This is a genomic window from Halofilum ochraceum (assembly GCF_001614315.2).
In the GTDB taxonomy this organism is placed as follows: domain Bacteria; phylum Pseudomonadota; class Gammaproteobacteria; order XJ16; family Halofilaceae; genus Halofilum; species Halofilum ochraceum.
In genome coordinates this window covers 113,486-171,156 of record NZ_LVEG02000007.1, presented here as the reverse complement: position 1 = coordinate 171,156, position 57,671 = coordinate 113,486, and the positions used below count along the sequence as shown (strand labels likewise).

Annotated in this window: 45 protein-coding genes and 2 tRNA genes (1 of these 47 cut by a window edge); 20 read left to right on the top strand and 27 right to left on the bottom strand. The window is 66.3% G+C overall.

The annotated features are described in order from the left end of the window. Together gltB and aceA are read right to left on the bottom strand one after the other, a co-directional pair. A protein-coding gene (gene gltB, locus A0W70_RS09465; protein ID WP_070989116.1) for a glutamate synthase large subunit crosses the window boundary here: on the bottom strand, positions 1–3,982 show its 5' portion. It extends 473 nt beyond the left edge of the window; the window shows 3,982 of its 4,455 coding nt (coding positions 1–3,982); the start codon lies at positions 3,980–3,982; the stop codon falls past the left edge of the window. A gap of 26 nt (positions 3,983–4,008) precedes the next feature. Then, positions 4,009–5,334 carry an isocitrate lyase gene (gene aceA, locus A0W70_RS09460; RefSeq protein WP_070989080.1) on the bottom strand — a complete coding sequence of 442 codons (1,326 nt, stop codon included), beginning with the start codon at positions 5,332–5,334 and terminating at the stop codon, positions 4,009–4,011. Between the two features lie 561 nt (positions 5,335–5,895). Between aceA and A0W70_RS09455 the strand changes: the two genes are divergently transcribed. After that, positions 5,896–6,891, top strand: coding sequence for a LysR family transcriptional regulator (locus A0W70_RS09455; RefSeq protein ID WP_083330909.1), 996 nt, complete (start codon positions 5,896–5,898; stop codon positions 6,889–6,891). A gap of 87 nt (positions 6,892–6,978) precedes the next feature. Here the strand turns inward: A0W70_RS09455 and A0W70_RS09450 are convergent, their stop codons facing one another. Then, a complete protein-coding gene (locus tag A0W70_RS09450; RefSeq protein ID WP_217495423.1) occupies positions 6,979–7,203 on the bottom strand; it encodes a YgaP family membrane protein in 225 nt (74 codons plus the stop codon). Between the two features lie 146 nt (positions 7,204–7,349). Between A0W70_RS09450 and A0W70_RS09445 the strand changes: the two genes are divergently transcribed. Next, positions 7,350–7,425: transfer RNA gene (locus A0W70_RS09445), tRNA-Ala, on the top strand. Positions 7,426–7,560: 135 nt separating this feature from the next. Here the strand turns inward: A0W70_RS09445 and A0W70_RS09440 are convergent. Next, positions 7,561–8,649 (bottom strand): GGDEF domain-containing protein, encoded by a 1,089-nt coding sequence (locus tag A0W70_RS09440; RefSeq protein ID WP_070989079.1) that lies wholly within the window; start codon positions 8,647–8,649, stop codon positions 7,561–7,563. A 203-nt stretch (positions 8,650–8,852) separates the two neighbouring features. Next, entirely contained in the window at positions 8,853–9,485 is a 633-nt protein-coding gene (locus tag A0W70_RS09435) for a glutathione S-transferase family protein (protein ID WP_070989078.1), read from the bottom strand. 224 nt (positions 9,486–9,709) lie between these two features. Between A0W70_RS09435 and A0W70_RS09430 the strand changes: the two genes are divergently transcribed. Both A0W70_RS09430 and A0W70_RS09425 read left to right on the top strand, forming a co-directional pair. After that, the gene (locus A0W70_RS09430; protein WP_070989077.1) at positions 9,710–10,900 is read left to right on the top strand and encodes an acyl-CoA dehydrogenase; all 1,191 of its coding nucleotides are present in this window, start codon (positions 9,710–9,712) and stop codon (positions 10,898–10,900) included. A 7-nt stretch (positions 10,901–10,907) separates the two neighbouring features. Next, complete coding sequence (locus tag A0W70_RS09425) at positions 10,908–12,137, top strand: CaiB/BaiF CoA transferase family protein (protein ID WP_070989076.1); 1,230 nt, start codon at positions 10,908–10,910, stop codon at positions 12,135–12,137. Between the two features lie 75 nt (positions 12,138–12,212). Here the strand turns inward: A0W70_RS09425 and A0W70_RS09420 are convergent, their stop codons facing one another. The 8 genes from A0W70_RS09420 to A0W70_RS09385 form a co-directional block, all read right to left on the bottom strand. Beyond that, a complete protein-coding gene (locus A0W70_RS09420; RefSeq protein ID WP_245675851.1) occupies positions 12,213–13,955 on the bottom strand; it encodes an ABC transporter substrate-binding protein in 1,743 nt (580 codons plus the stop codon). A 130-nt stretch (positions 13,956–14,085) separates the two neighbouring features. After that, positions 14,086–14,361 (bottom strand): DUF2160 domain-containing protein, encoded by a 276-nt coding sequence (locus A0W70_RS09415; RefSeq protein ID WP_070989075.1) that lies wholly within the window; start codon positions 14,359–14,361, stop codon positions 14,086–14,088. A 2-nt stretch (positions 14,362–14,363) separates the two neighbouring features. Then, positions 14,364–15,227 (bottom strand): carbohydrate ABC transporter permease, encoded by an 864-nt coding sequence (locus tag A0W70_RS09410; RefSeq protein WP_083330908.1) that lies wholly within the window; start codon positions 15,225–15,227, stop codon positions 14,364–14,366. Positions 15,228–15,240: 13 nt separating this feature from the next. Then, positions 15,241–16,110, bottom strand: coding sequence for a carbohydrate ABC transporter permease (locus A0W70_RS09405; protein ID WP_070989074.1), 870 nt, complete (start codon positions 16,108–16,110; stop codon positions 15,241–15,243). A 33-nt stretch (positions 16,111–16,143) separates the two neighbouring features. Further along, a complete protein-coding gene (locus A0W70_RS09400) occupies positions 16,144–17,226 on the bottom strand; it encodes an ABC transporter ATP-binding protein (protein WP_070989073.1) in 1,083 nt (360 codons plus the stop codon). Positions 17,227–17,250: 24 nt separating this feature from the next. Continuing rightward, a complete protein-coding gene (locus A0W70_RS09395; RefSeq protein ID WP_070989072.1) occupies positions 17,251–18,345 on the bottom strand; it encodes an ABC transporter ATP-binding protein in 1,095 nt (364 codons plus the stop codon). Continuing rightward, positions 18,342–19,913 carry a glycerol-3-phosphate dehydrogenase gene (gene glpD / locus A0W70_RS09390; RefSeq protein ID WP_245675850.1) on the bottom strand — a complete coding sequence of 524 codons (1,572 nt, stop codon included), beginning with the start codon at positions 19,911–19,913 and terminating at the stop codon, positions 18,342–18,344. The genes A0W70_RS09395 and glpD overlap by 4 nt, the downstream gene beginning before the upstream one ends. A 171-nt stretch (positions 19,914–20,084) precedes the next feature. Then, positions 20,085–20,882, bottom strand: coding sequence for a DeoR family transcriptional regulator (locus tag A0W70_RS09385; protein ID WP_070989071.1), 798 nt, complete (start codon positions 20,880–20,882; stop codon positions 20,085–20,087). Between the two features lie 184 nt (positions 20,883–21,066). On the opposite strand from A0W70_RS09385, the gene glpK reads away from it, so the two are divergent. Beyond that, positions 21,067–22,554, top strand: a complete 1,488-nt coding sequence (gene glpK, locus A0W70_RS09380) for a glycerol kinase GlpK (RefSeq protein ID WP_070989070.1) — start codon at positions 21,067–21,069, stop codon at positions 22,552–22,554. A gap of 75 nt (positions 22,555–22,629) precedes the next feature. Beyond that, a tRNA-Arg gene (locus tag A0W70_RS09375) sits at positions 22,630–22,706 on the top strand. A 362-nt stretch (positions 22,707–23,068) separates the two neighbouring features. On the opposite strand, the gene A0W70_RS09370 is transcribed toward A0W70_RS09375, so the two are convergent. From A0W70_RS09370 to efp, 3 genes are all read right to left on the bottom strand, one after another. Then, entirely contained in the window at positions 23,069–23,581 is a 513-nt protein-coding gene (locus tag A0W70_RS09370) for a hypothetical protein (RefSeq protein WP_070989069.1), read from the bottom strand. Beyond that, positions 23,578–24,561, bottom strand: a complete 984-nt coding sequence (gene epmA / locus A0W70_RS09365) for an EF-P lysine aminoacylase EpmA (protein WP_070989068.1) — start codon at positions 24,559–24,561, stop codon at positions 23,578–23,580. Before epmA ends, A0W70_RS09370 begins: the two co-directional genes overlap by 4 nt. 109 nt (positions 24,562–24,670) lie before the next feature. Continuing rightward, positions 24,671–25,240 (bottom strand): elongation factor P, encoded by a 570-nt coding sequence (gene efp, locus A0W70_RS09360; RefSeq protein WP_070989067.1) that lies wholly within the window; start codon positions 25,238–25,240, stop codon positions 24,671–24,673. A gap of 38 nt (positions 25,241–25,278) precedes the next feature. On the opposite strand from efp, the gene epmB reads away from it, so the two are divergent. The 4 genes from epmB to A0W70_RS09340 all read left to right on the top strand — a co-directional run bounded on the left by epmB (position 25,279) and on the right by A0W70_RS09340 (position 31,510). Then, positions 25,279–26,361 carry an EF-P beta-lysylation protein EpmB gene (gene epmB / locus A0W70_RS09355; protein ID WP_070989066.1) on the top strand — a complete coding sequence of 361 codons (1,083 nt, stop codon included), beginning with the start codon at positions 25,279–25,281 and terminating at the stop codon, positions 26,359–26,361. Beyond that, the gene (locus tag A0W70_RS09350) at positions 26,358–28,439 is read left to right on the top strand and encodes an EAL domain-containing response regulator (protein WP_139150819.1); all 2,082 of its coding nucleotides are present in this window, start codon (positions 26,358–26,360) and stop codon (positions 28,437–28,439) included. The genes epmB and A0W70_RS09350 overlap by 4 nt, the downstream gene beginning before the upstream one ends. Before the next feature lie 142 nt (positions 28,440–28,581). Further along, a complete protein-coding gene (locus A0W70_RS09345) occupies positions 28,582–30,978 on the top strand; it encodes a putative bifunctional diguanylate cyclase/phosphodiesterase (RefSeq protein WP_175443096.1) in 2,397 nt (798 codons plus the stop codon). Positions 30,979–31,090: 112 nt separating this feature from the next. Next, the gene (locus A0W70_RS09340) at positions 31,091–31,510 is read left to right on the top strand and encodes a globin (RefSeq protein ID WP_070989063.1); all 420 of its coding nucleotides are present in this window, start codon (positions 31,091–31,093) and stop codon (positions 31,508–31,510) included. Positions 31,511–31,561: 51 nt separating this feature from the next. Here the strand turns inward: A0W70_RS09340 and A0W70_RS09335 are convergent, their stop codons facing one another. From A0W70_RS09335 to A0W70_RS09315, 5 genes are all read right to left on the bottom strand, one after another. After that, positions 31,562–32,008: a hypothetical protein gene (locus A0W70_RS09335; RefSeq protein ID WP_070989062.1), complete on the bottom strand. Its 447-nt coding sequence runs from the start codon at positions 32,006–32,008 to the stop codon at positions 31,562–31,564. A 96-nt stretch (positions 32,009–32,104) separates the two neighbouring features. After that, positions 32,105–32,725, bottom strand: coding sequence for a DNA-3-methyladenine glycosylase family protein (locus tag A0W70_RS09330; RefSeq protein WP_070989061.1), 621 nt, complete (start codon positions 32,723–32,725; stop codon positions 32,105–32,107). A gap of 3 nt (positions 32,726–32,728) precedes the next feature. After that, on the bottom strand, positions 32,729–33,433 hold the full coding sequence (locus A0W70_RS09325) for a gamma-glutamylcyclotransferase (protein ID WP_070989060.1): 705 nt from the start codon (positions 33,431–33,433) through the stop codon (positions 32,729–32,731). Continuing rightward, a complete protein-coding gene (locus tag A0W70_RS09320) occupies positions 33,430–33,906 on the bottom strand; it encodes a GIY-YIG nuclease family protein (RefSeq protein WP_083330907.1) in 477 nt (158 codons plus the stop codon). The genes A0W70_RS09325 and A0W70_RS09320 overlap by 4 nt, the downstream gene beginning before the upstream one ends. Positions 33,907–33,932: 26 nt before the next feature. Then, on the bottom strand, positions 33,933–35,324 hold the full coding sequence (locus A0W70_RS09315) for a dipeptidase (protein WP_070989059.1): 1,392 nt from the start codon (positions 35,322–35,324) through the stop codon (positions 33,933–33,935). 181 nt (positions 35,325–35,505) lie between these two features. On the opposite strand from A0W70_RS09315, the gene A0W70_RS09310 reads away from it, so the two are divergent. Then, entirely contained in the window at positions 35,506–36,546 is a 1,041-nt protein-coding gene (locus A0W70_RS09310; protein ID WP_070989058.1) for a D-alanine--D-alanine ligase family protein, read from the top strand. Between the two features lie 306 nt (positions 36,547–36,852). On the opposite strand, the gene A0W70_RS09305 is transcribed toward A0W70_RS09310, so the two are convergent. Then, the gene (locus A0W70_RS09305; RefSeq protein ID WP_070989057.1) at positions 36,853–38,904 is read right to left on the bottom strand and encodes a CocE/NonD family hydrolase; all 2,052 of its coding nucleotides are present in this window, start codon (positions 38,902–38,904) and stop codon (positions 36,853–36,855) included. Between the two features lie 114 nt (positions 38,905–39,018). On the opposite strand from A0W70_RS09305, the gene A0W70_RS09300 reads away from it, so the two are divergent. The 4 genes from A0W70_RS09300 (at position 39,019) to A0W70_RS09285 (ending at position 45,493) form a co-directional block, all read left to right on the top strand. Further along, complete coding sequence (locus A0W70_RS09300; RefSeq protein ID WP_070989056.1) at positions 39,019–41,028, top strand: CocE/NonD family hydrolase; 2,010 nt, start codon at positions 39,019–39,021, stop codon at positions 41,026–41,028. Between the two features lie 162 nt (positions 41,029–41,190). Further along, positions 41,191–41,931 carry an ABC transporter ATP-binding protein gene (locus A0W70_RS09295; protein ID WP_245675849.1) on the top strand — a complete coding sequence of 247 codons (741 nt, stop codon included), beginning with the start codon at positions 41,191–41,193 and terminating at the stop codon, positions 41,929–41,931. Beyond that, the gene (locus tag A0W70_RS09290) at positions 41,928–44,297 is read left to right on the top strand and encodes an ABC transporter permease (RefSeq protein WP_245675848.1); all 2,370 of its coding nucleotides are present in this window, start codon (positions 41,928–41,930) and stop codon (positions 44,295–44,297) included. The genes A0W70_RS09295 and A0W70_RS09290 overlap by 4 nt, the downstream gene beginning before the upstream one ends. 2 nt (positions 44,298–44,299) lie before the next feature. Beyond that, positions 44,300–45,493: an efflux RND transporter periplasmic adaptor subunit gene (locus A0W70_RS09285; protein ID WP_070989110.1), complete on the top strand. Its 1,194-nt coding sequence runs from the start codon at positions 44,300–44,302 to the stop codon at positions 45,491–45,493. An 11-nt stretch (positions 45,494–45,504) separates the two neighbouring features. Here the strand turns inward: A0W70_RS09285 and A0W70_RS09280 are convergent, their stop codons facing one another. Further along, on the bottom strand, positions 45,505–45,966 hold the full coding sequence (locus tag A0W70_RS09280) for a MarR family winged helix-turn-helix transcriptional regulator (RefSeq protein ID WP_070989055.1): 462 nt from the start codon (positions 45,964–45,966) through the stop codon (positions 45,505–45,507). 203 nt (positions 45,967–46,169) lie between these two features. Between A0W70_RS09280 and A0W70_RS09275 the strand changes: the two genes are divergently transcribed. Next, entirely contained in the window at positions 46,170–46,898 is a 729-nt protein-coding gene (locus A0W70_RS09275) for a hypothetical protein (RefSeq protein ID WP_083330906.1), read from the top strand. 15 nt (positions 46,899–46,913) lie between these two features. On the opposite strand, the gene A0W70_RS09270 is transcribed toward A0W70_RS09275, so the two are convergent. Both A0W70_RS09270 and A0W70_RS09265 read right to left on the bottom strand, forming a co-directional pair. Next, complete coding sequence (locus A0W70_RS09270) at positions 46,914–47,348, bottom strand: PH domain-containing protein (protein WP_139150817.1); 435 nt, start codon at positions 47,346–47,348, stop codon at positions 46,914–46,916. Positions 47,349–47,378: 30 nt separating this feature from the next. Then, on the bottom strand, positions 47,379–48,863 hold the full coding sequence (locus tag A0W70_RS09265) for a lytic transglycosylase (protein WP_245675847.1): 1,485 nt from the start codon (positions 48,861–48,863) through the stop codon (positions 47,379–47,381). 363 nt (positions 48,864–49,226) lie between these two features. Between A0W70_RS09265 and A0W70_RS09260 the strand changes: the two genes are divergently transcribed. The 3 genes from A0W70_RS09260 (at position 49,227) to A0W70_RS09250 (ending at position 53,686) form a co-directional block, all read left to right on the top strand. Next, entirely contained in the window at positions 49,227–51,464 is a 2,238-nt protein-coding gene (locus A0W70_RS09260) for a hybrid sensor histidine kinase/response regulator (RefSeq protein WP_070989052.1), read from the top strand. A gap of 178 nt (positions 51,465–51,642) precedes the next feature. Further along, a complete protein-coding gene (locus A0W70_RS09255; protein WP_070989051.1) occupies positions 51,643–52,557 on the top strand; it encodes a DUF4382 domain-containing protein in 915 nt (304 codons plus the stop codon). 133 nt (positions 52,558–52,690) lie between these two features. Continuing rightward, complete coding sequence (locus A0W70_RS09250; RefSeq protein ID WP_070989050.1) at positions 52,691–53,686, top strand: class I SAM-dependent methyltransferase; 996 nt, start codon at positions 52,691–52,693, stop codon at positions 53,684–53,686. 52 nt (positions 53,687–53,738) lie between these two features. On the opposite strand, the gene A0W70_RS09245 is transcribed toward A0W70_RS09250, so the two are convergent. Continuing rightward, positions 53,739–55,472 carry a TIGR03545 family protein gene (locus A0W70_RS09245; RefSeq protein WP_070989049.1) on the bottom strand — a complete coding sequence of 578 codons (1,734 nt, stop codon included), beginning with the start codon at positions 55,470–55,472 and terminating at the stop codon, positions 53,739–53,741. A 9-nt stretch (positions 55,473–55,481) separates the two neighbouring features. Continuing rightward, positions 55,482–55,988: a TIGR03546 family protein gene (locus tag A0W70_RS09240; RefSeq protein WP_083330905.1), complete on the bottom strand. Its 507-nt coding sequence runs from the start codon at positions 55,986–55,988 to the stop codon at positions 55,482–55,484. A gap of 334 nt (positions 55,989–56,322) precedes the next feature. Between A0W70_RS09240 and A0W70_RS09235 the strand changes: the two genes are divergently transcribed. Next, complete coding sequence (locus A0W70_RS09235) at positions 56,323–57,552, top strand: TraB/GumN family protein (RefSeq protein WP_083330916.1); 1,230 nt, start codon at positions 56,323–56,325, stop codon at positions 57,550–57,552. The last annotated feature ends 119 nt before the right edge of the window (positions 57,553–57,671 follow it).

Below are 57,671 nucleotides of genomic sequence, written 5' to 3'. Positions count from 1 at the left end.
CCGGCGTGTCCGGCGTCTCCAGACGGCTCGCGGCCGGCGGGCGGATGACGATGCGGCCACCGGTCATGCCCTTGCCGACATAGTCGTTGGCCTCGCCGACCAGTTCGATGTGCAGACCGCCGGTATTCCACGCGCCGAGGCTCTGTCCGGCGGCACCCGCCAGGCGTAACTGCAGCGGCGACTCCGTCATGCCCTGATCACCGTGGAGCTCGGCGATGCGGCCCGAAAGGCGGGCGCCGATCGAGCGGTCATGATTGCGGATCGCGTAGTCGAACGTCCCGCCAGACCGCGCCGCCACGGCGTCCGCGGTCTCTTCAGCGATGCGAGCGGCCAGTTCGCCCTTGTCATGCGGGCGGTTCCGGTCGACGCCGCAGACGTGCGGCACGGATGGGTCGACGCCGCCATCGGAGACGATCGGTGACAGATCGAGCGCGCGTTGTCGCGGTGTCTCGCCCGGCACCCGTTCCAGCAGGTCGTTGCGGCCAACGATCTCTTCGAGCGTTTCGAAGCCGAGCCGCGCCAGCCATTCGCGGACATCATCGGCCAGGCATTCGAAATAGAACCGGATCATATCCGGCTCCCCGCGGAAGAAGTGCTTGCGCAGCGTCACGTTCTGCGTGGCGACGCCCGTGGCGCAGTTGTTCAGGTGGCAGATCCGCAGGTACTTGCAGCCGAGTGCGACCAGTGGGCCGGTGCCGAAACCGAAGCTCTCGGCGCCGAGCAGCGCGGCCTTGATGACGTCGCGACCGGTCTTGAGGCCGCCATCGGTCTGCAGTCGGACGCGCTCGCGCAGGCCGTTGGCGCGCAGCGTCTGGTGCGCCTCGGCCAGGCCGAGCTCCCAGGGCGAGCCGGCGTACATCACCGAGGTGAGCGGGCTCGCGCCGGTGCCGCCGTCGTAACCGGAGATCGTGATCAGATCGGCGTAGGCCTTGGCCACGCCGGCGGCGATCGTGCCCACACCGGGTGCGGCGACCAGTTTCACCGAGACCAGCGCGCGCGGATTAACCTCCTTGAGATCGTAGATGAGCTGCGCGAGATCCTCGATGGAGTAGATGTCGTGATGCGGCGGCGGCGAGATCAGGCCGACGCCGGGCACGGCGAAGCGCAGCTTCGCGATCATACCGTCGACCTTGTGCCCGGGCAGCTGGCCGCCTTCGCCCGGCTTCGCGCCCTGTGCCATCTTGATCTGGATGACCTCGGCGGCGGCCAGATACTGCGCCGTCACCCCGAAGCGACCAGAGGCGATCTGGCGGATCTTCGAGGCCCGCTCGGTGCCGGTCCGATCGGGGTCTTCACCGCCCTCGCCCGAATTCGAACGCCCGCCGATACGGTTCATGGCGATCGCGATCGACTCGTGGGCCTCCGGCGACAGTGCGCCCAGCGACATCCCGGCAACCTCGAAACGCGGCGTGATCGCCTCGATGGCCTCCACCCGTTCCGGCGCCAGCGGCTCCGCCGCCTCGATCGGCTTGAGCAGATCGCGCAGCATCGCCACCGGCCGCCCATCGATCAGGTCGGCGAATTCGCGATAGGCGTCGCGGTCGCCGCGGACGGCATCCTGCAGTTTGTTGACCGCATCCGGGTTCCAGTCGTGGTATTCCGCGCCGTGAATCCAGCGCAGAACACCACCGGGCTCCAGCGGGCGGTCGAAGTCCGCGGCCGCCTGGGCAAGCGTGTCCTGATCGGCCTCCAGATCGCGGAAACCGGCACCGCCGATACGGCTGACCGCGCCCGGGAAACAGCGCGCCGAGACTTCGCTGTCGAGGCCGATGATCTCGAACAGGCTGGCCCCGCGATAGCTGCGGATGGTCGAGATCCCCATCTTCGACAGGATCTTGTAGAGGCCTTTGTTGATACCGAGGCGCCACTGCTTCATCAGCGTCGCGGGGTCGGCGTCGCCTTCGATCCGCCCGGTCGCGTGCAGGTCATGGATGAGGTCGAAGGCCATCCACGGATGCACCGCCGTCGCGCCGAAACCTATGAGGCAGGCCATCTGGTGGGAATCGAGCACGGTGCCGGTATCAACGACGAGGTTGGTGCGCACGCGCAGGCCCGCCTCGGCAAGGTGGTGATGGATCGCGCCCACGGCGAGCAGCGCATGCACGGGCGGGTGTTCCGCATCGGCGTGCCCGTCGGTCAGTACGAGGATGATCGTGCCGTCGCGCACCGCCTGCTCGCATTCCCCGCAGAGGCGATCGAGCGCCGCCGCCAGGCCCTCGTCGTGCTCGCGCTGCAGCAGGATCTCGCGGTGGGGCCACTCCTCGACCGAGAGGGTCTTGAGCTCCTCGAACCGGCGCGGCGACAGCACCGGTGAATCCAGCACGATACGACGGGCGTCATCGGGGCCGACATCGAACGGATTGGCCTCGGGCCCGAGACAGCTCTCGAGCGACATCATCACCCGCTCGCGGATGGGATCGATCGGCGGGTTGGTGACCTGGGCGAACTGCTGTCGGAAGGCGTCGAACAGGGGGCGTACCTGTCGGGACAGGACCCACATCGGGGTGTCATCGCCCATCGAGCCGATCGCCTCGGCGCCGTCCTCCGCGAGCGGTCGCACGATCTGTTCGCGCTGCTCCAGGGATACGCCGAACAGTTTCTGCCGGGTCGCAAGCCGCGCGGAATCGGGTGGTGCGGGCATATCGCGCCGGCGATAGCCGAGCCGCTGGACACCACTGCGCAGCCACTGCTTGTACGGCGCGCCGCGTTTGAGTCGCTCGCCGATGACATCCGGGGTCAGGATCTCGCCGGCCTCGGTATCCACCGCCAGCATGTCACCGGGACCCAGCCGGCCCCGGGCGACCGCCCGCTCCGGCTCAACGTCCACGACACCGGCCTCGGAGGCGAGCGTGATGACGCCGTCGTCGGTCTGGACCCAGCGCGCCGGGCGCAGGCCGTTGCGGTCGAGGCTGCAGGCCGCGTAACGGCCGTCCGTCAGCACGATGCCCGCCGGGCCGTCCCACGGGTCCATGTTCAGCGACCAGAACTCGTAGAACGCCCGCAGTTCCGGATCGACCGCATCGACGTTCTGCCACGCCGGCGGCATCAGCAGGCGCATCGAATGGAACAGGTCGAGGCCACCGGCCATCATGGCCTCGAGCATGCGATCGACACTCGCGGAATCCGACTCGTCAAAATCGACGATCGGCGCGAGCTGGTCGAAATCGAGGCCGTTCGGGGACTTCAGGCCCTTCAGCCGCGCCCGCGCCCAGCGCCGGTTGCCGGCGATGGTGTTGATCTCGCCGTTGTGGGCCAGATAGCGGAACGGCTGCGCCAGTTTCCACTGCGGCCACGTATTGGTGGAAAAGCGCTGGTGAAAGACGCAGATCGCGCTGGTGAAGCGCTCGTCGCGGAGATCGGTATAGAAAGCCGGCAGCGCCTCCGGCATCACCAGCCCTTTGTAGCCGAGCACGTCCGGCGACAGGCTGACGACATGGAATGCCGTATGCGCCGCAAGTTCCCGTTCGGCCTGCCGGCGGCCCACATAGAGCGTGCGCCGGAACGCGGCCGTGTCCATCTCGGCGGAGGCGTTGACGAAGATCTGCTCGATTCGCGGTCGCGTCCGATCCGCCTCCGTCCCGCAGACCGAGGCGTCGACCGGCACGACCCGCCAACCCGCGACCTCGAGGCCCGCATCCGTCAGCGCACGCCCGAGCGCCTCGCGCTCCGCCTCGGCCGCGGTGGCATCCGGGTCCAGGAAAACCATGCCGGCGGCGAACACCGCCGCGGTGTCGATATCGCACTCGGCCGCTACCGCCCGCAGGAACGACTCGGGCGCCGCGACCAGCAGGCCGCAGCCATCACCGGTCCGCCCGTCGGCGGCAATAGCACCGCGGTGGGTCATGCGTGCGAGCGCTACCAGCGCATCGGATACAAGCTCACGCCGCGGCTCACCATCGAGCCGCGCCATGAGCCCGAATCCACACGCGTCGCGCTCGAATCCGGGTTGCCAGAGCCCGCCCGCCGGCGGGCCCTGAACCATCTTATCGATCGTCATACGATCGGATGCTACACCGATGACGGTTCTTCGGTCGAAGCCGGCTTTTTCCCGTCTTCATCGTAGAACTGCGCCTCTTCGGTCGAGCCGGCCAGGGCGCCCACCGAACTCAGGCCACCGGTGACCACATTGCTGATCGTATCGAAGTACCCGGCCCCCACTTCGCGCTGATGGCGGGTCGCGGTGTAGCCCTCGGACTCGGCGGCGAACTCCTCCTGCTGGAGTTCCACATAGGCCTCCATCTGCCGATCCCGGTAGCCGCTGGCGAGCCGGAACATGCTGTAGTTGAGCGCATGGAAACCGGCCAGGGTGATGAACTGGAAGCTGAACCCCATCGCGCCGAGCTCATCCTGGAACTTGCGGATCGTGGCGGCATCCAGTTTCGCGGCCCAATTGAACGAGGGGGAACAGTTGTAGGCGAGCTTCTTGCCGGGGAACTGCGCGTGCACACCCTCGGCGAACTGGCGCGCGAATTCCAGATCGGGGGTCTTGGTCTCGCACCAGATCACGTCGCAGTACGGCGCGTACGCAAGGGCCCGGGTAATACAGGCATCGATCCCGCCCGTCACGCGGTAGTAGCCCTCGAACGTCCGCTCGCCGGTGATGAACGGCTGGTCGGCCGGGTCGATATCGGTCGTCAGCAGGTTCGCGTCCTCGGCGTCGGTGCGCGCCACCACGATCGTCGGCACGCCCATGACATCGGCCGCGAGCCGGGCCGAGGTCAGCTTCTGGATCTGCTCCTGGGTCGGCACGAGCACCTTGCCACCCATATGGCCGCACTTCTTGGCGGACGCCAGCTGGTCCTCGAAATGCACGCCGGCGGCGCCGGCCTTGATCATGCCCCGCATCAACTCGAACGCGTTGAGCGGGCCGCCGAAACCGGCCTCGGCATCGGCCACGATCGGGGCGTACCAGTCGATCGAATCATCGCCCTCGGCATGTCGCAGTTCATCCGCCCGGCGCAGCGTGTTGTTGATCCGCTCGACCACCGCCGGCACCGAGTTCGCCGGGTACAGCGACTGGTCGGGATACATCTCGCCCGCCAGGTTGGCATCGCCGGCCACCTGCCAGCCGGACAGATAGATCGCCTTGAGGCCCGCCTTCACCTGCTGCATCGCCTGGTTGCCGGTCAGTGCACCCAGCGCATTCACGTACGGCGTCTCTTCCATCAGGCGCCAGAGCTTCTCGGCCCCATCGCGCGCCAGCGTGTGCTCGATCCGCTTGGTGCCGCGCAGGCGCACGACATCGGCCGCGCTGTAGGGGCGCTGCACGCCAGCCCACCGCGGGTTCTCGTTCCACTCGCGTTCGAGCTGTCTGATCTCTTCCTGGGTATCCATCACAATATCCTGTTGGTCTGCGTTGTCGGGATGCGTACCAGCTCAATCCACCCGTACGCGTACGGGCGACCCGCGGCCGGGTACGTACGCGGTCCCTACCGGCTCCGCATGGAGTACATCCGGTACGGGGTCGACATGCACCGCATGCCCTTCGCAGGGCCTGCCGGTGACGGGGTGGATCCATTGCCAGAGCTGGGTGCACGCGGGGTCCGCATCCGCCATCCACTCATGGATGGTGCGGTGGTCGCGCGGTCCGGCCTCGATAGATTCGCCACCACGGCGTCGGCACGGCTTCGTGGCGGTCATATTCAGTGTAGCGGGAGATCGTCTGTTGGGCGCCTGCGCAGGGGTTCCATTGCCTGCACGGCGAATGGTCGGGACGGCAGCAATGCCCGTATGAGACGTTTGGATCGAGGATCGGGTGGCCGTCATTGCTGCCCCTGGATACGTCTTTTTAGAACCGGTTGTCCATAATGGTGCGACACGCGCAACGATTCGACTAGGTGATTTTTGCTATATTGAGTATTCGATTTTCCAATACTATCAGTCGGAACCCCCAGGATGGCAGCCACCCCGAATCGACTCCGGCAGTTGCGCGCATTCTGCCTCGCCGCACAGACCGGCAACATCTCACGCGCGGCGGAACGTCTGCATCTGAGTCAGCCGACGGTCTCGCAGCTCGTAAAATCGCTGGAGCGGGATCTGAATGTCGTCCTGTTTGAACGTCACGGACCGCGTATCGAACTGACGCCGGCCGGCGGCGCATTGCTCGACCGCGCCCTGCCGCTGGTGGAAGGCATCGATCAACTCCCCGACACCTTCCAGGCCCACCTCGGATCGGTCACCGGCGGTCGGTTGGACATCGCCGCCGGCGAGTCGACCATTCTCTACCTGCTGCCCGAGAGCGTGAAGCGCTTCAGCGATACCTATCCCCAGGTCAACCCGCACCTGCACAACGTGACCGGCCGCGATGGCATGGAACTGCTGCGCGCCGGCGAAGTCGATTTCGCGGTCGGCTCGATGATCGATGTGCCCGCGGACGTCACCTGGGTGCCGATGTTCAGCTTTGAACCCATGCTGATCACGGCGCGCGACCACCCATTGGCCAGCCGGGAGCATCTGTCGCTCGCGGACATCGCGGCACACGGTCTGATCCTGCCGCCGCGTCACCTCTCGACGTGGCATGTCGTCGACCTGGTTTTCCAGCAGAACCGGCTCGATTACCGGGTCGTGCTGGAGGCCGGGGGCTGGGAGGTGATCAAACGCTTCGTGGAGCTCGGGCTCGGCATTTCGATCGTCACCAGCATCTGCCTGCGTGGCGACGAGGATCTGGTCGCCATCCCGGTAGGCCAGTGGTTCCCGCAACGCACCTACGGCGCCGTCATCCGCAACGGCCGCGTGCTGTCGCCGCAGGCGAAGGCGTTCCTCGGCATACTCGATCCGGATTTCGAACGTCACGCGACCACCGCCCGCAGCGGCGAGTCCAGCATACCGCCGTGCCGCCCGAGGCATGGCGAGGACAGCGATTTCAGCGGATTCGACCAGTCACTGGCCTGATCGAGCGCCCCACATTCTCTCCCGGGCACCGCGGGACATCGCGGCCGATGTCCCGCAACCTGCCTTATACCGTCCAGCGAAGAGGTCTCAGTGGCTCGGCGCACCGGTACTCCCGGTTCCACCGGGGCGCTCGCGGGTATTCAGCCCGAGCAGGCGATAGAGCGGGCACCAGCTGAACGCGGCGGTCGCAAGCAGCACCAGCCCGAGCCAGGCCCACCCCGGGCCGCCGGCCAGCGCCCAGAGCACCAGCACAATGCCCACACCCGTGCGTATGGCGCGGTCAATCGTGCCCAGGTTCGATCTCAGGTTCATTTTCCGAACTCCAGACGGACCGCGGGATGCGGCCTCTGGACTGAATATAGCCCGTCGCCGCAAGGCCGCAACGGGCGTCGCTGCACAGCGGTGCGCTCGGGGTATGGGCAAGCGGCGGCGACGGCGTTACAATGCGCGCCTTCAACGGGGCCGTAGCTCAGCCGGGAGAGCGTCGCGTTCGCAACGCGAAGGTCAGGGGTTCGATCCCCCTCGGCTCCACCAGATCCCCCGGACCGGCTGACCGGCATGGAGTGCCGGTCAGCGGCGTCTTCCCCCGGCGGCACCGGCCGCCCGCATTTTCGCCACCGTCGATGCGATGACATACCGCTCGCGCGGGTACAGCGACTCGGGCGATCCTCAGGAGTCCGCGGGTTCGCGCGCGGCCCGTTCCTCGCGGGTGTCGTAGGCACGGACATGATCACGCCCTGCCCGTTTTCCGGCATACAGCGCTTCATCCGCGCGCGCCAGTAATCCATCCGGATCACTCGCCGTGTCCGGGTACACCGCGAATCCGATGCTGACCGTGACGCTCATGGACGTGCCGTCGATGTCCACGGCCGAGTTCGCCACGGACTGCCGCACGCGCTCGGCCACCATCGCCACGGTGTCATGATCCGCATCGGGGACGAGTACGACGAACTCGTCACCGCCATAGCGGGCTACCAGATCGGAGGCCCGCAGACCGCGATGAACCGCCGACACGATGTGGAGGATCATGCGGTTACCGGCATCGTGGCCATTATTATCGTTGATGGGTTTCAGGCCATCCGCGTCGATCATCATGACGCCAAAAGGGGTGCCCGTGACCTCCGCTTTGCGGATCTGGCGTTCGAGGGCCGCGGTGAAGGCCCGCATATTCGGCAGGCCGGTGAGATCGTCGGTCTCGGACAGCTTTCTCATCGAGGCACGCGCGATATTCATATCGGCGCCGAGCAGCGAGGTCAGATAGGCGACGAGCACGAACGGCGCGAAGTTGAGCATCACGCCGGTAAACGTCCGGTAAGCGAACACCTCGCCACCCAGTTGCGCATGGGCGGCGTGCAGGTACAGGGCCGCGATCAAGGCGACCTCGAGCAGCGTTACGACCTTCCCCAGCGTGAGCGCGCTGAAAATGATGGTGAGCAGGTAGAGATTGATCAGCGGACTGTCGATCAGGCCGGTATTCCAGACGACGACCGCGGTCACGCCGATCATCACCCAGGTCTCGAGGGTCAGCTTCCAGCGGGCCTCGAGGCGCAGGAGATTGGCGTAGCGGAAACCGAGGACGAACAGCGCGAATCCGGCGCATACGCCAATGACGAGCGGTGGATCGTCAACGCGGGCGCCTGGTACGACCAGGTAAGCCAATATCAGGATCAGCAGAAGCCATTCGATTTCCGCCAGGCTTCGATTGAATCCGCGGAGCTCGATTTCGTTCGGCATCGATCCGGTCTTTGCCGGCTGCATTATTGTTCTCGCCCTCCCCCTCGCTCGACGCGGATCGTTGGTCTACTTCCAGCGGATCACGCCGACATCCACGGCGCACATGTGCCGTGTTTTCCAAGACCGCCGGTCAGACCCCGGGAACGATAGCACGCACCCGATGGAGCCAAAAGGCGCTGTCTAGACTCGCCATCTCGCGCCCTGCCCTCCGTCTCCCTGATTCCCGTTCAAGGGGGATGCATCCGATGTCTCTCCATGACGCGCGCGTAAACCGTATCGACCTCGGTCGCACTCACCAGTTCCGCGAGCGCACTGTTGCGGGCGAGCATGCCGTCCTTTTCCGGATGCCAACCGGCGAGCATGGTCAGATAGACATCGAGCGCGCCATAACCGCTGGGCAGAAACCACGGTTTGCCCGCAATCGCGTCCCCGACCAGACCGAATTGCCGGTCCAGGCAGCGGATCGCTTCACTGCGATCGGGCTCCGACCAGCAGGACGGCGCGGCGAAACGCTCCGGATGATTCATCCGCGCCAGCATCGGGTAGACGGCGGCCGCCAGATACAGCAGCCAGCGCAGAAAACGCGGTCGCTCCGGATCGTCCGGCGGGGGAACCAGTCCCGTCCGTGGATACCTTTCGCCCAGCAACAGCACCATGGCGGCCGACTCGGTCATCATCGTGCCATCGGGTAACTGCAACGCAGGGACCTCACCCGTCGGGTTGATCGCCAGATAATCGGGCTCCCGGTGCTCGCCCGCCACCAGATCGATCACCACCCGCTCGAACGGTACGCCCGCCTGTTCGAGCATCACCTCGGGCGCGATCGCGCCGGTCCCGGCCGCCCAGTACAGCCGATACATGGTTGCCTCCCGTATGCCCGAATCACGACTGCAGCCAGCCTACGCGTCCGTTCCGTATCACACCACGGGCGCCGGGTGTCGGCCACCCGCCCGGTCTGTTTCGCACCCGCCGCGGCAGGCCGACTCGCCACGCACAACGGTCCGCATGGGGCACTGGTATCGGCGTGCCGCGAAAGGTACGCTCAATCCGTTTCCCAGACGCGCACTACCAGCGGAGCCCTGCAATGCCCGATCCGGCTTTCACCGATTTCCAGTGGGCGGACCCGTTTCTGCTGGAACAGCAACTCACCGCCGAAGAGCGGATGGTCCGGGACAGCGCCAGGGGCTACTGCGACGATCATCTGCTACCGCGCGTGACCGAGGCGCACCGGCACGAGGTCTTCGACCGCGCGATCATGACGGAGATGGGCGAGCTCGGGCTGTTCGGCAGCACCCTGCCGGAGGCGTACGGCTGCGCGGGACTCGGTTACGTGAGCTACGGACTGATCGCACGCGAGGTCGAGCGGGTCGACTCCGGTTATCGCTCGGCCATGAGCGTGCAGTCGAGTCTGGTCATGCACCCCGTGTATGCCTACGGGAACGAGGACCAGCGCCTGCGGTACCTGCCGAAACTGGCGAGCGGCGAATGGATCGGGTGCTTCGGCCTCACCGAGCCGGATGCCGGATCCGATCCGGGCGGAATGAAAACCCGGGCCCGCACGACGGAGGGCGGCTGGCTGCTCAGCGGGACCAAGACATGGATCACCAATGCCCCGGTCGCGGACGTGCTGATCATCTGGGCGAAGGACGATGAAGACGTCGTGCGCGGTTTCATCCTCGAACGCGGGATGGAGGGCCTCGAGACGCCGGCGATCGAAGGCAAGTTCTCGCTCCGCGCCTCGACGACCGGCCAGATCGCGATGAACGACGTCTTCGTGCCCGAGGCCAACCGGCTGCCGGAGGCAAAGGGCCTGCGCGCACCATTCGGGTGTCTGAGCCGCGCACGCTACGGGATCGCCTGGGGCACGATGGGCGCGGCGGAATTCTGCTGGCAGGCAGCGCGCCAGTACACGCTCGACCGCAAACAGTTCGGCCGGCCGCTGGCCGCGACCCAGCTCGTGCAGAAGAAACTGGCCGATATGCAGACGGAGATCGCCCTCGGGCTCCAGGGGGCGTTGCGCGCCGGTCGCCTGATGGACTCGGGCGACGCCGCGCCGGAGATCATCTCGATGATGAAGCGCAACAATTGTGGCAAGGCGCTGGATATCGCCCGCACCGCCCGCGATATGCACGGCGGCAACGGGATCGCCGACGAATACCACGTCATCCGTCATGTACTGAACCTGGAGGCGGTCAACACCTACGAAGGCACGCATGACGTCCACGCCCTGATCCTCGGCCGCGCCCAGACGGGGCTGCAGGCCTTCACGGGCTGACCGCACGATGACCGCCGGGGCCCTCTCGCACCTGCGGGTGCTCGACCTGTCGCGGGTGCTCGCCGGACCGACGGCGGGGCAGATACTGGCGGATCTCGGCGCGGAGGTCATCAAGATCGAACGCCCCGGCCGCGGTGATGATACGCGCCACTGGGGCCCGCCATGGTTCACCGGGAACGACGCGGACCAGCGCGGTGAATCGGCCTATTACCTGTCGGCCAACCGCGGCAAAAAGTCCGTGGCGGTGGACATCACCACCACCGAGGGGCAGGCGATCGTGCGCGACCTCGCCGCCCACTCCGACATCGTGCTCGAGAACTTCCGGGTCGGCGGACTGGCGCGCTACGGCCTCGATTACGCCTCGCTGTCGACCATCAACCCGGGCCTGATCTACTGCTCGATCACCGGCTTCGGCCAGACCGGCCCCGGCGCCAACCGGCCCGGCTACGACTTCCTGATTCAGGGCATGGGCGGGCTGATGAGCATCACCGGCGAACCCGACGGTGCCCCTGGCGGCGGTCCGCAGAAGGTCGGCGTCGCCCTGGCCGATGTAATGAGTGGCCTGTATGCCGCGATCGCGGTCCTTGCCGCACTGGCCTGGCGCGACCGCACGGGCGAGGGGCAGTACATCGATCTGGCCCTGCTCGATGTCCAGGTCGCTTCGCTGGCCAACCAGGCCACGAACTATCTGGTCTCCGGAGACCCGCCGGAGCGGCTCGGCAACGCGCACCCGAATATCGTGCCCTACCAGGTCTTCGCCGCCAGCGACGGCCATTTCATCGTCGCCGTCGGCAACGACGATCAGTTCCGGCGACTCTGCGCACTGATCGACAGGCCGGAGCTGGCGGACGACGGGCGCTTCGCCACGAATGGCGCGCGTGTCGAAAACCGGGGCGAGCTGATTCCGTTCCTGCAGTCCGTGTTCGCGCGTGCCGGCAGCGATGAGTGGCTGCAACGGCTGGAAGCGGCCGGCGTGCCGTGTGGCCCGATCAACCGGATCGACGAGGTATTCGCCGATCCCCAGGTCCAGGCCCGCGGGATGCAGACGCAGGCGCCGCACCCGCTGGGCGGTTCAGTGCCGCTGGTCGGGAGCCCACTGAAGATGTCGGCAACCCCCACTGCAGAGGCCTCGGCGCCCCCGACACTGGGAGAGCACACGGACGCGATCCTGCAGGATGTACTCGGACTCGATGAGGGGACGCGGGAGCGCCTGCGGCGGGACGGCATCATCGATTGAAAGTAGTGGCGGGAGGAACGCTTCGCGCTCCCCCCGCCAGCACTTCGAGTAATTACGCCAGGATGGCGCTTCGACTTACTGCCAGCTCTTGATCAGCTCGTCGTAGGCCACGGTCTGGCCCTGCGGCTTCTCGTTGTCGAGCTTCGGCTTGGGTGCACCGGGCTGATCGAACCAGTACTGCGCATCACGCAGTTCATTCAGCTTCGGTCCACAGGTCTCCTGGACCCCCGCCCGTTCGAGCCGCTCCATCACGCGGTCCTGCTCTTTGGCGAGGTTATCCATCGCGCCCTGCGGCGTTTCGTCACCGGTGACCGCGTCGGCCACGTTCTGCCACCACAGCTGTGCCAGCTTCGGATAGTCCGGCACGTTCGTGCCCGTATCGGTCCACTGCAGTCGGGCCGGACTGCGGTAGAACTCGACCAGGCCACCGAGTTCCGGCGCCCGTTCGGTGAACGACTCATGCTGGATATCCGATTCGCGGATCGGCGTCAGACCAACATGGGTCTTTTTCAGTGAGACCGTCTTCGACGTCGTGAACTGGGCGTACAGCCATGCCGCCTTGCGGCGTTTCGGATCGGCATGCTTGAACAGGGTCCAGGAACCGACATCCTGGTACCCGAGTTTCATGCCCTCTTCCCAATACGGACCGTGCGGCGACGGGGCCATACGCCATTTCGGTTCACCGTCCTCGTTGACGACCGGGAGGCCTTCCTCGGCCATACTCGAGGTGAACGCCGTGTACCAGAAGATCTGCTGGGCGACATTGCCCTGGGCAGGCACGGGACCGGCCTCGGAGAAGGTCATGCCGGCGGCCTCGGGCGGCGCATAAGCCTTCAGCCATTCGATGTACTTGCGCAGCGAATAGACCGCCGCGGGGCTGTTCACGGCACCGCCGCGGCGGACGTCCGAGCCGACCGGATGACAATCCTCGACCCGGATCCCCCATTCATCAACGGGTTTGCCGTTGGGAATGCCCTTGTCGCCGGCCCCGGCCATGGACAGCCACGCATCGGTGAAGCGCCAGCCGAGCGATGGATCCTTCTTGCCATAATCCATGTGCCCGTACACGCGCTCGCCATCGATCTCCTTCACGTGCTTGCTGAAGAACTCCGCGATGTCCTCGTAAGCGGACCAGTTGACCGGCACGCCCAGCTCGTAGCCATACCGCTCCTTGAAACGCTTGCGGAGATCCGGACGCTGGAACCAGTCGTAGCGGAACCAGTACAGGTTCGCAAACTGCTGGTCCGGAAGCTGATACAGCTTGCCGTCCGGCGCGGTGGCGAAGCTGGTCCCCATGAAGTCATCGAGATCCAGGGTCGGCAGCGTGACGTCGCTGCCCTCGCCTTTCATATAGTCCGACAGCGGAATCACATCACCGTAACGGAAGTGCGTACCGATCAGGTCAGCATCGTTGACGTAGGCATCGTAGATGGGCGTTTTCGTCTGCATCTCCGTCTGCAGTTTCTCGATCACGTCGCCTTCCTGGATCAGGTCGTGCGTCAGATTGATCCCGGTGATCTCGGAAAACGCCTTCGCCAGCGTGTTGGACTCGTACTCATGCGTGGCGATCGTTTCGGAGACAACCTGGATATCCATGCCCCGGAATTCCTCAGCCGCATCGATGAACCACTCCAGTTCCCTGAGCTGCTCTTCACGCGACAGCGTCGACGGCTGAAATTCGTCCAGCCACTTCTTCGCCTTCTCCATCTGGGCCTCGGTCGCGGCCTGACTCACACCGGGTCCCGCCGCGAGCGCGCCGATCATCGCGGCGCCCACTGCGGCCAACCCCGCTCCGTACTGTTTACTCAACCATTTCATGGTCAAACCCCTCCGCCCGGCTCGACCGGGCTCGTTGATGCCGGCGAAATCGCGACGCCGGCGTTATCGATCGTCGCCCCGGCCGAACCGCGGGCGACGAATTCCCTGATTGCATCCCGGCCCCGGCCGATCACCCCCAGCGCAGGAGCACGGCCAGCCAAAGCACGGAGATCGCGGAGGCCCACAGGAGCGAGAGCTCTTCGGTCCCCGCGAGCCAGAACAAATGGATGAACCCGCTGGTCAGCAGACCGATGAACAGGCGATCTCCCCGGGTCGTCTCGATGGGCAGAAAACCCTTGCGAAGCACCGTCGGATAGATCGTTTCCAGCACGGCCATCAGCGCCAGCATGACGAATACGGCGCTGCTGAAGATCGCCGTGGGGAGCGTCCAGGCCATCCAGCCCATGATTACACCCTCCCCAGGGCGAAGCCCTTCGCGATGTGGTTACGGACGAACCAGATCACCAGCGCCCCCGGTACCAATGTCAGTACGCCGGCGGCGGCGAGCAATCCCCAGTCCATTCCCGACGCGCTGACCGTTCGGGTCATGGTCGCGGCGATCGGTTTGGCCGCCGTCGAGGTGAGCGTGCGCGCCAGCAGCAGCTCGACCCAGCTGAACATGAAGCAGAAAAACGCGGTCACACCGACACCGGCCGAGATCAGCGGCAGGAAGATCTTCACGAAGAACCGCGGCCAACTGTAGCCGTCGAGGTAGGCCGTCTCATCCATCTCCTTCGGCACCCCGGACATGAAGCCCTCGAGGATCCAGACCGCCAGCGGCACGTTGAACAACGTGTGCGCCAGCGCCACGGCGAGGTGCGTGTCGAACAGGCCGACGCTCTGGTAGAGCTGGAAGAACGGCAGCAGGAACACCGCGGGCGGCGCCATGCGATTCGTGAGCAGCCAGAAGAACAGGTGCTTGTCACCCATGAACCGATAACGCGAGAACGCGTACGCCGCCGGCAGCGCGACCAGCAGCGAGATGATGGTGTTGAGGCCGACGTAGTAGATGGAGTTCAGGTAGCCGGTGTACCAGGACGCGTCGGTGAAGATCTTGATGTAGTTGTCGAAGGTGATCGTCGCGGGAAAGAGCGAGAAACCGGCGACGATCTCGCTGTTGGGCTGCAGCGACATCTTGAGCATCCAATACAGCGGCAGCAGCAGGAACAGGATGTAGAGCATCAGCACCGCATTCGGGACGCGCGCCCGGAGGGCCGTGCCCAGGGTGCTGTCCGGCGCCGCTGCATTCCGTGGGTCCTGATTGCCGATCATTTCGATTGCCCCCTCAGCCGACGCCCTTGCCGAGATTATTGATCACCTGGTAGAAGACATAGCTGACCAGCAGGATGACCAGGAAGTAGATGAGCGAGAACGCGGCCGCGGGCCCGAGGTCGAACTGACCCACTGCCATGGTCGTCAGATACTGGCTCAGGAATGTGGTCGAATTGCCCGGTCCACCGCCGGTCAGGACGAACGGCTCGGCGTAGATCTTGAAGCTGTCCATGAAGCGCAGGAGGATCGCGATCATGAGCACGCCGCGCATCTTCGGAAGTTCGATGTAGCGGAAGATGGCCCAGCGCGATGCGCCGTCGATCCGTGCCGCCTGATAATAGGCATCCGGAATCGCCTGCAGGCCGGCGTAGCACAGCAGAACGGCGAGCGATGTCCAGTGCCAGACGTCCATCGCGAGGACCGTGACCCACGCATCGATCGAATTGCCGGTGAAGTTGTAGTCGATGCCGAGCCCGTTGATCCCGATCCCCAGCAGACCGATATCCGGACGCGCGAACATCTGCCAGATGGTGCCGACCACGTTCCACGGAACCAGCAGCGGCAGCGCGAGCAGGATCAAAAGCACGGATACCCACGGGCCCTTGCGCGGCATGCACAGAGCGATCGCGATACCCAGCGGGATCTCGATCGCAAGCACGGCGAAGGAGAACAGGAACTGGCGCCGGAAGGCACCGAGAATCTCCGGGTCGCCGAGAATTTCCCGGAACCACTCCATGCCGACGAAGTACCGGCTCTGCGGGCCGAAGATATCCTGGACCGAGTAGTTGATGACGGTCATCAGGGGCACGATCGCGCTGAACGAAACGATCGCGACGACCGGCAATACCATCAGCCACGCTTTCGGATAGTAGGTTTTTTCCATAGCCCGACTCCGGCCCCTCGATCAGTACACGGATCAACGCACGAGGCGGCTGTCCGCGTAGAGCAGTGTCCATTCCGGCGGGAAACGCAGCCGTGCCCGATCCCCCGGCACCGGCTGATCGTCCCGCAGCTTGACGAACAGTTCGTTATTGGCCGCCCGGGTCTTCACCAGGCGATGGGTGCCCCGGTCCTCCACGAATTCGATCTCCACCGGCAGGCCGTCGCCCGATTCACCGGTCAACTCGAGGAACTCCGGACGAATACCGATCTCCAGACGCCCCGCGGCTCGTCCGCTGGCCGCGAGGACCTCCTCGGACAGCGGAATCCGGTGACCCTCGACGACCGCGGCATCGCCATCGAGGCCGCAGTCGAGGAAATTCATCCCCGGACTGCCGATGAAGTAGCCGACAAACGTATGGGCCGGGCGCTCAAAGAGTTCCTGGGGCGTGCCCAGTTGTACGACTTCACCCTCCGACATGACGACAATCCGGTCGGCGAAGGTCAGCGCCTCGGTCTGATCGTGGGTAACGTAGACGAGTGTCAGCTTCAGGCGCTCGTGGATTTCCTTGAGTTTGCGCCGCAGCCGCCATTTGAGGTGGGGGTCGATGACCGTCAGGGGTTCGTCGAAAAGTACCGCCGCGACATCGCTGCGGACGAGGCCGCGTCCAACCGAGATCTTCTGTTTCGCATCGGCACTGAGATTGACCGCCCTACGCTTGAGGACGTCTCCCAGGTCGAGCATCGTCGCGATCTCCTCGACGCGCTCGCGGACGCGGTCTTCCGGGATACGACGGTTGCGCAGCGGGAACGCCAGATTGTCGTAGACCGACATGGTGTCGTAGAGCACCGGGAACTGGAATACCTGGGCCACATTGCGGCGTTCGGTCGGCAGTGCGTTGACTTCCTGGCCATCGAAAACCACCTGTCCTTCCGATGGCTGGACCAGACCCGAAATAATGTTCAGAAGCGTCGTCTTGCCGCAGCCGGAGGGACCCAGCAGCGCGTAGGCGCCACCGTCTTCCCAGACGTGATCCATGCGACGCAGCGCGTAATCTTCCGGCCCGGAGGGATTACCGCCGTAGGAGTGCGCCAGGTTCCTGAGTTCAATCTTCGCCATGTGCTCTCCCGCGCATATCGGCGTTTACCCCGCATCCGGCCGGGCCGAGTCCGGGGCGGCGGCAAGCCGGCCCGCGCTGTCGAACGCGAACAGGCGCTCCGGCTCGATGTAGACCGTGATCGGATCCCCCAGCCGGTAGGTGTGCACGCCCTCGACCTGCACGACCCACGATGCCTCGCCATGACGGACATGGATGTACGTCTCCGACCCGGCGATCTCGGCGACTTCCACCTCGCCGGTCAGCGCCATCCGCGTCTCTTGCGGATTCCGGAGATGGATCTGCCCGGGGCGGACGCCGAAACGGTAACGACCGGGCGGGAGATCGCGCAGATGGGTGGGCGCCGCGAAACGCGCCTCGGCACCGAGCGAAAGTTCGCCGTTCTCGAGTTCGCCGGCAAACAGATTCATGGGCGGGTCGCTGAAGACCTGCGATACGGCCACGCTTGCGGGCCGGTGATAGACATCCGGCGTCGGGCCGTGCTGAACGAGGCGGCCTTCATGCATCACGGCGGTGGTGCCACCGAGCGTCAGCGCCTCGAGTGGCTCGGTCGTGGCGTATACGATCACCGTGTTGCGTTCGCGGAATATCTGCTGGAGGTCCTCCCGGAGCTGTTCGCGCAGCTTGTAGTCGAGGTTGATCAGCGGTTCATCCAGCAACAGCAGTTCCGCGTCGCATACCAGCGCCCGGGCCATGGCGGTGCGCTGCTGCTGGCCCCCCGAGAGTTCCGCCGGCAGGCGGTCAAGCAGATGGTCGATCTGCATCCGCTCCGCTTCCGCGCGCACGCGGCGGTCGATCTCGGCCTTCGAGATCCGCGCGAGTTTCAGAGGGGAGGCGATATTGTCGTAGACGCTGAGCGATGGATAGTTGATGAACTGCTGATAGACCATCGCGACGTTGCGCTTGCGGACCGGGACACGGGTTACATCGCGCTCGTCCATCAAAATCCGGCCGCTGCCCGGTCGGTCGAGGCCGGCCATCAGACGCATGAGCGTGGTCTTGCCGGCCTGCGTCAGCCCCAGCAGCACGGTCGCCTGGCCCGGCTCGCATGCCATATCGACATGATCGATATGCATTTCGCCGTGGACATACTTGCTGACGCCTTCCAGTCGCAGTGTCATCGGCTCGCCGTCCCGGGGAGCGGATGCGCGAGACCGTTCGCCATCCGGTTCTCCACATCCGCCTGCTCATCCATGGTCAGTTGCAGTCCCAGCTTGCTGCGGCGCCAGAGCACATCTTCGGCGGTCATGGCCCACTCATGCTGAGTAAGATAACGCACTTCCGCTTCGTAGAGATCGCCCCCGAAATGATGGCCGAGTTCGTCGAGCGATGCCGCCCCCGCCAGGATGCCCTCGACACGGGTCCCGTAGTTCCGTGCCAGGCGCCATGCCATCTCCTCGGGTAACCAGGAATAGCGCCGCCGCAGCGACGCCAGGAACGTATCGAACCCCGCTTCGCCGATATCCCCGCCCGGGAGCGGCGCCCGTCCGGTCCACCCGGTGCCGTCGCCGCCGAGCAGTGGCGTCAGCCGGTCCATGGCCTCCACGGCCAGTTTCCGGTACGTGGTGAGCTTGCCGCCGAGCACGGTGAGCACGGGCGCCTGACGCGTATCCAGATCCAGCGAGTAGTCGCGGCTCATGGCAGACGCACTGCCCGATTCCGAATCATCATGCAGCGGGCGAACACCGGCATACGTGAATACCACATCGTCCGGCCCGACCGACTCGGCGAAATAGCGATTGACCGCGTCGCAGAGGTATTCGATTTCCTCCGGCGAGGTCCGGGCCTCGGCGGGATCGCCGGTATAGGGAACATCCGTGGTCCCGATCAGCGTGAAGTCGCGCTCGTACGGGATCGCGAACACGACACGGCGATCGGTGTTCTGGAAGATGTAGGCGTACTCATGCTCGAACAGACGCGGCACGATGATGTGGCTGCCCTTGACCAGGTGCACCCGATGCCGACTGGCAAAGCCCCCGGTATCGTTAAGCAGCTCCGACACCCAGGGACCGGCCGCATTCACGATCGCCTTTGTATGAACCGTCCACTCATCGCCATCGATGGTCGATCGCAGCGTGACCTTCCAGTCGTCAGCGCGGCGTTCGGCCGCCACGCAGCGCGTCCGCGACCACACGGTTGCACCGCGCTCGGCGGCGTCGATGGCATTGAGCACCACCAGCCGCGCGTCCTGCACCCAGCAGTCCGAGTACACGAACCCCTTCTTCAGCTCAGGCCGTAGCGACCCCCCGGCGACATGCCCGTGCAGCGCGATGCCGCGGGAGCCGGGCAGGCTCCCGGAGCCGCCGAGATGGTCATACAGGAAAAGCCCCGCACGGATCATCCAAGCGGGGCGGAGCGCCTTTACGTGCGGCATGACGAACTGCATGGGCCAGATGATGTGCGGGGCGATGCCGAGAAGGACCTCGCGCTCGAGCAGCGCCTTGCGCACGAGACCGAACTCGTAATATTCGAGATAGCGCAGCCCGCCGTGGATCAGTTTCGTGCTGGCCGAAGAGGTGTAATTGCCGAGATCCCCCTGCTCACAGAGCGCGACATCGAGCCCGCGCCCGGCGGCATCGCGGGCGATGCCGGCACCGTTGATGCCACCACCGACCACCAGTAGATCGAACGTCCCGGAATCCGGCATCAACATCGGCTCACGGTTGCGGTTGCCCCTCGTGCCGATCATCGTCGGCCGTGGTTCGGGTAGCGGAATGTTCGAAAGTGAAAATAATCCGTTTTCACTTTTGTGACAAGTCGAAAATCTGCTAGCCGCATTCCCCGTTATTCGAAACCGGAATCTCCGCGGGCGGCATGACCGGCGACCGAACCGCAAGCCGGTACACCGGTCGGCCTTCGATCACGCACCCGCTTCCTCCGGGGCCAGAAAGAGGCTGGCACCGGCATCGGCCAGCAGGCGCTGGATGCCGGTGGGCGGCGGTTCATCCGTGAACAGGGCGTCGATCTGCGAAAGCTCACCCACGCGAACCATGGCATTGCGCCCGAATTTGGTCGCGTCGGCGGCAAGATACACGGCCCGGGCGTTCGCGATGATCGCCTGGAGCACCCGCACCTCGTGGTAGTCGAAGTCGAGCAACGCACCATCCCGGTCGATCCCGGAGATCCCCATGACGGCGTAATCCACCTTGAACTGATTCATGAAATCGATGGTCGCCTCGCCGGTCACGCCACGATCGCGCGCGCGCACGACCCCGCCGGCGATGATGACCTCACAGGACGCGTTATCGATCAGGATGTTGGCCACATTGAGATTATTGGTGATTACACGCAGATCGCGGTGATCCGACAACGCCTCTGCGACCGCTTCGGCCGTGGTCCCGAGCGTAATGAACAGGGACGCCTGATCGGGAATCTGGCGGGCGACCGCGCGCGCGATGCGCTGTTTTTCGGCCCGGCGCGAGACCTGGCGCGCGGTGTAGGGCTCGTTCTGGACGCTGGAGGCCAGCCCCGCGCCGCCGTGATAACGGCGCAGCAGGCCGCCATCACACAGGGCATTGACGTCCCGGCGAATGGTCTGCGTCGTCACCTCGAAATGGCGAGCGAGCTCCTCGATGGCAACGAAACCCTGTTCGCGGACCAGTGCAAGCATGGCCCGCTGGCGCGTGTTCAGGTCGTCCCTGTGATCGTCCGACGCCATATCTCGCCTCTTTCAGTATCGCGTCAGGCCCGCATCGGCCAGAGGTCACAGAGGGTAATCGATTTTTTCGGTTTCGAACATCCGCGCTTGACATTTTTCATAATCGATCGATGATTGTCGCGTCGAGCGGACAACGCATGCGTACTACCGGGTTGCCGGGAACAATCAGTGAGGAGGCGGGGCCATGCCGGGCGGAATTCTCGCGATCGACCAGGGGACCACCAGTTCCCGCGCCATCGTCCATGATTTTCGCGGGCGCGTGGTCGCGTCATCCCAACTCGAGTTCGATCAGCATTACCCGCATGGCGGCTGGGTCGAACACGATCCCGAGGATCTCTGGCAATCGACGCTGCGGGTCGCGCGCGAAGCATTGGGCCAAGCCGACCGCGAGGGCGTCGATGTGGTCGCACTGGGCATCACGAACCAGCGCGAGACCACGGTGGTCTGGGATACCCGCTCGGGCGAGGCCATACACAACGCCATCGTCTGGCAGGACCGCAGAACGGCCGAGTACTGCGCACGCCTCAAATCGGAGGGTTACGAAGCGCAGGTCACGGAGCGCTCGGGCCTGCTCCTCGACCCCTATTTCTCGGCCACCAAGGTGGCCTGGATCCTCGACAACGTACCGGGCGCCCGCGACAAGGCGACCGCCGGGCGGCTCGCCTTCGGCACGGTCGACAGCTGGCTCATCTGGCGCCTTACGGGCGGCCGCGTGCACGCCACCGACGCGACCAACGCATCGCGGACGATGCTGTTCAATATCCATGAGCAGCGCTGGGACGATGAACTGCTCGCGCTGTTCGACGTCCCCCGCTCGATGCTGCCCACGGTGCTCGACTCGGCAGACGATTTCGGGAGCGCGGATTCCGGCTATATCGGCCGAGCCCTGCCGATCCGCGGGGTCGCCGGCGACCAGCACGCCGCCGTGGTGGGCCAGACCTGCTTCACGCCCGGCATGATCAAGAGCACCTACGGCACGGGTTGTTTCGCCCTGATGAACACGGGGCCGACGCCGGTCACGTCACACAATCGCCTGCTGACGACGATGGCCTATCGGCTCGCGGGCCAGCCCACCTACGCGCTCGAAGGTTCGATCTTTGTCGCCGGCGCCACGATCAAATGGCTCCGCGATGACCTCGGCATGCTCGAGAGTGCGACCGACAGCGAGGAATACGCCCGCCGGGCCGATCCCGACGACGACGTCTACCTGGTGCCCGCTTTCACCGGCCTCGGCGCGCCCTACTGGGATCCCGATGCCCGCGGCGCCATCTTCGGTCTCACCCGCAAAACCGGTGTCCCCGAACTGACCCGCGCCGCGCTCGAGGCGGTGTGCTACCAGACCCACGACCTGGTCGTCGCCATGGCCGCCGATGCGAACACGCCGGTGCGCGAGCTGCGCGTTGATGGCGGGATGGTGCCCAACAACTGGCTCCTGCAGCGCCTGGCCGACCTGGTCGGCGTCTCGGTGGAACGCCCGCGCGATACCGAGACCACGGCCCTCGGCGCCAGCTACCTCGCGGGCCTCGGCCACGGCGTCTGGGGCTCCCTGGAGGAAGTACGCGGCCAGTGGGCGCTGGAGGCGCGCTTCGAGCCCTCGATCACGAACGAGGAACGCGATCGCCGCCTTGCGGGCTGGCACCGGGCGGTGCGCCACGTAACCGATTCGGGCTGATCAGCCGCTGATCGCCGGGAATGGCCACCGCGCGGCTTGACCGCACCCGCCCCCACCGGTACAACCGCGTCACCCGCCCCGGTAGCTCAGCTGGATAGAGCACTCCCCTCCTAAGGGAGTGGTCGCAGGTTCGAGTCCTGCCCGGGGCGCCAGATAAGGAAAGCCGGCTGCGTGCCGGCTTTCCTTATCTGGCGATCCGGGTAGCCCTGATGAGAACCTGAGTTCGACTGAATTGCAGGACGCAATTCAGCGCGAGCGAAGCGAGTCCGAAGGACCGGGCACACGGACGTGCCCGGCAATCCTGCCCAGGCCACATCCACGTCTACACGCAAACAGAATTCCCGAAACAGCCCCGCAAGCCGACCCCATCGCGAGCAAGCTCGCTCCTACATGAATCCTGCAATCCGGTGCGAATACACCTGTAGGAGCGAGCTTGCTCGCGATCGTGCCCGCACGGGGGTTGGGGACGATCAGCGCGTACACGGGACCGGCGGTGTTCCCACCGCGCCCGCTCCTACGAACCGGAACCACCCCGCTCGGCCGCCCAGCGCATCGCCCCGATGATATTGCGCTCGACGAGATAAGCGCGGGCGTCTTCCGCGTCATGCTCGAACCATTCGCGGGCACTGCCGAGGCGGAAGGTATACCCCCAGCGGTCCATATCGTGCTGCATCCGTGCGCTGCCGACATCCGGCAGTTCCTGCGCCAGCACGATCTGGAGATAACACACCGCGCACTCCTCGATCGCCGTGCCACCGGCATCGGTATGCAGCCGCTCACGCCGGCTCGCGTCCATACAGGCGAAATGCCCGGCCTCATGGAGCGCGGAATGGACCGGCGTATCGCCGCGGAGGTAGAGCCGGTCGCCGATCAGCCCCGCCTCCGGCTCACCCCAATGGGTGCCGGGGATGGCCTCGCCCTCGTCGACCCAGACGACGGTCATCCCAAGACCTTCGATCAGGCGCTCGAAATGGGCCATGTTGATCTGGCCGCACCGCAGGACGTCATTTTCGGTGGGATCGCTCATGCTCGCTCAAACGGAAACGGGAGGACAGCGTCGATTGTATCCGCTCCGGCGGCCAGCATGACCAGCCGATCGAAGCCCAGCGCGACGCCGGCGCAGTCGGGCAGTCCCGCTTCGAGCGCCGCCAGCATCCGCTCATCCACCGGGATCGTGGCCACACCCTCGGCGTAACGCGCGCGATTTTCGGTCTCGAAGCGCGCCCGCTGCTCGGCGGCGTCCGCCAGTTCATGGAAGCCGTTGGCCAGTTCGAGTTCGCCCCAGAAGGCCTCGAACCGGGCCGCTATGCGCGGATCCGCGGCATCGATGCGCGCCAGCGCGGCCTGCGAGGCCGGCCAGTCGTACAGAAAGGTCAACCGATCGGGTGCGAACCGCGGCGCGACCAGGCCGGTCAGCAGGCGATCGAGCCAGCCATCGCGGTCCTGATCGTCGAGCCCCGGGACCGACGACAGCCCATTGTCATCCGCGATGGCGCGCAATTCATCCATGCCCGCCGTCAGCGGATCAACACCGGCGTGACGGCGGAACGCGTCGGCATACGTGATGTACTCGGCGGCCCGCACGGGCCGTTCCGGCGCGAGCGTGGCCGCGATGACGGCCTCCACCTCTTCCATCAGCTCGTGATGGTCAAACCCGAGGCGATACCACTCGAGCAGATCGAACTCGGGCTGATGCCAGCGTCCGCGTTCACCGTCCCGGTACACTCGCGCCAGTTGCCAGCAATCGCCGACGCCGGCCGCCAGCAGGCGTTTCATGGGGAATTCGGGCGAGGTCTGCAGGAAGCGGTCTTCGCCGAGAACGCGCGCGCGCACCGGCTCTACCCGCGGCTCGGTTGGAGCGGCCGCGGAGAGCGCGGGAGTATCGACCTCGAGCACGTCGCTCGCGTCGAAGAACGCGCGGAGCCGGCCGCGCATGCGGGCCCGCAGGCGCAGGATGTCGGCTCCGGCGACGGGCCGCCAGAGGCCAGAGTCTCCCGATCCCGTCATGATTTGCGCCAGGGAGGAGCGAGGGCCGGCCAACACGGGCCGCTGCGGCCGACGCCGTCGCCCGTGTCCCCAACGGGCGCGGCGACCTGCCGATGACGGCGTATGCGGGTTATTCCTTCACCCGGCTGACGTATTCGCCTTTGCGCGTGTCGACGCGGATCACCTCGCCCTCCTCGACGAATAGCGGCACTTTGGCCACGGCGCCGGTCTCCAGCGTGGCGGGCTTGGTACCGCCCTGGGCAGTGTCGCCCCGGATGCCGGGATCCGTCTCCACGATGCGCAGATCCGCGAAGTTCGGCGGCGTTACCGTGAGGGGCTCACCGTTGTAGAGCGTCATCTCCACCGTATCCTGCTCGCGCAGCCATTTGTGGGCGTCGCCCATCGCGGCCGCGTCGGCGGCGATCTGCTCGAATGAGTTCGGGTCCATGAAGTGCCAGTACTCGCCATCGGAGTACAGGTAGGTCATCTCGGTGTCGATCACGTCGGCGGCCTCGACGGAATCGCCGGACTTGAACGTCCGCTCGACCACGCGGCCGGTCTTGAGGTTGCGCACCTTGACCCGGTTGAAGGCCTGGCCCTTGCCCGGTTTGACGAATTCATTCTCGACGATCTGGAAGGGATCGCCGTCCAGCATGATCTTGAGGCCTGCCTTGAACTCGCTCGTGCTATATGTCGCCATTTGACCCTCGTCGGGAAGCCGGGAAAAATCGGACGGCTATGATACCGGCAACCCGGAAGCAAAAAAACGACTCCACGCCCGCGACGGCGCCGGAATGGCAGCGTGAGCTCGCGTCGGCGGTCCGTGATGCGGGCGAACTGCGGTCCCTGCTCGGCCTGCCGGAGGATGCGGCCGGGGATGCCGGCTTTCCGGTGCGGGTGCCGCGCGGCTATGTCGCCCGGATGCGCCACGGCGACCCGGACGACCCGCTGCTGGCGCAGGTCCTGCCGAGCGCGGCCGAAGCGCGGGAGGTCCCCGGATTCGGACCGGATCCGGTCGGCGACCAGGCGGCCATGATCCGCCCCGGCGTGCTCCACAAGTACTACGGTCGTGTGCTGCTGGTCACGACCGGAGCCTGTGGCATCCACTGCCGCTACTGCTTCCGGCGCGAATTCCCCTATGCCGATGCGAACCCAAGGCCGGACGACTGGCAGTCCGCGCTCGATTATATCGCCGGCGACGACACTATCGGGGAGGTGATCCTCAGCGGCGGCGACCCGTTGTCGCTGTCCGACCGCAAGCTCGCCGACCTGGTCGAGCGCATCGAGGCGATCCCTCACGTCACCACACTGCGAATCCATTCCCGGCTGCCCGTCGTATTACCCGAGCGTGTCGATGATCGACTCTGCGCCTGGTTGGGGGACACGCGTCTTGCTACAGTCGTTGTCGTGCATGCCAATCACGGCAATGAGATCGACGCGACGGTGGGTGCGGCAATCGCGCGTCTGCGAGCCACCGGGGCAATGGTACTGAATCAGGCAGTGCTTCTGCGGGGAGTCAACGACGACGTGGATGCGATGGTCGAACTCTCGCGCCGGCTGTTCGCGGCCGGCGTGCTGCCGTATTATCTGCACATGCTGGATCCGGTGAGGGGCGCCGCCCACTTCGAAACCGGATCCGATGAGGCCCGTCGACTCATGGCAGCCGTCGCGGCCCGACTCCCCGGTTACCTGGTGCCACGGCTTGTGGTCGAAGAGGCTGGCCGCCCCGGGAAGACCCCGCTCGCGCATGACTGGAGCGGGTGCCATGATGGCATCACAACGTCCATGCTGGACCAGGCGGGAGGCCCTGCAACGCCTTGAACAGCCAATCGACAATCCGGTTGCTGATGATCAGCGACGCGCTCGACGACGCCGAATTCGTCACTTCGATGATGCGACCGGCCGGTTACGCCGTGAAGGCCGTCCGGGCCGAAGACCGGGAGGAACTCGACGCGGCCCTCGCGAAGGGCACGGTCGACGTGGTGATGCACTCGCTCGCCGCTATGGACCTGTCGCTGAGCGACACCATCGAGGCGATCCGTTCACACGAACTTTTCGTGCCGGTGATCGCGTTCGGCGAGAACGAAGACCTGACGGTGGGCAAGGCGCTGGCAATGGGTGCGGCCGAGCGTGTCCAGCCGAACGACCAGGAACAGATGCGCCATGCGATCGTGCGCGAACTCGACCGTGTCCTGGTTCGCCGCCAGGCACACTGGCTGAGCACCGCCTACCGCGAGAGCGAGCAACGGGCCCGGGCCCTGATGGAGTCCTCCCGCGATGCGATCGCCTACATCCACGACGGCATGCACGTACTCGCGAATGATGCGTATCTGACCCTGTTCGGCTACGAAGCCTTCGAGGAAGTCGAGGGCATGCCGATGATCGACATGGTGCAGTCGGAAGACCAGGCGAAACTCAAGGAGTTCCTGCGCAACTACTCCACCAGCGACCAGGCCGTGGGCACCCTGGAACTCGCGCTGCAACAGGCCAACGGCAGCCATTTCCAGGCCGAGGTCGAATTCTCGCGCGCCTCGATCGAGGGCGAGGCCTGCAGCCAGATCATCATCCGCCACCAGGGCAACACGGAAGAACTCGAGAAGCAGCTCAATCTGCTCAGCCAGCGCGACAGCGTCACCGGCCTGTTCAACCGCCAGCACTTCATGGAACTCCTGCAGGAGGCGCTCACGCGCGCCGAACGCGAGGAAGGCGAGTCCAGCCTGCTGGAACTGGCGCTGGACGATTTCGGCTCGGTCAAGGATCGCGTCGGCATCCTCGGATCCGACCAGGTCATCGGCGATATCGCCGGTGTGCTGCAGGATACCTTCGGCGATGAAGACCAGGTCGCCCGACTCGATGGCGCCACCTTCGCCGTGCTGACACCGATCTCGGACCAGGCGAGCCTGGACGAACTCGCCGACCGGGTTCGGGGCGCGATCAAGGATCACATCTGCGACGTCAACGGGACCTCGGTCGGCGTTACGGCCACGATCGGGATCGCCCGGATCGACGGCAGCACGACCGATCCCAACGACATCCTCTCGCGTGCGGAGCGCGCCTGGGAAGAGGCCCTGAAAGCGGGTCCGGACGCGCATCGCATCTATCAGCCCAAAGAAGGCGAGCTCTCACAGAAGCAGATCGACCAGCAGTGGGTCGAGCGCATCCGCGAGGTACTGCGCAACGAGCAACTGCAGTTGCTCTTCGAACCGATCGTCGGCCTGACCGGCGAGAGCGTCCCGCGGTATGAAGTCGTGTTCCGCGTGCTCGACGACAATGGCCAACCGGTCGAGGATCCGGACATGCTCGCCGCCGCCGAGCGTACCGGCATGTCGAAGGGACTCGATCGCTGGACAGTGCTCAACGCCCTGAAGGCCCTGATCGAACAGATCAAGGTCGACGACAGTTCCGTGTTCTTCGTGCCGCTATCCGGGCACGCGTTCGACGATCCCGGCCTGTTCAAGTGGATCCACGACCGTGTCTCGCAGATCGATCTGCCGGACGGTGCACTGGTCTTCCAGCTCGACGCCGGCGCCGCCGCGAACCGGATCAAACAGGCGAGCGCCTTCGCGAAGGCGGTCCACACGATCGGATGCCGCATATGCCTGTCCGGTTTCGGCCATGGGAGCGATCCGTTCCAGGTCACCCGGCACGTGTCGGTGGACTATCTGCGCGTGAACGACGAATTCACGCATAACCTTCAGCAGAACACCCAGAACCAGGAGGCGATCCGCGAGATCGCCGCGAGGGCATCCGAAGAAGGCAAGCAGACGATCTGCCCCGGCGTGAAGGACGCGGGCAGCCTGTCGGTGCTTTGGGGGTTGGGCACCGACATGATCCAGGGAGAGTTCCTTCAGGAACCGGGCACGGAACGCGATTACGACTTTTCCTCCATGGCGATGTAGGCGGCAGCCATGACAACACGGCACCGGCAGCATCCCTCCGATCTGTTCGCCAGGAGCAGCCGGTGCCCTCGCCAAGCCGGTCCGCCCTGCGGTTCGCCCCCGGTGCCGTCCCTGACCGGCGCCACGCGCAATGCGTGACGCGATGCACGCAGACAGAGCGAGCACCGCGGACGATCCGGATCGTTCCGCACCCTCCGTCCAGCGCTCCATACTCGATCATCTCATCCGGCAGGGTCGTATTTCGCTGGCCGTAAACCTGGCCCTTGCGGCGATTGTCGCGGCCGCGATGGCGCAGGTGGCGACGCTGGCGAGCGTGATCGCCTGGCTGGTCGCACTCGTCGTCGTAACCGCAGCGCGTGGCTTCGCGCTCCGACACGCGCATGCCGTGCGCGACGCGACCCCTCCTCGGCACGCCCTCGGACCGATCGTCGCCTCCACCATGGTGTCGGCGATGCTCTGGGGCATCACGCCCTGGCTGTTTCTGGGTGATGCGACACCGCACGAGAGCCTCATACTCCTGATCGCGATCGCCGGACTCGCGGCGGGCGCGATCCCGTTTCTGGGCTGCATCTGGAGCCTGTACCTCGGCTATACGTCCCTGATCATCCTGCCCGTCGCCGCCTGGCTGTTCTTCAATACGGGGGCAGCGGGACTCGCTCTGGGGCCCATGACCGTGGTCTACCTCCTGGCGCTGGCGGCGGCCGGGCGTAACCACGCGGCCAACTTCCGGCAGACGCACGAAATGGCGGCGCGCCTCGAGCAAACCAACGCCGAGGCGGAAGCGGCGAATCGGCACATACGGGCTAAAATGGATGAAGCCGTCCGCGCCCGCGAAGCACTCGCCCGCAGTGAACAGCGGTTCCATACGGCATTCGACCAGGCCCCGATCGGCATGGCCCTGGCGCGGCTTGACGGGGGAATCTTCCAGATGAACCCGACCCTGCGGGATTTGCTCCACTACCCGCAGGAGCCGCCGCGCGATCTGCCCCTGACCGACCTCGTCATCGATGAGGACCGCCGGGGATTCGAGGCGACGCTCGAGGCGCTCGCCGACGGCACGCGCACCCGGGCGGAGGTCGATATCCGTCTGCGCCGCGCCGATGGTCAGACGCTGTGGACTTCGGTGGCGATCGCCGCGGTGAGCGATCTGCCGATCGATGACCGTTATCTGATCGTCGAGCTCCAGGACATCACCGAATCGGTGGAACTCTCCGCTCGGCTGCAGTACGAAGCGAGCCACGACGCGCTGACGGAACTGACCAATCGGCGCGAATTCGAGAGGCGACTGAACCGCCTGATCGCCGCACGCCGACAGGCCGACCGCGTGCATTCCATATGCTACATCGATCTCGACCGGTTCAAGGTCGTCAACGACAGTCAGGGACACATCGCGGGCGATGAAGTACTGCGGCAGGTTGCCGGTGTGCTGCATCAGCATGTGCGTACCGGCGATACCATCGCGCGCCTCGGCGGCGACGAGTTCGCCCTGCTGCTGGAGAACTGCGACGCCCCGCACGCGTTGCGGATCGCCGAGGATCTCGTCCGCGCCATCGGAGACTTCCGCTTCTTCTGGGACGATCAGGTTTTCCGCCTTGATCTGAGTATCGGTGTGGCGGAAATCCTGCCGCATGAGAGCGCGGTCAGCGAAATCATGCGCAACGCGGATACCGCCTGTGCCGTGGCCAAGGAAGCCGGCGGCGGGCGCGCCCACGTCTACCGCGCCGACGACCGCGAGATGCAGCGCCGACATGGCCAGATCGAATGGATCAGCCGTATCACACGGGCGCTTGAGCACGACGAATTCGAGCTGTACATCCAGCCGATCGTCGATCTCCGTCGGGAAGTCCCTGAGCACGGCATGCATTTCGAGGTTCTGGTCCGCATGCGCACGGACGATGACCGGCTCCTGTTGCCGAGCAGCTTCCTGCCGGCCGCGGAACGTTATGGCCTCGCAACCCGTATCGACCGCTGGGTGATCGGCGCCGTTTTCGACTGGTTCCGGCACCACCCTGAACTGGTGGCGCGCATCGATGCCTGCGCGATCAACCTCTCCGGCACATCGGTGGACGACCCCGAATTCGCGGAGCACCTGGTTACCGATCTGCGGAGCGCCCCGCTATCGCCCTCACAGCTTCGTTTCGAGATCACGGAGACCGCCGCGATCGGTCATCTCGCCCAGGCGAGCCGTTTCATGAGACGGCTCGCCACGCTCGGCTGCCGATTCGCACTGGACGACTTCGGCAGCGGTCTCTCCTCGTTCGGCTATCTGCGCTCCCTGCCCGTCGATACGCTGAAGATCGACGGCCAGTTCGTGCGCGATATCGCGCGTGATCCGGTCGACCATGCGCTGGTCCGATCCATCAACGACATCGGCCGCGTGCTGGGATTGACGACCGTTGCCGAATACGTCGAGGACCGCGCGACGCTGGAAGCCCTCCGGTCCATCGACGTCGACTTCGTCCAGGGCCATTTCTCGGGCCAGCCCGTACCGATCGACACGCTCTCCGGCGAGCCCTCCAACGCACCGGCCGACGCCTGAAAACGCCGGTACATCTGCCCCCGGCCCACCGGAGACTTGAGCCAGATCAATACGAGCGCACGCGCACTGCGGCAGACTCCGCCCTCGACTGCAGCCGCGAGCGGGTATCCACATGGCCGACACCTACGCCGACGTCCACCAGAGCTTCAACCGCTGTCTACAGCGGCGCGATTTCCTCTCGCGCTTCTACACGATTTTCGTGGGGAGTCACCCCGAGATCGCCGCGAAGTTCGTGGATACCGACTGGCAACAGCAGATCCACCTGCTCCGGCACGGCATCAGCGCGTCGATCCTCTACGCGGGGGGCGGCGATCTCGGCGACCACGAATTGAAACGCCTCCATAAAAGCCACGGAAAAAAGGGCTATCGGATCGAGCCCTGGATGTATGACAACTGGCTCGAATCGCTGCTCAAAACGCTGGCGGAAACCGATTCACAATTCGACGGGCAGTTGGAACACCGCTGGCGGGAGACCATGGGCATCGCGGTCGCCCAGATCCGTGATGGAAAGGACATCCGGGCAAAGCGGTAGGAGCCTGGATTGCGGACAGAGTGCCGGACGCATGCCACTGAACGGGTTGGTTCAGCGCTTGCAGAGGCTTCGCAGTGCCGGCTCGGCGATGCGCTCGCACAGGCCGGGGTCGCCGGTATCGCGACGCAGCTTCAGGTAACAGGTATCGCGCAGATTCGAGTCTGTCACCTCGCCGCACAGCGCGGGTTCGCCGCTGACGATCGCGACATCGCTGAGACAGATCTGCCGGAGACTCACCGGGCGCTGATCGTTCCCGGGGATCGCGCGACAGGCGGCCGGACGTCCGGTCTGGACGGCGAACACGCCGTAGCACTGATCGCGCACACGGACATCTTCGGCCGCATCGCATGGCGCCACCTCTTCCGCGGCGACCGCAAGTTCGGCATAACAGAGTACGCGCTGGGTCACCGACTCCCGGGCGCCACAGTCGGCGGCGAGGATCGACGGTGAAAACAGCAGAGCCGAGACGGCCAGCAATCCCCACACAAACGACTTCAAAACGGCGTGCTCCGAGCCCCTATTCCGAAGAAGATACCGTGTGGCCCGGCGGTCCACGAATGGCAACGCTTCTGGCCAGATCGCCAGCGCTGCAACTCAGTCACCGTCTGGCTCGGTATCGGTGATACGCCACATGTAACGGGCCAGCCATGAACGCTGTGGCGAGAATCGCGCCGCCGCCCGTGCAGGCTTGCGGCGCCGGCTGATCAGGCCTGTGAACGTGCGCTGCACCGCCACGTCGGTCTCGGGCCAGACATCCGCGTCACCACAGTGGAAGATCGCAACCATATCGCAGGTCCATTGGCCGACCCCGTGGATCGCGCGCAGGCGGCGCGAGCGCTCGGCGTGATCGAGCGCCGCCAGGGAAGCACCATCCAGCCGGCCTTCCGCCTGCGCGGTCCGGATGGCGAGCAGCGCGCGCGCCTTACCACGCGACACCCCGCAGGCGCGCAAGACATCGAAGTGCTCGTCGGTGAGATCGTCCGGAATGGCGATCCCCTCGCCATCCGCCATCGCCTCGACCCGCGACCAGATCGTGGCGGCCGCATGCGTCGACAGCTGCTGACCGACCACGGCGCGCGCGAGGAATCCTGCAACCGGCTGATCACCACGGTCACGCGGTTCGGGCGGGCCGACGCGTTCCATCGCTACCCGGAGGTCTGGCGACAGGCCATTGGCGATCTCCAGGAAGCGGGCGTGCAGTTCATCGCGCGCCACGGCCTACCCGCCTCCCGCGCGGTAGCGCCTGACGCACGCGCGCAGATGGTGCAGGCGCCGGTCGTATATCCCTTCGGAATCGAGATGCCCGACGGTGCTTTCCAGATAATCCTGGGCGGTCCCGAGCAGCCCCTGGCCCGTAGCCATCAGGGCTACCGTGTCGTCCTCGCCAAGCCGACCGCAATAACAGTCATGGGTGCGATCCACGGTGAACGCGATCGCCGGCAGATCGCCACCGGGCGTTTTCAGCGTAAGCCAGCGTGGGACGTAGACTCCCGTGAGCATCTCCCGTCGCCAGACCAGCATCAGCTCCTGCCTCAGTATCTCGGCGGGCACGCGCAGCGCCATGCCGCGACAGGATCCGCCCGGGACCAGTCCCAGCATCAGCCCGGGTGTTTCCGGCGTGCCGCGGCCGTAGGTCAGCTTCAGCCGGAAATCCCGGTGGTAGCCATACAGCCGTGCCGGACACCGCTGCGCCACTTCGATACAGGGATTCCACAGCAGTGACCCGTAGGCGAACAGCCAGACGCCGTCCGCATCGACCCGCGCCGGGCGCTGCTGGAGCGTCCGCTCCATCGATGCACGCAGCGTCTCGTCGGCGAGCAGTGGCACCTCAGGGTGCGTCTCGCTGATTGCCGCGCGGACAGCATCGTCCTCGAGCACTTCACGCGTGATGCCCCGAGCCGGGCGCGCCTCGATCCGATTCATGCAGGGCGCCCGGAACGCTCGACGGCGGCGACTGCACTGTGCGTGCGGCGCCGGCCGGGATCACGCGGAACCGCGCGCGGCCGCCGGGTACCGAGCCATAAGAGGTGACTGCCGCAGCGACGCCGGCAGTCGGTCGCACCGAAACGCGGGATGACGACACGTCCTTCGATCCGCCCGTTGACGGTGCATTCCGATTCGGTGTCGAGCCGTATATGCATCACCTGTCCCAGACCAGCGCCCAGCAACCAGTCGATATGCCAGCGGCGCGTGTCATTCCCCGCGAGATGATGGCGCAGCCGAGCCGCCATGTTGCGTCGCGCGCTGCCCGTATAAACGTACCATCCTCGAACGAGCACATGCCTTCCAAGGCGTCCCGGATCGATCGCGACGCGACAGGGAACCCGTATGTAGAGGCGATAGGTGACCGGCCTCACACCGGTATCGTCCATGGTCTCGCTGATCTGCTCACCCATGCGCCCGTCACGTACCTGCTGTGCCCTCAGGTCCGCCCCTCGGCGATCCGCGCAAGCAGAGCGACATGTGACTTCATCCCTCGCTCGAAACAGGTGATCTCGAACTTCTCGTTCGGGCTGTGCATGGCGTCGTCATCGAGACTGAAACCCATCAGCAGCGTGTCGATGCCGAGGATCTCGCGGGCCCATGCGGCAATCGGGATCGAGCCGCCGCAGCCGATCGGCACGGCCTCGCGCCCGTAGATATCGCCCATCGCCGCGCAGGCGGTGCGCAGCCACGCCGACTCGGGATCGATCCGGATCGCCGGCGCGGCCGAATGGATCGTGAGTTCGCAGCTGCAGCCGGCCGGCGTGTGCTCGTCGAGGAAACGCCGGAAGCCTTCCGCGACCGCGTCCGGATCCTGATCGGGGACCAGGCGGAAGCTCACCTTGGCGGTCCCCTCGGTCGCGATGACCGTTTTGGCGCCGGCGCCGGTATAGCCGCCGTAGAGGCCATTCACGTCCCCGGTCGGGCGGGTCCAGACGCGCTCCAGTAGGGTCCGGTCGCGTTCGCCGCCGCCGACCGTCACGCCGGCGCCTTCGAGGAACGCGCCCTCGTCCATATCCAGGTTTTCCCAGGCGGCGCGCTCGGCCTCGCCCGGTTCCAGCACCTGATCATAGAAACCGGGGATGCGGATCCGGCCATCGTCGTCGTGCAGATCCGCCAGCACCCGGGCGAGCGCGTTGAGTGGATTGACCACGGCGCCGCCGTAGAAGCCGGAATGGAGATCGCGCGACGGGCCGCGACAAGTGATCTCCGTGTACAGCAGTCCGCGCAGGCTGTAGGTGATCGCGGGGGTGTCGACGTCCCACATGGTGGTGTCGCTGACGACGCAGACGTCCGCCGCGGCGAGCCGCTCGCGCTGCGCCTCGAGGAACGGGCGCAGGTGCTTGCTGCCGATCTCCTCCTCGCCCTCAACCAGGACCGTCGTCTCGACCGGCAGCGTGCCGTGCTCCGCCTGCCAGGCGCGCAGGGCCTCGACCCACATCATGAGCTGGCCCTTGTCGTCGACCGCGCCGCGGGCAACCATCTTCTTCCCGTGCGCGCTGTCGACCACGGTCGGCTCGAACGGCCCGGAGTCCCAGAGTTCGACCGGATCCGCCGGCTGCACGTCGTAGTGGCCGTAATACAGCAGGTGCGGCGCATCGCCACCCGGTCCCGGATGATGCCCCAGCACGACCGGATGCCCTTCGGTCTCGTGCAGTTCCATCGTGAACCCGAGCGCCTCGAACTGCCCCATCAGCCAGTGCGCGGCGCGGCGGGCGTCGTCGGCATAGGCCGGATCCGTGCTCACGCTCGGAATGCGCAGCAGTTCGGACCAGCGTTCGATGGACGCATCCAGGCCGTCGTCGATCCGTTTGAGCACCGGGTCGAGCATTACTTATGTCCTCGCGATCAGGTTTACGGATCAGCATGGAGGAATGCCGCCAGGCCGGCAAGACCGGCGTGACCGTGCGAGCCCGGACACCGCCGACGGCACGCGGAATGCGACACGCTGGCCTTATGCCGGGCAGTCAACGTACATTGATCGCTGAGCAATCAACCCGGTGGGATCGCCCATGACCGCACAGCCGAGCCGACAGCCCCTGCACGTGGGTGTACTCCTCGGAGACCCCCGCCTGCCCTATCCGTATTCCGTCGACGGCCATTTCGGTGAAGAGGAGATCGAAGGGGCCCGTCGCCTTGGCGAAGCGCTGGCCGAACTCGAAGGCTACCGCTTCACCTGGTTCGACGATCACGAACGACTGATCGACGACCTGCGCGCGGCGCCGCCGGACCTGGTGCTGAATCTCTGCGATACCGGTTATCGCAACCAGTGGGAACTCGAACGCAATATCCCGGCGTTCCTGGAGATGCTGCAGATTCCGTACACGGGCGCCGACCCGATGGCCATCAGCGTTTCCACCGACAAGGCGCTGGTCTCCATGGGGGCGGAGCGTCTCGGCATACCGGTGCCCAACGAGACGTTTGTCGATCTGACCGACAATCCGCTGGTGCTGCCGGCCAGCTATCCGGCGCTGATCAAACCCAACAACAGCGGCGGCAGCTTCGGTATCTCGGCGTCCTGCGTGGTCCATGACGCCAACGAGGCGGAGGAGTATCTGCATTGGCTCGCGGGCCAACTGCAGCCGCCGGAGGCGGTGATCCAGGATTTTCTGACCGGCTCCGAATTCACCGTGGGGCTGATCGGCAATCCGGCGGACGGTTTTACCGTCCTGCCGCCGCTGGAGGTCGATTACAGCGCGCTGCCGCCGGAGTTGCCACCCGTGCTGACCTACGGATCCAAAGCGGACCCGGAATCCGCCTACTGGAATCGGCTGACATTCCGCCAGGCGGAGCTCGACGAGGTGACGCACGCCCGGCTCGTCGACGGCTGCGCCAAACTGTTCCGGCGATTCGGCTTCCGCGATTACGCCCGGATCGACTTCCGCAACGGGGCCGACGGCATTCCGCGTCTGCTCGACGCCAACACCAACCCGACCTGGTACCACGACGGCAAGATGGCGATGATGGCCGGCTGGGCGGGCTACAGCTACGCCGGGATGATGGGACTCATCATGGAGGCGGCCGTGGCCCGATACGGGTTGCGCACAACCTGATCGCAAGGAGGAAATCCCGGGCGATACACCGTGCGTCAACGGGTTCTCGCCAAGGCGCGAAGGCCGCCAAGGGACGCGAAGGGAACCCTTGGATCGTGCTGAGTCGAACAAGGGACGGGGGCCTGCGCGAGGGATGCGAGATACCGGATATCGGTTCGCGTCCCGGGCCGCTCCTACAGCGCACCGGCGCGGGGCTGCAGGAGCGAGCCTGCTCGCGAACCGGTCTACACAGGCGACAATCGACAACTCATGAGGAACAGGGCCGCCTTTCTCCGCGTGCTTTGCGTCTCTGCGCGAGAAAAGGTTTCAACCGGAAGCTGACGAAGGCGGAATCCTCCTCGGTATCCGCTCGTTCCACTCCCGGTTTACCAGGACTTCCTCGCCCTCGTAGGCCGTAAGCGTCGCTTCGAGATAGAAATGATCGACGTCGGCCGTGAGGCGGGTGACGCAGTACAGGCGCGCCGACCAGTCATCGCGCCGATGCTCGGTCTCCTGCTCGATGCGGACCTCGGCGGTCGTCGGATCGTACTCACCGATCCGGTACGTGCGCCGGATGGTGTAACCGACGGTGAGATCGATGTCCTCGATCCGGGCAAGCGAAGCGCCATCGAATTCGCCGCTGTCGGCATATACGCGGTACACGGAATCCCCCGTGGTCAGATCCCGCTCGACAGTGCGCCGCAGGGGGGCGGTCTGCAGCGTGGTGGCCACCGGGCGCGGGCCCCGCTCGGGGGCCTCGAAAGGCTCCAGCTGATCGTCCTCCGGGTTGGGCGGACGCTCTGGGAGTTCGAATCGGCTGGCGCCGGTATACACGGTCAGCTTGACCGGTCGTGGAGCGGGCCAGAGGACCGGCCAGTAAGCGGTCGACACGGCGACCCGCACGGTATGCCCCGGCGGAAAGGCGTGGGCGATGTCGTTGAGCTGGATCCGCACGCGGTAACGCGTTCCGGGGACCAGTTCTTCATAACGGTCCGGTCCATTGCGCTGCGTGAGATTGAGCACCCCATACGACACGCGCGTCGATGCGCCGTCCGAGTCCACATCGTTGAGTCGCACCGTCACCTGCGCGACCGGCTGGTCGACCGACAGTTCCAGCGTGGCGACCGGTGCGCCGAGGATCTCCAGGCGTTCCGTGAGCGGATCGGAATCGAACACCATCGACTTGCCGTCGTCTTCGCGCTGGTCGACCGGCGATTCGCCCTCGCCACCGAATCCATACCAGTCGCCTGCCGCCAACCCGGCCGTCTCCGGCGAGCGCACGTGCAGGCGGTCCTCGGTGGCCGGACTGTCGCCGAGCGAAAGGACGTTGAGGTACCACTGCCGCGACTGGATACGCGGTGACGGCCAGCGGGCCTCCGCCACCCAGCGCCCTGGCCGTTCCTCGTACACCGGCGCCGGGCGGACCGATTCCTGCATCCATACGCGCATGGCCGGCTCGTCCATGATTCCGGTGTCCTGGCCTTTCAGCCAGTAATCCCACCAGCGGAGCATTTCCTGGAAAAAGCCGATACTGGGCCCCGGCGCCCCCACGTGCGGGAACGCGTGCGACCACGGTCCAATCAGCGCCTTCGACGGCGCGGACAAGCCCGCCATCATGCGCGGGATCGCGTTCGAATAACCGTCGGCCCAGCCGCCGACGGCGTATACGGGACATTCGATCGCCGCGAAATCCTCGCAGACCGAGCCAAAGCGCCAGTAGTCGTCCCGCAGCGCATGTCGCATCCAGATCGACGGGTACAACGCCGCGTTCTCGAGCCGGTACCGCCAGCGCTCGCGCCAATCGGGACCGATCAATTCCGGGTCGGGTGGTGCGTTGGCGGAAATCAGGAAGACCGAACCCCAGTTGAGATTCTCCGTCAGCAGGCAGCCGCCCTTGTAGTGGACGTCGTCCGCATAGCGATCGTCGGTCGAGCACATGGTCACGATCGCCTTGAGCTGCGGCGGCCGCCGCGCCGCGACCTGAAGCGAGTTGAACCCGCCCCAGGAGATGCCGAACATGCCGACCCCGCCGCTGCACCAGGGCTGCGCCTCCAGCCAGGTCAGTACTTCGATGATGTCGTCGTGTTCCTGCTCGGCGTATTCATCGGCCATGAGCCCCTCGGAGTCGCCCGAGCCACGCAGATCGAGGCGGACCGAGGCGTAGCCATGCCCCGCCAGGTAGGTGTGCAGGGGTTCATCCCGCAGCCGCGTGAAGTCGCGTTTGCGGTACGGCATGCATTCGAGCAGTGCCGGCACGGGGTCGTCTTCCGCATCATCCGGCAACCAGACCCGGGCGGCGAGACGCACACCGTCACTCATCGGAATCCACACGTTCTCGATGACCCGCACGGGCCGCGGGAAGTCCTCGATTATGCGCACATCATCTCCCTGGGAGGCACACTTGCCGGACGCGCTTTGCCGCACGCGATGGTGCGTGCCGGCGCCAATGCATTTACTGTAACTCACGGCCCCTGAAAACGAGAGCGCTGATACATGACCGGCTGCAGCGAACACGAAGTCGAGGTCCTGGAACAGGTATCCATCCCGATGAGCGATGGCTGCCGGCTGGCCGGCCGGGTCTGGCTGCCGCCGGGTGCGCGTGAACGGCGTGTGCCGGCGGTTCTCGAATACATCCCGTATCGCCTCGACGACTTCCGGGCGGTCCGCGACGATCAGCACCATCGCTGGTTCGCCATGCACGGTTACGCGGCGATCCGGGTCGACCTGCGCGGCTCCGGCAGTTCCGAGGGCGTACTCGAGGATGAATATCTGCAGACGGAACTCGACGACGGCCTGACGATCCTGCGCTGGCTCGCCGAGCAGCCCTGGTGCAACGGCCGTGTCGGCATGATCGGCATCTCCTGGGGCGGGTTCAACGCACTCCAGATCGCGGCACTGCAGCCGCCGGAACTGCATGCCGTGATCACCGTCTGCTCTTCCGATGATCGCTACGCCGATGACGTGCACTACATGGGCGGCTGCCTGTTGACCGACAACCTCTCCTGGGCTTCCGTCATGGCCTCATACAACGCCTGCCCACCGGATCCCGCCGTCGTCGGCGATGCCTGGCGCGGCCTCTGGCTGCAGCGGCTGCAAGGCAGCGGCCTCTGGCTGCGCGAGTGGCTGCGCCACCAGCGGCGGGACGACTACTGGCGCCACGCATCCGTGTGCGAGGACTTCGCCGCCATCCGCTGCCCGGTCTTCGCCGTCAGCGGCTGGGCCGACGGTTACTGCAATACCGTCTTCCGGCTGATGCGGCACCTCGACGTCCCGCGCAAGGGGCTGGTCGGTCCGTGGAACCACAAGTATCCGCACCTCGGCGGCCCCGGTCCGGCGATCGATTTCCTCGGCGAGTGCCTGAGCTGGTGGGATCGATGGCTCACGGGGGTCGATAACGGCATCGAGCATGAGCCGCGCATCCGCGCCTGGATGCAGGACAGCGTATCGCCCCATTCGGATGACCGGCCCGGCCGCTGGGTCGCGGAAGCGGACTGGCCCGCCGAGGGCATCCAGGGAATGCCCTGGGCGCTTGCGCCCGGTCGCCTCGAACTGGACCCGGCGACCCGGACAGGCGTGGCCCTCTCGATCCAGAGCCCGCTGTCGGTCGGCCTGTTCGCGGGCAAGTGGTGCAGCTACTCCGAGAGCACCGACCTGCCGACGGATCAGCGGCTGGAGGACGGTGGCTCGCTCGTGTTCGACTCCCCCGCCCTGGAGCGGGATATCGAGATCCTCGGTGCGCCATTCGTCGAGCTCGATATCGAGGCCGACCGGCCGCAGGCCATGGTGGCGGTGCGCATCTCCGATGTCGCGCCGGACGGCAAGGCCACGCTGGTCAGCTATGGTCTCCTCAATCTCTCGCATCGGGACAGCCACGCCGAACCGGAACCGCTCATCCCGGGTCAGCGCTACCAGGTCCGCGTTCCGCTGAACCACGTGGGCCAGCGCTTCCCGGCTGGCAACCGTCTGCGTCTCGCCATCTCCAGTTCCTACTGGCCGCTGGCCTGGCCCGCACCGGAGCCGGTACAACTGACGGTCCACACCGCCAACAGCACCCTCCATCTGCCGCATCGCGAACCGCGTGAGGCCGATGCCGAGCTGCGCGACCTCGGTGAGCCCCGGATGGCGACACCGCTGCCGACCACCGTACTCGGCGCCGCCCGACGCGAGTGGCACGTCCTGTTCAATCTGGCAAGCAACGAAGCGGTTCTCGAGGTCGTGGACGACGACGCGCCGTACCGTCTCGAGACCACGGGCACCCGGCTCGGCCATGAAGTCACGGAGCGCTACGCCAGCGCGAACGATGACTACGCCACGCTGTCGGGAGAGGTCCAGAACCGCAGGACCTTCGACCGTGGTGACTGGCACGTCACGGCGACCACGCGCACGGTCCTCACCGCCACGCCCGAGGCATTCCGGCTGCGCGCGACCGTGGACGCCTGGGAGGGTGATACCCGGGTGTTCTCCGCTGAGTGGGATGAGGAGATCCCCCGAGACGAACTGTAGGGTGGCCCGGTAACCAGAAATGACCGATGCCCCCCCGTACCGGCTACGAGGGTCGCGGTCTGGCGCAACGATCGTGACCTCCCTGGCACGACCGGCTGGTATAGTCCAGTGGCGCCAGACCGGGTAATCCAATCCGGTTGTATCGCATGGAGACGACAGCGGTTGGCCAGCACGATCCAGGAGCAGGCAAAGGCGAACAACGCACCCGTCTTCCGTGTCCAGGGCCTGGTGAAGAGTTACCGCGTCGGCGAACTCGACATCCACGCCCTGAACGGCGTCGACCTCGAGTTGCATGCCGGGGAACTGGCGGTCCTGCTCGGTGCCTCCGGCAGCGGCAAATCCACGCTGCTGAATATCCTCGGCGGCCTCGACGTGCCCACGCGCGGTCGCGTCTTCTATCGGGACCACGAACTGACGGCGAGCGACGACGCGGGGCTCACTCGCTATCGGCGTGACCACGTCGGGTTCGTGTTCCAGTTCTACAACCTGATCCCCAGCCTCACGGCGCGCGAGAATGTCGCCATCGTGACCGAGATCGCCCGCGACCCGATGACACCGGAGGCCGCGCTCGCGATGGTCGGCCTCGAACAGCGGCTCGATCATTTCCCCGCCCAGATGTCCGGCGGTGAGCAGCAGCGCGTCGCCATCGCCCGCGCGATCGCCAAGAACCCGGCCGTGCTCCTGTGCGACGAACCGACCGGCGCGCTCGACTCGAAGACCGGCATCGTGGTCCTGCAGGCACTCGAACGCGTGAACCGGGAGCTCGGCACGACCACCGCGGTCATCACGCACAACGCGGTGATCGCACGGATGGCGCACCGGACCATCCGCATCAGCGACGGGCGGATCGCCGGTGTGGATATCAACGACTCCCCCCGCGACCCCACGGAGCTCAGCTGGTGAGGCCGAGCGCGCTCTCGCGCAAGCTGCTGCGCGACCTGTGGATCCTGCGCGGCCAGGCGATCGCCATCGCCGCCGTCGTCGCCAGCGGGGTTGCCATGTGGGTGATCTCGTTCTCCACCATCACGTCGCTCGACACGACCCAGCGCGCTTTCTACAACGACTACGCCTTCGCCGAGGTATTCGCGGGCGTGACCCGTGCGCCCGCCCACATGGCCGCCCGCGTGCGGGACCTCGAGGGGATCGCGGCCCTGCAGACGCGCGTCACGGGGCGCGCCTCGCTCGACGTGCCCCGCTTCAACGACCCCGTCAACGCGCGGCTGGTGTCACTTCCCGAGCGCGGTCCTGCCCGCCTCAATCAGCTGTACGTGAAGCAGGGGCGACGGCCCGCGCCAGGCGCCACCGGAGAAATCGTGGTCAGCGTGCCCTTCGCCGAGGCGCATGGCCTTGGTCCCGGCGACCGCCTTGAAGCCACGATCCACGGGCGCAAGCGCACCCTGACCATCACCGGTACCGGGCTCTCCCCGGAGTTCGTCTATCAGATCCAGCCCGGTGCGATGTTCCCGGACTACCGGCGCTACGCGATCGGCTGGATGCGCCGCCCGGCCCTCGCGGCCGCCTACGACATGGAGGGCGCGTTCAACGATCTGGCACTCACCCTGCGGGACGGGACCTCGCCCGCGGCGGTCATGCCGGCGCTGGACCGCCTGCTCGCACCCTACGGCGGCACCGGCGCCTACACGCGCGCCGATCAGGCCTCGCACAAGTATCTCGACCAGGAGATGGAGCAGCTTCGCAACACCGCGGTGATCGTGCCGCTCCTGTTCCTCGGCGTGGCCGCATTCCTGCTCAACATCGTGACCGAGCGCACGATCCGCCAGCAGCGCGAACAGGTGGCCGTGCTCAAGGCATTCGGCTATCGCGACCGGACGATCGGCGGCCACTATCTGCTGCTGGTCAGCGCCATGGTCCTGCTCGGCGCGATACCGGGTGTCGCGATCGGGGCGTGGGCGGGCCACGGCCTGGCGGCCATGTACGGCGGCTTCTTCCACTATCCGTATCTCGCGTACCACCTGGCGCCCGCGACGGCCCTCGCCGGCGTGGGCGTCGCGCTGCTCGCGGCGCTGGCCGGAACGCTGCGGGCGGTCGCGACCGCGGTGCGCCTGCCGCCGGCGGAGGCCATGCGACCAGAGCCGCCACCGATATACCGGGCGACGCTGGTCGAGCGGCTCGGGCTCCAGCGTTGGCTCGATCAGCCGACCCGGATGATCCTGCGTCATCTCGAACGTCACCCCGCCAAGTCACTGCTCTCGGTACTCGGGATCGCGCTCGCCGGCGCGATCCTGATGGTCGGCAACTTCCAGGAGGACGCGCTGGATTACATGATGAACGTCCAGTTCGACCTGGCCGCCCGCGAAGACCTGACGGTCACGCTGGCTGACCCATCCGGCCGCGACGCACTGTTCGAGATGACCTCCCTGCCCGGCGTGAACGGCGCCCAGCCCTTCCGGAGCGTGCCCGTGGAGCTTGTCCATGGGCCGCGTCGCCACCGCACCGCGATCCAGGGCGTACCGGCGACCCCGAGGCTGCACCGGCTGCTCGATCGCGATAATCAGCCGATTACGCTGCCTGGAAGGGGTCTGCTGATGTCGCGCTGGCTGGGCGACGCGCTCGCGGTCGAAACGGGCGACCAGGTGACCGTCGAACTGCTCGACGGCAGCGGCGCTACGCATCGCATACGCATCGCCGGCCTGGTCGACGACATGCTCGGCGTCTCGGCCTATATGCGCCTGGACGCGCTGAACCGGTTGCTCGGGGAGGGACCGCTGATCTCCGGTGCCTACCTCGCGGTCGAACCGGGCCGGGAGGCCGAGGCCCTACGGGCCCTGGAACGTCGTCCGCGCGTCGCGGCGATCTCGCCCCGTACGGCGGCGATCGAATCGTTCGAGGAGACACTGGGCGACACGCTGCTGATCTTCGCCTTCGTCAACACAGTGCTGGCGGGCTCGATCGCACTCGGCGTCGTCTACAACGCGGCGCGCCTCGCCTACGCCGAGCGCGCCCGGGAACTCGGGAGTCTGCGTATCCTCGGCTTCACGCGCGGCCAGACGGCGTACATCCTGCTCGGCGAACTTGCGCTGCTGACACTCGCCGCGCTGCCGCTGGCATTCGCCCTTGGCTGGGCTTTCTGTCAGCTTGTCGTTGCCGGCCTCGCGTCCGAACTCTACCGCGTGCCGCTGGTGATCGAACCGAGCACCTATGCGTTCTCGGCCGCCGTCATACTCGTCGCGGCCGTGCTCTCGGCGATCGCCGTCGCGCGACGCCTGAACCGCATGGACCTCGTGGCCGTCCTCAAGATCCGGGAATGAACATGCTCAGACGTCGCCATCTCGTACCCGCTGTCCTCGGTCTCGTCGTGATCGGCACAGTGGCCTGGCTGCTGCGACCGGCACCGGAACCCGTATCCACGGCGACAGTGGAGCGCGGACCGCTGACGGAAACGATCGAGGAAGAGGGACGGACCCGCGTGCGCGAGCGCTACGACGTGTCGTCACCCGTGGCCGGCTGGGCGCCCCGGGTCACACTGGATCCGGGCGATACGGTCGCGGCTGGTGAAGTCCTGATGGCACTACGTCCCCTGCCCGCCAGTGCGCTCGATCCCCGTGCCCGAGCCGAGGCCGAGGCGGCACTCGAACGCGCCCGCGCTGCACTGCAGGCGGAACGCGCACGGCTGGAGGCCGCCCGCACCAGTGCCCGCTACGCGCGGGCGACGTATGAGCGCCTCGCCGGTCTGCGCATTGACGGCCAGGTCTCGCGCAACGAGGTAGAGCGGGCCGAGGCGGAGGCCGAGCGGGCCGAGGCGGAATTCGAATCGGCCCGCTACGCCGTCGACGTCGCCCGTCAGGAAGTGGCGGCCGCCGAGGCGCGACTGCAGTACGCGGGACGCAGCGAGACACCGGACGAAGTCCCCGTCGAGGCACCGGTCGACGGCCAGGTGCTCGCCGTGCACCACGAGAGCCAGGGTGTCGTTGCCGCCGGTGAGCCGCTGCTCGTTCTGGGCAACCCGGCCTCGCTGGAGGTGGTCGTCGAGGTCCTGTCGGCGGACGCGGTGCGGATCGAGCCGGGCATGGAGGTGCGGTTCCATCGCTGGGGTGGCGAGGAAAGCCTCCCCGGCCGCGTACGCCGCGTGGAACCCTCCGGGTTCACCGAGGTATCGGCCCTCGGCGTCGAGGAACAGCGTGTCCGCGTGATCGCCGAAATCACCGCCCCGCATTCACGGTGGCGGGGCCTCGGCGACGCCTATCGGGTGGAGGCGGAGTTCATCCTCTGGTCCGCGGAAGACGTCGTGCAGATCCCCGAGAACGCCCTTTTCGAGACCGACGACGGCTACGCGGTGTACGTGATCGCCGATGGCATTGCCCAACGGCGTGGCGTGCAGATTGGCCACGAGGGTGGACTCGACGTCGAAATCCGGGAGGGCCTCAGCGAGGGCGAGACCGTGGTACTCCAGCCGTCCAGAACGATCACCGAGGGCACGCGAGTGATGCCCATCGGTCAGCGCTGACCCGCGATCCATCACCCGCGCTGGGCGGCCGAATCCAGCGCCGAGCGCAATGTTTCCAGTCGCCCCTGGAGATCTTTCAGTTCCGCAAAGCTCAGGCCCGTCGCCTCGAACACCGAGCGGCGCACGTCGTGCACGTCGGGGCGGACCGCGCGGCCATGTTCCGTGAGGTAGACGTGCATGCAGCGCTGGTCGCGCTCGGCGCGTACCCGATGGACGTAGCCCGCGTCTTCGAGTCGCCGCAACAAGGGGGTCAGCGTGCCGGAATCCAGCGAGAGCCGATCGCCCAACGCCTTCACCGTCGGGCCATCCTCTTCCCACAGGACCAGCAGGACCAGGTACTGCGTGTACGTGACATCAAGCGATTTCAGCAGGCTCGTGTACAGGCGGGTGAACGCATGAGCCGTCGAATAGACGCTGAAACACAGCTGATTGCCGAGTTCGAGTGAGTCGTCCGTGGTTTCTTCTGCGGTCAAGATCGCGTCCCCGATAATGCATGATGGACCGGCCTTATACCGACCAGCGTGAACGAGAGGGTCGCCCAAAACGTCCACGATGCCAAGCGCGGGATTGTATCCTGGTTGATACGGGGCGCTACACTCGCTTTTCACACCCCCCGCCAGGGCGGCATGCAGGACGCCCCCGGGGACGGCCCGACAACCTGCGTGGACCCCGCCCGATGGCGAAATGGATCATCCTCTTGACCGCGCTCTTCCTGAGCGCCTGCGCGTGGGCACCGCCGCCGACGCAGCCCATGGGCAATATCGCTCAGCCGGAAGCGCGCCGGTCCGACACCCTGCTCGTCTTCCTGCCGGGGCGCGGCGACCGCGGGCCGGACTTCGTCGACGAGGGGTTCATGGAAATCGGTGCCGGGCGCGGCTACGACCTGCTCGCGGCCGACGCGCATTTCGGCTACTACACGAGCGAGACGATCGTTGACCGGCTGCACGAGGACATCATCCGGCCAGCGCGCGCACGGGGCTACCAGCGCATCTGGTTACTGGGGATCTCGGCGGGCGGTCTGGGCGCCGGGCTCTACGCGCAGGCCCACCCGGGCATGATCGACGGGCTGATCCTGCTGGCGCCCTACCCCGGGGACGAGGTCCTCGTGCAGGACATCGCCGACGCCGGGGGTCTGGCGACATGGACGGGCGAAACCACGGCGGGTAAAGACTGGCAGCGCAGGCACTGGCGCTGGCTCAAAGAGACCACGCGAGGCGCGGATCGGCCCTGGATCGTACTCGGCTATGGCCGTGATGACCGTTTCGCCGAGGCCGGGGATCTGCTGGCCCGACAGTTACCATCGGAACGGGTCTTTCTCGGGCAAGGCGGGCATAGCTGGCCCGTGTGGCGGGGTCTTTGGGAACGCATCGCCGCCGCGGACTTTCCGCGCGCCGCTCGCCCCTGAGTCGACGGGCCGGTCTCAGGCCGGACTGGCGCTCTCAAGCGCCTGGCGCAATGCCGCGGGCTCGGGAACGAAGCCAACCGTCCGCGGATTTCCCTCGGCGGGCGTGAGCCGAACGAACGCGAACCCGAGATGCCTGGCGAGGCCATGCTGGATCAGTTCGACAGCGTTCGCGCCCACAACTGCGACCTCCCGCGTCCGGAAGATCCCGGTCCGGGCCAGTACCCGGCGCTCGGTCACCATCAGTTCGATCCGGGTCGCCTGCAACGCCCGACCGCACAGGTCGATCAGCCCGACCAGGATGGTGATGACGGCAGCGGGCCCGCCCGCCCCCAGCATGGCGAACAGACCGATTCCGAGCACGGCGCCCGGGCGTAGCCAGATGGCCGGGTGTACCCGCTCGTGGAAAAGCACCCGCTCGGATGCATCCAGCCGTTCGCTCAACCCTGCCACATGCGCCCCCGGGATCCCGTGCCCATACCGCTACGGTCGCGCCTCCGCCTGTTCGGTGACATCGACCTGCAGATCGAGGCTCTGCCCCGGCTGGAGATACGCCCCGGCCTGCAGGCTGTTCCAGCGCCGGATCGCCTCGACATCGAGATTGAACCGGCGGGCGATCGCGTACAGTGAATCGCCCTCGCGCACCCTGTAGGTGACCTGCTGCAGATTCTGCGTGGGTCCGCCGCGGCCGGCCTGGCTGGCCTCGACCCAGATCGCCAGGCTTTGCCCGGGATGGATCGCGTCCCCGGGGGCCATGTCGTTCCAGGCGGCCAGGCGGCGAACTTTGACGTCATGCGAGCGGGCGATTCCCCAGAAGGTGTCGCCCGGACGTACACGGTAGTCGATGCGTTCGCGCCCGGAGGGTCCGCTCGCCTGGGTGCGCTGACGGCGGTTTTCGAGACTCAGGGTGTAGGCCTCACCGTCGCGGCTGGGCATGGGCACCAGCAGTTTCTGTCCAACCCGGATCATGGCCCCGTTGATATCATTCGCATCGCGCAGCATATCGACCGTCGTGCCATAGCGATCGGCGATCGCCCCCAGGGTATCGCCGGATTCGACGGCGTGCCGACGCCAACGGATCATGCCCCGGTCGTCACGGGTTTCCAGCGCCGCCCGCAGGGTGTCGGCCTGTCTTTTCGGCACTGCGAGGCGATGCGGCCCATCCGGCGGCGTCGCCCAGCGGTTGTAGCCCGAGTTGTAGCGATGCAGCGCTTCCAGCGGCATGCCGGCCATCTCCGCGGCGACCGCGAGATCCACCTGATCATCGAGCTCCACGATGGTCAGTGCCTCTTCTTCGGGCATCGCGGGCAACGCGATCCCGTACTTGCCGGGTGTGCTCAGAATGGCCCGCAACGCCAATATGCGCGGCACGTATTTCTCGGTCTGTGTCGGCAGGTCGAGATGCCAGTAGTCGGTGGGCTGGCCCTGCGCCGCGTTGGCCCGTACCGCGCGCTGCACCGTCCCCTCACCGCCGTTGTAGGCGGCGATGGCGAGCAGCCAATCGCCATCGAAGAACCCGTGCAGGTACTCCAGGTAGTCGAGCGCGGCATCGGTGCTCGCCAGCACGTCCCGGCGGCCGTCGTACCACCAGTTCTGTTTCAGGCCGAAGCGCTTCCCGGTCAGGGGTTTGAACTGCCAGAGACCGCCCGCGCGCGCATAGGAATAGGCGAACGGACGGAACGCGCTCTCGACGACGGGGATCAGCAGCAGTTCGGCCGGCATGCCGCGCGCCTCGATGCGATCGAGGATATAGCGCAGATACGGCTGCGCGCGCTCCGCGACAATCTCGAAATAGCGCTGCCGTCCTTCATAGCGCGCGATCTCGGCATCGATGCGCTCCTCCTCGACGTTCGGCAGCCCGAACCCGTCCCGCAGCCGCGACCAGACGTCTTCCGCCCCGGGCTCGACCGTCGGGGGATCCACCACCCTCGCCCCAGACTCGAGGCGTGGAGCCGCCTGGCCACTCATGGCCGGGTTCCGCGCGGCCCTGTCCGTCGTTTCGTTCCCGTCCGGCGCCGTTGCCACGGAACCGTCTGTTTCCGATCCGCCGCCTTTGTCGAGCCCGGGGGTCGCGCAGCCGGCCAACGCAAGGACGGCAGTCCAGATCAAGACCGGCGGACAACGCCGAAACAGGTACTTGTTCATGATGGGTTCCGACGTTGAGCGGCCAGCCTCGTTCATGGAGATGCCACCCGTGCAGCGGTGTGTGGATCGGCGGACAGTACCCGATCGGACCGCACCGGCCAAGGGCACGTGTCACATGCCCGTCGCATCGAGCAATCACGCGCGTCTACAATCGACGACCAGGGAACGGGATCGGTTGCCATTGCCATGACCGCGGGTCACTCCAGCTTCGATTACGAAACCGCGGCGCAGGTATTCCGGGTGCTGCGGGCCCGCGCCACGCTCTACGCCGTGGTCGGCACGCTGATCGCGATCATCGCCGTCGTTCTGGCGACGCTGTTGGTCTGTGTCCACGTCTACGACGGCATCACCACGAACAACATCATGCTCGCCCATCGCGAGAACATCGCGATCCAGGCGCTCGATGCCATGCCGTTCCTGTTCACCTGGTGGGGCCAGTACGCCAGTTCGAAGATGGCCGCCGAGGCCGGCTCGATGGTCGAGCGCCGGACCGATGATCTGAAGCAGGAACTCGCCGACGCCCGGTTCACCGCCCAGGCCAAGACCGACTTCTTCGCCCGCATGAGCCATGAGCTGCGCACGCCGATCAACGCGATCGTCGGCATGAGCGAACTCGTGATGAATACCGACGACCCTGAACAGCGTCGCCATCATGCCCAGGTCATCCACGACTCGGCGTATGGCCTGCTCACACTGGTCAACGACGTGCTCGATTTCTCCCGGATCGAGGCGGGCCGGATGGAACTCGACGATGTCGGCTTCGATCTGTATGACCACCTCAATGGCACGGCCACACTGCTCGACCAGCAGGCGCGCGCCAAAGGTCTCCGTCTGGTCAGTCTGATTCCGCCGGATACACCCCGCCGCGTGGTGGGAGATCCGGGCCGGCTGCGGCAGATCGTCATCAATCTGGTCGGCAACGCCATCAAGTTCACCAGCGAGGGCGAGGTCGTGCTGGCCGTCAAACGCTGGGAGGCGCTCGAGGCAGGCGGGGTTCGCATACGCGTCGAGGTCGCCGACACCGGCACCGGCATCCCCGCCGAAGCGCAGGAGCGCCTGTTCGAGCCCTACAGCCGCGTCGGCACGGAGACCATTGAGGGTACCGGCCTGGGGCTTTCGATTACCCGGGATCTCGTCGCGGCGATGGATGGCGAGATCGGCGTCGACAGTGAACCGGGTGTCGGCAGCGTGTTCTGGTTCGAGATCCAGCTCGGCGCCGCACGCGCCCCGGACCGCGAAGGGCCCGCGCCACGGCTGCGGGGGCGAAAGGTCCTGCTCGCCGACCCCGACGCGGATCAGCGCACCGCGCTGGCGAGCCAGCTGCGCACCCTCGGCATGTGGGTCACCCAGGCCGGCGATGGCGTCGAGGCGATGCAGATGGCGCTACGCGCGGCGGCCGACGGCACGCCCTACGATCTCCTGCTTGCCGAGTTGTTCCTGCCCTGTCTTTCCGGCGAAGAGCTCGGGCGACGCCTGAAACGGCGGCCCGAGACCTGCTCGACCAGCCTCGCGATCATGACCGCGACCGGGGCCCGCGGCGATGCCAAGCGGCTCAATGAGGCCGGCTTCGCCGGCTACCTGACACGCCCGATCCCCCCCGAGAACCTCGAGGAACTGGTGCAGGCCATTCTCGCCACCCACGCACTGCCGGAGGCGGAGCGCCGGCGCCAGGGTCTGGTCACCCGCTACCATGTCGAGGAGACCTACCCGCATGCCGCCGTCCAGCCCGTGCTGGTCGTCGATGACAGCGCGATCAACCGCGAAATCACGCTGCATCATCTCTCCCGTCTCGGTATCGATGCGGACCAGGTGGATACCGGCGCCCGGGCGGTGGAGGCGGTCGGCAGCCGCGACTACGCGGCCGTGTTGATGGACCTGCGGCTGCCGGACATGCATGGCGCCGAGGCGATCCAGACGATCCGCCGCAACGGGGCCGCGCAGGCGGCACCGCCGATCCTCGTCCTGACGGCGGGCGCCACCACCGAGGAACGGGAACGCTGTGAACAGGCCGGTATCGAGGCCTTCATGACCCGTCCCCTGGAAGGAGACGGCCTGCGTTCCGCCCTGGCGCCGTGGATCGGTGCGCGCGTGGACAGCACGAACGAGCCGGATGCTGCAGCCATGCGCGCCCCCGACCCGAAACTGGCCCGCGTCTTCGTGCAGGAAGCGGATGAGCGGATCGGCGCGATGCGCACCGTGCTCGCGGGCAACGCGGATCTCGACGTCCTCGGACGGCATGCACACACGATTGGCAGCACCAGCCGTCATTTCCCGGGCACGGAGCTTACGGACATCGCGCGCCAGATAGAGGCGCGTGCGAATGCCGGCGACCTGGACGGCGTTCGTGCTGAATTCCCCGATCTGGAAACTGCCTGGAGCACGCTGCGCGCCGATCTGATTCAGGGAATGGAGGCCGAACACTGACCTCCCGGGACGGTCGTATGGATTCCGTGGTCGCCAGCGGCCGCGGCAAGCGCGGCGGTGATGAAACCCGCTTCATTGCACCCCGCTTCCATCCTCCCGCCCATGGTGCCATTCTAGCTCGAAGGGTCGTGGGTACGGCCCCACAACCAGCCTGGCGACCCGCCGGAGGCGATCCCCGATGCAGCGTCCATCCCCGTCCACTGCAATAGCCTGCGGGGCGCTCATACTGTTCGCACTGTTCATCGCCGGTTGCGGCGACGCCGAGGAATCTCCGGGTCGGATCGATCTGGACCTCACGGGCGGCCTCCCGGATGGCAGCATCCGCGCGGCATGGCTGGAGTTTTCCGGGCTGACCGTCGAGCGCGTCGACGGTCAGCGCGTCCAGCACGGCTTCGATGAACCGAAGCGGATCGATATCGCCAGACTGCGACGCGGCAACACCGCCAGGCTGACCGAAGACATGGAATTGCCGGCCGGTGCGTACGAGTGGATACAACTGCATCTCAACACCCGGGGCAAAAAGGATACGTATCTCGTGCTCGCGGACAATTCGATTCGGGAACTAGTCGTCCCCAGCGGAGTGCGCAATCACCTGCATATCGGAGCACCGTTCACGGTTCCACCCGACGGCACGGTGAAACGCACGATCGATTTCCAGCTGCACGAACCGCTTGGTGAAAAAGGGCCCACCACCAATACCTATGCAATCAGTCCCATACTCCGCTCGGTAGCAACCGAAACAGCCTCCCACATCGTGGCGAGCGCCGACCGGGACCTGATCGCACGCCATTGCAGCGAGCCGCATCGCAGCGGCATCGCGCTCTACGTCTTCAGCGGCGAAGGCGTTGGGCCAGATGATATCGGCGGCCCCGGTCCGCGCCCGGTCAGCGTCAGCCGCGGCCAGGCCGAAGACGCCGAAGCGCCATTCGAGTTCCATGCGGCCTTCCTCGCGCCCGGCCCCTACACGATTGCACTGACCTGCAACGCCGGCGGCGATCGGGCGACAACCGATGACGCGTTCGCCTTCTTCGGCACTGCCGTGATCCGCACCGGGCCCGGCGACACGGTCAAGCATCATTTCGGCCCACCGTAGTCTCGTTGAACGCCCCTTCTCGGCCCCACTGCCTCCGGACAACCGGGCTATCCCCATAATCGCATGTGGTGCCGGCCAATCGACGGGCAGTAGAATCGCCCCTCTCGTCACTCGCCCCGGTACAGGTATCGCCATGACCGCCGCCTCCGCAACCGACCCGTGGGATCGATACTGGGCGTACGGCAATCTCCACTCGTTCAGTCAGGTCACGCAGGGCAACTACGGGGGCGACATCGCCGCGTTCTGGCGCGAGCAGTTCGCGGCCCTGCCGGACGGCGCGTGCATCGTTGACGTGGCCACCGGCAACGGCGCCGTTGCCCTGCTGGCGCTCGACACGGCGGCGGCCACCGGACGCGAATTCACCGTCCACGGTACCGACCTGGCCGCGATCGACCCCGTAACGCAGGTCCCGGACGGCGATGTGCGCGAACGCCTGGCAAGTATCCATTTCCACCCGCGCACACCGGCGGAGGCATTGCCGTTCGCCGATGCCACGTTCGATCTCGTGTGCAGCCAGTTCGGTCTCGAATACAGCGACACGGCCCGCTCGATCCCGGAACTGGCGCGCGTGCTGCGCAGCGGGGGACGGGCCGCGCTGATCGTCCATCACGGCGACTCTTCGTTCGTCCGCGCGGCCCGTGAAGAGGCCCAGGGCATCGACTACGTACTCGACGATGCCCGCATCTACCTCAAGACCCGGAATTTTCTGCGGGCGCTGGCGGAAAAGCGCACACCAGGCGGCGGTGCCGGCGGGACGCTGCCCCCGAAGGCGGCGAAGAAACGCCGCGCCGTGGACGAGGCGATCGAGTCCATCCAGACCGCCGCGCGCGGGCAGACCAATCCGCGCGCTCTTCTGGGGCCGCTGAACTACGTGCAGGAAGTGCTGGCCATGACCGGGCAGGTCGGGGCGAAGGAAGCCCTCGGCTGGCTCGAGGAGGCCCGCCAGCGCGTGGTATCGATGCGCCAGCGCCTTGCCGATATGCAGGCCGCCGCATGCGCCGAGGAAGACATCGCCGCGATCGAACGGCGGTTCGATGCGGCCGGTTTCACCGCCGTCCACACGGCGGTATTCGAAGACGAGAGCGGATCGGTTACGGGCTGGCGCGTGGAAGCCGACCGAACCACCTGAAGCGGCCCGAGGCAGCCCGCGCTCGCAGGCTATGCCCGGCGCGGCTCCGGCCTCAGTCGAGCGGCTTGCGCGCCCGGTCGAGCACCTTGCGGAACCCTTCCAGCCGGCCTTCCAGCTCCTGCTCCAGACTGTTCAGCTTCGCGCTGGACGCCTCGAGTTCTTCCAGCGAGCCGCCGGTGCGGTCCTTCACCGCAGCCACGAGCCCCTCGCGGAACTCGCCGGCCTCCGCCTGCAGACGGCTGCGCAGCAGCGGCTCCAGGATGCCCGTCAGCGAGGAAGTCAGCTCGAACTCCGGTGCATCGATCGTCCCGCCGACATTGGCGCCGATATTCAGCCGCCCGGCATTGCCGAGGGCGGCGGCGACTTCCTGCAGGATCGAGTCGGCACCGCTACCGGCGCTGAAGGCCGCATCGCGGATCGCCGACGTCACGTCGAGATCCAGGGCACGGTCCCGGATGGTCCCCGCGACCTGGAAATCCGCCTGTCCACGGTCCGCCAGGATGCCATCTTCCGGTCCGAGCGCGAGGCCGGCGACGTCGGTGCCGTTCGCAGTGAGATCCAGCCGGCTGATACTGCTCGCCGGATCGCGCCGGTCCATGGAACCATCGACCTGGAGGCGGTCGATACCGCTGACCGACTGCCCGGCCAGATTGAGCCGCAGCGGCTCACCCCACAGGTTCGGCGGGACCGCGATATCGGTGACCCGCCCGTCGAGGTCGCCACCGCCCGCGGCACCGCTGACCCGCACCTGGCGGACCAGGACGCGCGGCTCCTCACCGGCCTCTGGATAGAGGACGTTGCGCCCGACACGGCGGGCGGCGGGGACGGTCTCCGGGCCACTCGCCGCCTCGGTATCGGCCCCGCCGCCCCCGAGATAGGGGGACAGCCGGCCATACCAGTACCAGCCCTGGTTCACCCATTGCTCCACCTTCGGGCCGAGCAGGTAATAGGCCAGTTCCCCGGCAACCGCGCCGGGATCGGTATATTTGCGATACAGCCGCTCGATATCGGCTTGCGGCGCGCGGCGCGCTTCCGACGCCGTATCCCCGGCGGCCGCGAGTGATTCCTTTACTTCGTCACGTGCCCGGCGGAGTGCCTTGCGGTCGTCGTCGATATCATCCACCAGATCACGAAGCTGTCTGAGCCCCTTGAGACGGGAGGCGGCGTCATCGCCTTCGGTCGCCTCGTCGATCTGCTGGCGGTAGCGTTCCAGTTCCTCCTCGCCGGGCAGGTCGGCAAGGCGTTCTTCGAGCGCGGTACGCCGCTTTTCAAGGCTGGCGCGCGCCTCTTCGATGAGTTCGGGACTGCGCAGATCCTCGCGTCCGAGCACCGTCTCGACCGAAGGGACCTCCAGCGGCGGGATCTCGGCGCGCTCGCGCGCCTTGTCCAGCAGGCCGCTTTCTTCCACGGTCCGCTCGGTGGCCATGACCGCGCCACTCGTCTCGCGTTCGGTCCCGAACTGCAGCCCTTCGACCGAGACCTCGTCGATGTGGACCCGATCCAGCAGGAGTCCGATCCAGTCGATATCGAAGGCCAGCCGCTCGGCCTCAAGCGCATTGCGCATGGGTTCGTCGGGGTTCGTGACCGCGAGGCCACGCAGTTCGAGCCGTGCCGGCGAGAAGCCGACATCCGCCGCCTCGAGTTCGACCCGGGCGCCGACCATGGAGGTGCCGGTCGATTCAACGCCCCAACGGACTAACGTATCGGCGAACGACACCCACAACGCGACGATACCGCCGACGATCGCGACGAACGCACCGAGACCCCACCAGCGGATTGCTTTCATAGCGCGCCCTCAGCTGCGGAACGACTGGTAGGTGGTCACGAGGCGGCTACCGCTGATGACCTGATAGATCCGCTTGCGGCGGACCCAATCGAGCATGTGCACGCGGTAGTTGCGCACGAGATAAATGGTGGCGAACCACAGTACCGGTGCCAGCAACAGCCCCACGCAGAGGCTCCCCATGACAACACTGTTGTTGAAGGCACTCAGTTTGCCGATATCCGTGGCGTACAGCGCGGCCCACATCGAGCGCAACGGCTCCGCGGTCAGCACCGCATGGCCCAGCAGATCGAAGAGCGGATCGAGCGCGAACGCCAGCACCGTGAAGAATCCCCACGCGATGAGGAAGATGCTCAGGTTCACCCGCAGCACGAGTACCAGCAGCAGAACAATGAGGTTATGCAGCGTCCACAGCGGTGTCAGTCCGAACAGGCATGCGAGGATGACGGCGCCCGCGATCTGGCGCGGATCCGTTTCCGAGTTCAGCACCTTGAGGATGCGCGCGAGCAGACCAATCATCGAGGTAAATCTCCTGCAGCCACCGGAGATCGCGGGTGACCGGGGTCCAACTGTAACCGCTGTAGTGTGTTGAGCCTAGAGCCTGTCCGGGAAATCGGTTCCGTAGCGAGCGCGTAGCACAGCGAGCGGGTTTGCTCGGCGCATCCCTGCGCCTCGCCCTTTACGGGCTGGCACGCGGGATCGCTCCCGGCGATTCCGTTACGCGATCGTGAAACGAGCATGATAGGCGTCATGCGAGTTGAGCGCTCGCGGAAAGACGCCGCTGTGGTACGCGCGCAGTAGGCACATGGTTTCCCGGACAGGCTCCTGGTGGGGGATGAGCAGTTTGCGTACCATGCGCGTCTCCCGCACCACCTGGCCTGCAAACATAGTGAGCTCGACCAGCACCGCACCCACCCGGACCCTGACGGTCGACGGCACCGAGGTAACGCTCCTCGGCACGGCCCATGTATCCAACCAGAGCATGGACGATGTCCGTCAGGCCCTGGCCGAAGGCGATTACGACGCCGTGGCTGTGGAACTGTGCCAACCGCGGCATCAGCGGCTGATTGGCGGCGACGACTGGTCGGATGTCGATCTGTTCCGGATCGTACGTTCGGGGCGCGCCGGCATGGTCGCCGCCCAGCTCGCGCTGTCCGCGTACCAGAAACGTCTCGGCGATCAGCTGGGGGTGGAGCCCGGCGGCGAAATGCGGGTGGCCGTGGAAGCGGCGCGCGAGCGGAATCTGCCGCTGTGGCTCATCGACCGCGAGATCGGGACCACCCTCAAGCGCCTCACGCGCAGCGTCCCGTGGTATCAGCGCTGGACGCTGATGACCGGGCTGCTGGCGACCTGTCTGTCGCGCTCCAAGCTCGAGGAAGAAGAGATCGAACAGCTCAAGGAAGGCGACGTCCTCGAGAGCACGTTCGCCGAATTCTCGCAGCGCTCGCCCACGCTGTACCGGATCATGATCGCCGAACGCGACCGTTACATGGCGGGCCATATATTCGAGCGGATCCGCAGCGAACATCCGCGGCGGCTCCTCGTGGTGGTCGGTGCGGGCCACCTGGACGGGCTGGCCGAACGCCTGGAATCGGATCCGCCCCCCGCCAGCGAGCGCGCGGAACTCGAGCATATCCCGCCGCGCGGGCGCCTCATCCGGATCCTGCCTTGGCTCGTGGTCGGCATCATCCTCGGCGGTTTTGCGCTCGGCTTCGCCCGCGGCCCCGAGTTCGGCGGCCGCCTGGTCATGGAATGGGTCCTCATCAATGGCACCCTGACCGCCATCGGCGCCCTCCTGGCGCGCGCCCACCCGCTGACCATCATCACCGGCTTCTTCGCCGCACCGCTGACATCGCTCAATCCCACCATCGGTGCCGGGATGGTGACGGGGGCCGTCGAGACCATCATGCGGCGTCCGCGCATGAGCGATTTCGATACCCTGCGCGACCAACTCGCCCAGCCCCGCAACTGGTGGAAGAACCGCGTAACCCGGATTCTGCTGGTATTCGTCTTCTCGACGGCGGGATCCGCGATCGCAACCTACGTGGGCGGCGCCCGCATCATCGAGCAGCTCGCCGGCTGAGCCGAATCCGCGCTCTGGCTGGCAGGCGCGTGCAAACCGCCACGACGAACGCGCGGTCTGCCTGATACCGGAATCCGGGACTCCGGGTGTGCCGCGCGCACTCGGCCGATGGTGCGATG

What these genes read in the sequence shown, in the direction of transcription:
- aceA (WP_070989080.1), bottom strand. Translation starts at nt 5,334, where the DNA reads ATGGATACCCAGGAAGAGATCAGACAGCTCGAACGCGAGTGGAACGAG.
- A0W70_RS09455 (WP_083330909.1), top strand. Translation starts at nt 5,896, where the DNA reads ATGGCAGCCACCCCGAATCGACTCCGGCAGTTGCGCGCATTCTGCCTC.
- A0W70_RS09450 (WP_217495423.1), bottom strand. Translation starts at nt 7,203, where the DNA reads ATGAACCTGAGATCGAACCTGGGCACGATTGACCGCGCCATACGCACG.
- A0W70_RS09440 (WP_070989079.1), bottom strand. Translation starts at nt 8,649, where the DNA reads ATGCAGCCGGCAAAGACCGGATCGATGCCGAACGAAATCGAGCTCCGC.
- A0W70_RS09435 (WP_070989078.1), bottom strand. Translation starts at nt 9,485, where the DNA reads ATGTATCGGCTGTACTGGGCGGCCGGGACCGGCGCGATCGCGCCCGAG.
- A0W70_RS09430 (WP_070989077.1), top strand. Translation starts at nt 9,710, where the DNA reads ATGCCCGATCCGGCTTTCACCGATTTCCAGTGGGCGGACCCGTTTCTG.
- A0W70_RS09425 (WP_070989076.1), top strand. Translation starts at nt 10,908, where the DNA reads ATGACCGCCGGGGCCCTCTCGCACCTGCGGGTGCTCGACCTGTCGCGG.
- A0W70_RS09420 (WP_245675851.1), bottom strand. Translation starts at nt 13,955, where the DNA reads ATGAAATGGTTGAGTAAACAGTACGGAGCGGGGTTGGCCGCAGTGGGC.
- A0W70_RS09415 (WP_070989075.1), bottom strand. Translation starts at nt 14,361, where the DNA reads ATGGGCTGGATGGCCTGGACGCTCCCCACGGCGATCTTCAGCAGCGCC.
- A0W70_RS09410 (WP_083330908.1), bottom strand. Translation starts at nt 15,227, where the DNA reads ATGATCGGCAATCAGGACCCACGGAATGCAGCGGCGCCGGACAGCACC.
- A0W70_RS09405 (WP_070989074.1), bottom strand. Translation starts at nt 16,110, where the DNA reads ATGGAAAAAACCTACTATCCGAAAGCGTGGCTGATGGTATTGCCGGTC.
- A0W70_RS09400 (WP_070989073.1), bottom strand. Translation starts at nt 17,226, where the DNA reads ATGGCGAAGATTGAACTCAGGAACCTGGCGCACTCCTACGGCGGTAAT.
- A0W70_RS09395 (WP_070989072.1), bottom strand. Translation starts at nt 18,345, where the DNA reads ATGACACTGCGACTGGAAGGCGTCAGCAAGTATGTCCACGGCGAAATG.
- glpD (WP_245675850.1), bottom strand. Translation starts at nt 19,913, where the DNA reads ATGATCGGCACGAGGGGCAACCGCAACCGTGAGCCGATGTTGATGCCG.
- A0W70_RS09385 (WP_070989071.1), bottom strand. Translation starts at nt 20,882, where the DNA reads ATGGCGTCGGACGATCACAGGGACGACCTGAACACGCGCCAGCGGGCC.
- glpK (WP_070989070.1), top strand. Translation starts at nt 21,067, where the DNA reads ATGCCGGGCGGAATTCTCGCGATCGACCAGGGGACCACCAGTTCCCGC.
- A0W70_RS09370 (WP_070989069.1), bottom strand. Translation starts at nt 23,581, where the DNA reads ATGAGCGATCCCACCGAAAATGACGTCCTGCGGTGCGGCCAGATCAAC.
- epmA (WP_070989068.1), bottom strand. Translation starts at nt 24,561, where the DNA reads ATGACGGGATCGGGAGACTCTGGCCTCTGGCGGCCCGTCGCCGGAGCC.
- efp (WP_070989067.1), bottom strand. Translation starts at nt 25,240, where the DNA reads ATGGCGACATATAGCACGAGCGAGTTCAAGGCAGGCCTCAAGATCATG.
- epmB (WP_070989066.1), top strand. Translation starts at nt 25,279, where the DNA reads ATGATACCGGCAACCCGGAAGCAAAAAAACGACTCCACGCCCGCGACG.
- A0W70_RS09345 (WP_175443096.1), top strand. Translation starts at nt 28,582, where the DNA reads ATGCACGCAGACAGAGCGAGCACCGCGGACGATCCGGATCGTTCCGCA.
- A0W70_RS09340 (WP_070989063.1), top strand. Translation starts at nt 31,091, where the DNA reads ATGGCCGACACCTACGCCGACGTCCACCAGAGCTTCAACCGCTGTCTA.
- A0W70_RS09325 (WP_070989060.1), bottom strand. Translation starts at nt 33,433, where the DNA reads ATGAATCGGATCGAGGCGCGCCCGGCTCGGGGCATCACGCGTGAAGTG.
- A0W70_RS09320 (WP_083330907.1), bottom strand. Translation starts at nt 33,906, where the DNA reads ATGGGTGAGCAGATCAGCGAGACCATGGACGATACCGGTGTGAGGCCG.
- A0W70_RS09315 (WP_070989059.1), bottom strand. Translation starts at nt 35,324, where the DNA reads ATGCTCGACCCGGTGCTCAAACGGATCGACGACGGCCTGGATGCGTCC.
- A0W70_RS09310 (WP_070989058.1), top strand. Translation starts at nt 35,506, where the DNA reads ATGACCGCACAGCCGAGCCGACAGCCCCTGCACGTGGGTGTACTCCTC.
- A0W70_RS09300 (WP_070989056.1), top strand. Translation starts at nt 39,019, where the DNA reads ATGACCGGCTGCAGCGAACACGAAGTCGAGGTCCTGGAACAGGTATCC.
- A0W70_RS09285 (WP_070989110.1), top strand. Translation starts at nt 44,300, where the DNA reads ATGCTCAGACGTCGCCATCTCGTACCCGCTGTCCTCGGTCTCGTCGTG.
- A0W70_RS09275 (WP_083330906.1), top strand. Translation starts at nt 46,170, where the DNA reads ATGGCGAAATGGATCATCCTCTTGACCGCGCTCTTCCTGAGCGCCTGC.
- A0W70_RS09265 (WP_245675847.1), bottom strand. Translation starts at nt 48,863, where the DNA reads ATGAGTGGCCAGGCGGCTCCACGCCTCGAGTCTGGGGCGAGGGTGGTG.
- A0W70_RS09260 (WP_070989052.1), top strand. Translation starts at nt 49,227, where the DNA reads ATGACCGCGGGTCACTCCAGCTTCGATTACGAAACCGCGGCGCAGGTA.
- A0W70_RS09255 (WP_070989051.1), top strand. Translation starts at nt 51,643, where the DNA reads ATGCAGCGTCCATCCCCGTCCACTGCAATAGCCTGCGGGGCGCTCATA.
- A0W70_RS09250 (WP_070989050.1), top strand. Translation starts at nt 52,691, where the DNA reads ATGACCGCCGCCTCCGCAACCGACCCGTGGGATCGATACTGGGCGTAC.
- A0W70_RS09245 (WP_070989049.1), bottom strand. Translation starts at nt 55,472, where the DNA reads ATGAAAGCAATCCGCTGGTGGGGTCTCGGTGCGTTCGTCGCGATCGTC.
- A0W70_RS09240 (WP_083330905.1), bottom strand. Translation starts at nt 55,988, where the DNA reads ATGATTGGTCTGCTCGCGCGCATCCTCAAGGTGCTGAACTCGGAAACG.
- A0W70_RS09235 (WP_083330916.1), top strand. Translation starts at nt 56,323, where the DNA reads ATGCGCGTCTCCCGCACCACCTGGCCTGCAAACATAGTGAGCTCGACC.